General features: G+C 67.5%; 42 protein-coding genes, 1 tRNA gene and 1 pseudogene (1 of these 44 running past the window's edge). 19 read left to right on the top strand and 25 right to left on the bottom strand.

What is annotated here, in order from left to right:
- Positions 1-384: the beginning of a DNA polymerase/3'-5' exonuclease PolX gene (gene polX, locus L1088_RS03915; protein WP_234553812.1), read on the bottom strand. It extends 1344 nt beyond the left edge of the window; only the first 384 of its 1728 coding nucleotides appear in the window; the start codon lies at positions 382-384; the stop codon falls past the left edge of the window.
- Positions 385-416: 32 nt separating this feature from the next.
- Here polX and L1088_RS03910 point away from each other — a divergent pair, with 32 nt between their 5' ends.
- A complete protein-coding gene (locus L1088_RS03910; protein WP_015717202.1) occupies positions 417-665 on the top strand; it encodes a hypothetical protein in 249 nt (82 codons plus the stop codon).
- Here the strand turns inward: L1088_RS03910 and L1088_RS03905 are convergent.
- Entirely contained in the window at positions 631-1629 is a 999-nt protein-coding gene (locus L1088_RS03905) for a dihydroorotate dehydrogenase-like protein (RefSeq protein WP_234553811.1), read from the bottom strand. The two genes, L1088_RS03910 and L1088_RS03905, sit on opposite strands and share 35 nt — an antisense overlap.
- Positions 1630-1640: 11 nt before the next feature.
- Positions 1641-5147 carry a pyruvate:ferredoxin (flavodoxin) oxidoreductase gene (gene nifJ, locus L1088_RS03900; RefSeq protein WP_234553810.1) on the bottom strand — a complete coding sequence of 1169 codons (3507 nt, stop codon included), beginning with the start codon at positions 5145-5147 and terminating at the stop codon, positions 1641-1643.
- A 69-nt stretch (positions 5148-5216) separates the two neighbouring features.
- Between nifJ and L1088_RS03895 the strand changes: the two genes are divergently transcribed.
- Both L1088_RS03895 and L1088_RS03890 read left to right on the top strand, forming a co-directional pair.
- Positions 5217-5354 (top strand): hypothetical protein, encoded by a 138-nt coding sequence (locus tag L1088_RS03895; protein ID WP_200874482.1) that lies wholly within the window; start codon positions 5217-5219, stop codon positions 5352-5354.
- Positions 5355-5386: 32 nt separating this feature from the next.
- The gene (locus L1088_RS03890; protein ID WP_234553809.1) at positions 5387-6613 is read left to right on the top strand and encodes an aminopeptidase; all 1227 of its coding nucleotides are present in this window, start codon (positions 5387-5389) and stop codon (positions 6611-6613) included.
- Between the two features lie 155 nt (positions 6614-6768).
- Here L1088_RS03890 and L1088_RS03885 read toward each other — a convergent pair whose 3' ends face one another.
- The 4 genes from L1088_RS03885 to hslO are packed head-to-tail and all read right to left on the bottom strand — an operon-like array spanning position 6769 to position 11079.
- Positions 6769-8007 carry an O-acetylhomoserine aminocarboxypropyltransferase/cysteine synthase family protein gene (locus L1088_RS03885; RefSeq protein WP_234553808.1) on the bottom strand — a complete coding sequence of 413 codons (1239 nt, stop codon included), beginning with the start codon at positions 8005-8007 and terminating at the stop codon, positions 6769-6771.
- Between the two features lie 57 nt (positions 8008-8064).
- Complete coding sequence (locus L1088_RS03880) at positions 8065-9594, bottom strand: cation:proton antiporter domain-containing protein (RefSeq protein ID WP_234553807.1); 1530 nt, start codon at positions 9592-9594, stop codon at positions 8065-8067.
- 33 nt (positions 9595-9627) lie between these two features.
- Complete coding sequence (locus L1088_RS03875) at positions 9628-10041, bottom strand: universal stress protein (protein WP_234553806.1); 414 nt, start codon at positions 10039-10041, stop codon at positions 9628-9630.
- A 12-nt stretch (positions 10042-10053) separates the two neighbouring features.
- On the bottom strand, positions 10054-11079 hold the full coding sequence (hslO, locus tag L1088_RS03870; protein WP_234553805.1) for an Hsp33 family molecular chaperone HslO: 1026 nt from the start codon (positions 11077-11079) through the stop codon (positions 10054-10056).
- A gap of 36 nt (positions 11080-11115) precedes the next feature.
- Between hslO and cysS the strand changes: the two genes are divergently transcribed.
- Entirely contained in the window at positions 11116-12561 is a 1446-nt protein-coding gene (gene cysS / locus L1088_RS03865) for a cysteine--tRNA ligase (RefSeq protein ID WP_234553804.1), read from the top strand.
- A gap of 55 nt (positions 12562-12616) precedes the next feature.
- Here the strand turns inward: cysS and L1088_RS03860 are convergent, their stop codons facing one another.
- From L1088_RS03860 to L1088_RS03850, 3 genes are read right to left on the bottom strand one after another with little or no spacing between them, the layout of a single operon-like run.
- On the bottom strand, positions 12617-14350 hold the full coding sequence (locus L1088_RS03860) for an acyl-CoA dehydrogenase FadE (protein WP_234553803.1): 1734 nt from the start codon (positions 14348-14350) through the stop codon (positions 12617-12619).
- Positions 14351-14360: 10 nt separating this feature from the next.
- Positions 14361-15554 (bottom strand): thiolase family protein, encoded by a 1194-nt coding sequence (locus tag L1088_RS03855; RefSeq protein ID WP_234553802.1) that lies wholly within the window; start codon positions 15552-15554, stop codon positions 14361-14363.
- Between the two features lie 13 nt (positions 15555-15567).
- The gene (locus tag L1088_RS03850; RefSeq protein WP_234553801.1) at positions 15568-17859 is read right to left on the bottom strand and encodes a 3-hydroxyacyl-CoA dehydrogenase/enoyl-CoA hydratase family protein; all 2292 of its coding nucleotides are present in this window, start codon (positions 17857-17859) and stop codon (positions 15568-15570) included.
- 112 nt (positions 17860-17971) lie between these two features.
- On the opposite strand from L1088_RS03850, the gene L1088_RS03845 reads away from it, so the two are divergent.
- Entirely contained in the window at positions 17972-19318 is a 1347-nt protein-coding gene (locus L1088_RS03845) for a hypothetical protein (RefSeq protein ID WP_234553800.1), read from the top strand.
- Between the two features lie 12 nt (positions 19319-19330).
- Complete coding sequence (locus L1088_RS03840; RefSeq protein WP_234553799.1) at positions 19331-19885, top strand: hypothetical protein; 555 nt, start codon at positions 19331-19333, stop codon at positions 19883-19885.
- On the opposite strand, the gene mfd is transcribed toward L1088_RS03840, so the two are convergent.
- Both mfd and L1088_RS03830 read right to left on the bottom strand, forming a co-directional pair.
- On the bottom strand, positions 19882-22818 hold the full coding sequence (gene mfd / locus L1088_RS03835; RefSeq protein ID WP_234553798.1) for a transcription-repair coupling factor: 2937 nt from the start codon (positions 22816-22818) through the stop codon (positions 19882-19884). The two genes, L1088_RS03840 and mfd, sit on opposite strands and share 4 nt — an antisense overlap.
- A gap of 25 nt (positions 22819-22843) precedes the next feature.
- The gene (locus L1088_RS03830; RefSeq protein WP_038049437.1) at positions 22844-23680 is read right to left on the bottom strand and encodes a DegV family protein; all 837 of its coding nucleotides are present in this window, start codon (positions 23678-23680) and stop codon (positions 22844-22846) included.
- A gap of 130 nt (positions 23681-23810) precedes the next feature.
- Here L1088_RS03830 and L1088_RS03825 point away from each other — a divergent pair, with 130 nt between their 5' ends.
- The 3 genes from L1088_RS03825 to L1088_RS03815 are packed head-to-tail and all read left to right on the top strand — an operon-like array spanning position 23811 to position 26780.
- Positions 23811-24389, top strand: coding sequence for a pyroglutamyl-peptidase I (locus tag L1088_RS03825; protein WP_234553797.1), 579 nt, complete (start codon positions 23811-23813; stop codon positions 24387-24389).
- Positions 24386-25543 (top strand): lipid-A-disaccharide synthase-related protein, encoded by a 1158-nt coding sequence (locus tag L1088_RS03820; protein WP_234553796.1) that lies wholly within the window; start codon positions 24386-24388, stop codon positions 25541-25543. The genes L1088_RS03825 and L1088_RS03820 overlap by 4 nt, the downstream gene beginning before the upstream one ends.
- A gap of 25 nt (positions 25544-25568) precedes the next feature.
- Positions 25569-26780: a glycosyltransferase family 4 protein gene (locus L1088_RS03815; protein ID WP_234553795.1), complete on the top strand. Its 1212-nt coding sequence runs from the start codon at positions 25569-25571 to the stop codon at positions 26778-26780.
- Here L1088_RS03815 and L1088_RS03810 read toward each other — a convergent pair.
- Positions 26719-27402 carry a glycosyltransferase family 2 protein gene (locus L1088_RS03810; protein ID WP_234553794.1) on the bottom strand — a complete coding sequence of 228 codons (684 nt, stop codon included), beginning with the start codon at positions 27400-27402 and terminating at the stop codon, positions 26719-26721. The genes L1088_RS03815 and L1088_RS03810 overlap by 62 nt on opposite strands.
- Positions 27403-27416: 14 nt before the next feature.
- Between L1088_RS03810 and L1088_RS03805 the strand changes: the two genes are divergently transcribed.
- Together L1088_RS03805 and L1088_RS03800 are read left to right on the top strand one after the other, a co-directional pair.
- Positions 27417-28583, top strand: a complete 1167-nt coding sequence (locus L1088_RS03805; RefSeq protein WP_234553793.1) for an MFS transporter — start codon at positions 27417-27419, stop codon at positions 28581-28583.
- On the top strand, positions 28574-29755 hold the full coding sequence (locus L1088_RS03800) for a polysaccharide deacetylase family protein (RefSeq protein WP_234553792.1): 1182 nt from the start codon (positions 28574-28576) through the stop codon (positions 29753-29755). The genes L1088_RS03805 and L1088_RS03800 overlap by 10 nt, the downstream gene beginning before the upstream one ends.
- Here L1088_RS03800 and mnmC2 read toward each other — a convergent pair.
- From mnmC2 to L1088_RS03770, 6 genes are all read right to left on the bottom strand, one after another.
- Positions 29664-30317, bottom strand: coding sequence for a tRNA (5-methylaminomethyl-2-thiouridine)(34)-methyltransferase MnmC2 (mnmC2, locus tag L1088_RS03795; protein ID WP_234553791.1), 654 nt, complete (start codon positions 30315-30317; stop codon positions 29664-29666). The genes L1088_RS03800 and mnmC2 overlap by 92 nt on opposite strands.
- The gene (locus tag L1088_RS03790) at positions 30317-33655 is read right to left on the bottom strand and encodes a lamin tail domain-containing protein (RefSeq protein WP_234553790.1); all 3339 of its coding nucleotides are present in this window, start codon (positions 33653-33655) and stop codon (positions 30317-30319) included. The genes mnmC2 and L1088_RS03790 overlap by 1 nt, the downstream gene beginning before the upstream one ends.
- Before the next feature lie 461 nt (positions 33656-34116).
- The gene (locus tag L1088_RS03785; protein ID WP_234553789.1) at positions 34117-39522 is read right to left on the bottom strand and encodes a hypothetical protein; all 5406 of its coding nucleotides are present in this window, start codon (positions 39520-39522) and stop codon (positions 34117-34119) included.
- Positions 39519-42119: a hypothetical protein gene (locus L1088_RS03780; RefSeq protein WP_234553788.1), complete on the bottom strand. Its 2601-nt coding sequence runs from the start codon at positions 42117-42119 to the stop codon at positions 39519-39521. The genes L1088_RS03785 and L1088_RS03780 overlap by 4 nt, the downstream gene beginning before the upstream one ends.
- A 183-nt stretch (positions 42120-42302) precedes the next feature.
- Complete coding sequence (locus tag L1088_RS03775; RefSeq protein ID WP_234553787.1) at positions 42303-44933, bottom strand: hypothetical protein; 2631 nt, start codon at positions 44931-44933, stop codon at positions 42303-42305.
- Positions 44934-44947: 14 nt separating this feature from the next.
- Positions 44948-45436 carry a hypothetical protein gene (locus tag L1088_RS03770; RefSeq protein WP_234553786.1) on the bottom strand — a complete coding sequence of 163 codons (489 nt, stop codon included), beginning with the start codon at positions 45434-45436 and terminating at the stop codon, positions 44948-44950.
- Between the two features lie 191 nt (positions 45437-45627).
- On the opposite strand from L1088_RS03770, the pseudogene L1088_RS03765 reads away from it, so the two are divergent.
- The 7 genes and pseudogenes from L1088_RS03765 to L1088_RS03735 form a co-directional block, all read left to right on the top strand.
- A pseudogene (locus tag L1088_RS03765) lies at positions 45628-46359 on the top strand (DUF554 domain-containing protein); the annotation flags it as partial.
- Positions 46360-46441: 82 nt separating this feature from the next.
- Positions 46442-46711, top strand: coding sequence for an Asp-tRNA(Asn)/Glu-tRNA(Gln) amidotransferase subunit GatC (gene gatC, locus L1088_RS03760; protein WP_185747577.1), 270 nt, complete (start codon positions 46442-46444; stop codon positions 46709-46711).
- Between the two features lie 2 nt (positions 46712-46713).
- Positions 46714-47982, top strand: a complete 1269-nt coding sequence (serS, locus tag L1088_RS03755; RefSeq protein WP_234553784.1) for a serine--tRNA ligase — start codon at positions 46714-46716, stop codon at positions 47980-47982.
- Positions 47973-49082, top strand: a complete 1110-nt coding sequence (menC, locus tag L1088_RS03750; RefSeq protein ID WP_234553783.1) for an o-succinylbenzoate synthase — start codon at positions 47973-47975, stop codon at positions 49080-49082. Before serS ends, menC begins: the two co-directional genes overlap by 10 nt.
- The gene (locus L1088_RS03745) at positions 49055-49837 is read left to right on the top strand and encodes a GNAT family N-acetyltransferase (protein ID WP_234553782.1); all 783 of its coding nucleotides are present in this window, start codon (positions 49055-49057) and stop codon (positions 49835-49837) included. The genes menC and L1088_RS03745 overlap by 28 nt, the downstream gene beginning before the upstream one ends.
- Positions 49818-50927, top strand: a complete 1110-nt coding sequence (locus L1088_RS03740; protein WP_234553781.1) for an amidohydrolase family protein — start codon at positions 49818-49820, stop codon at positions 50925-50927. Before L1088_RS03745 ends, L1088_RS03740 begins: the two co-directional genes overlap by 20 nt.
- The gene (locus tag L1088_RS03735) at positions 50927-52303 is read left to right on the top strand and encodes a chloride channel protein (RefSeq protein WP_234553780.1); all 1377 of its coding nucleotides are present in this window, start codon (positions 50927-50929) and stop codon (positions 52301-52303) included. Before L1088_RS03740 ends, L1088_RS03735 begins: the two co-directional genes overlap by 1 nt.
- Here L1088_RS03735 and L1088_RS03730 read toward each other — a convergent pair.
- On the bottom strand, positions 52191-52853 hold the full coding sequence (locus L1088_RS03730; RefSeq protein ID WP_234553779.1) for a PIG-L deacetylase family protein: 663 nt from the start codon (positions 52851-52853) through the stop codon (positions 52191-52193). The genes L1088_RS03735 and L1088_RS03730 overlap by 113 nt on opposite strands.
- Before the next feature lie 59 nt (positions 52854-52912).
- Between L1088_RS03730 and aroH the strand changes: the two genes are divergently transcribed.
- Positions 52913-53281: a chorismate mutase gene (gene aroH, locus L1088_RS03725; RefSeq protein ID WP_038046608.1), complete on the top strand. Its 369-nt coding sequence runs from the start codon at positions 52913-52915 to the stop codon at positions 53279-53281.
- Positions 53282-53332: 51 nt separating this feature from the next.
- Here the strand turns inward: aroH and L1088_RS03720 are convergent, their stop codons facing one another.
- The 5 genes from L1088_RS03720 to L1088_RS03695 form a co-directional block, all read right to left on the bottom strand.
- The gene (locus tag L1088_RS03720; protein WP_234553778.1) at positions 53333-54925 is read right to left on the bottom strand and encodes an aldehyde dehydrogenase family protein; all 1593 of its coding nucleotides are present in this window, start codon (positions 54923-54925) and stop codon (positions 53333-53335) included.
- Positions 54926-54944: 19 nt separating this feature from the next.
- Positions 54945-55430: a pantetheine-phosphate adenylyltransferase gene (gene coaD, locus L1088_RS03715; RefSeq protein ID WP_234553777.1), complete on the bottom strand. Its 486-nt coding sequence runs from the start codon at positions 55428-55430 to the stop codon at positions 54945-54947.
- Positions 55431-55946: an RsmD family RNA methyltransferase gene (locus L1088_RS03710; RefSeq protein WP_234553776.1), complete on the bottom strand. Its 516-nt coding sequence runs from the start codon at positions 55944-55946 to the stop codon at positions 55431-55433. It lies immediately after the preceding gene.
- A 10-nt stretch (positions 55947-55956) separates the two neighbouring features.
- Positions 55957-57447 carry a PhoU domain-containing protein gene (locus L1088_RS12410; RefSeq protein WP_326490748.1) on the bottom strand — a complete coding sequence of 497 codons (1491 nt, stop codon included), beginning with the start codon at positions 57445-57447 and terminating at the stop codon, positions 55957-55959.
- 39 nt (positions 57448-57486) lie between these two features.
- A tRNA-Pro gene (locus L1088_RS03695) sits at positions 57487-57563 on the bottom strand.
- Positions 57564-57671 lie beyond the last annotated feature (108 nt).

Below are 57671 nucleotides of genomic sequence, written 5' to 3'. Positions count from 1 at the left end.
GCCCCTATCCAGGGCTTCCCTTAGTTTTTCCAGGGAGTCGATGCCCAGCTCGTCGTAGAGCTGCCGGGCAGTCTTGGGCCCCACCCCGGGCACCTCCATCACCGCCAAAACCCCCTTTGGCACCCGCTCTGCAAGCTCCCGGTGCTTTCTAATCTCCCCGGTTTTGATAAACTCCAAGATCTTTTCCGCCAGATCGGGCCCAATCCCGGGAAGGGCCAGCAGGGCTTCCCTTCCTCCCTTGGCCACCTCCTCAATGGGAGTATCCAGGTCATACAGGGTGCGAGCCGCCTGGTAATAGGCCCGCACCCTAAAGGGGTTATCCCCCAAGAACTCGCTCATGAGCCCGATCTCCTCAAAGAGGCGGGCCAGCTCCTGGTTCCTCATGCCCTCACTATACGGGTATACTGGGCCTGCCCATGCCTCCACCGGACCGGTTCCGCAAGGCGGTTTTGGAGATGCTGAAACAGGAGGGCCGCCCTCTTCACTACACCGAGGTGGGCCGCCGCTTGAAGGAAGCGGGGCTCTGGGCCGAGGTAAAGGAGCCGGAAAAGATCGCCAAGATCCGGCTTTCCGCCTTAGCCCGTTGGTCCAGAAGCCCGGTGGTGGCCCTGGGAAAGGGGTTTTACGCCCTCAGGGAAGAAGGCGATACGAGCCCAGAACCTTAAGGTAGTTGGCCCTCTCTAGGGCGGCGGGTTCCGCCACCTTAAGGTAGCTCATCACCCCCCGCATCTCCCCCACGCTTGCGTACTCTTTTTCCTCCATAAAGGTCTTGAGTTCCTCCAGTACGGTACGGAAGTGCCCGGGCCCCTTTTCCAGGACGGCCGAGGTCATCATCACCACCTGCGCCCCAGCCAAAAGCCCCTTGGCCGCCTCCTTTCCCGAATGCACACCCCCCGTCAAGGCCAGCTCCAGGCCGACCCGGCCGTAGAGGAGGGCGATCCAGTGGATGCGCAAAAGGGCCTCGTAGGGGCGGGAAAGGCTCAGGGTGGGCACCACCGAAAGGGTCTCCAGGTCGAAGTCGGGTTGGTAGAAGCGGTTGAAGAGGACCAGGGCCCGGGCCCCTGTGGCTTCCACCTGTTTGGCGAAGTGGGCGAAGGCGGTGAAGGCGTGCCCCACCTTAACCGCCACGGGGATGCGCACGCTTTCCACCACCGCCCGGATGGTATCCAGGTACATGGCCTCCACTTCCGCCCCGGAAAGGGTGGGGTCGGTGGGAATGTAGTAGAGGTTGAGCTCTATAGCGTCTGCCCCTGCGTCTTCCAGAAGCTTGGCGTACTCCACCCAGCCCCCCCGGCTCACCCCGTTGATGCTGGCGATGATGGGGACGGACACCCGCTCCTTGGCGCGGGCGAGGAGGTCCAGGTGCCGCTCGGGGGTCAGGCGGTACTCGTGGGCCTTGGGGAAATAGCTTAGGGCTTCAGCGTAGCTCTCGTGACCGTAGTGGAGGTAGTGGTCCAGCATCTCCTCCTCGAGGGTCACCTGCTCCTCAAAAAGGGAGTGCATGACGATGGCCGCCGCCCCCCCGTCCTCCAGGCGCAAGAACCCGTCCAACTTCTCGGTGAGAGGCGAGGCGGAAGCCACCAAAGGATGCTCCAGGGCCAAGCCCATGTACGTGGTCCTAAGCTCCATACCCACCCTCCTTAACCCAGGACGGCCTCTTTCTGGGCCGCCAAACGCGTAAGCCGCTCCCACCGCTCCCGCACCGCCTCTTCCGCCAGCTTCAAGAAGGCCTCAGCTCCCTCAGGGTGGGTCTGGAGCAGGAGGCGGTAGCGGTTTTCCGCGTAGAGGTACTCCCTGAGGGGCAGGGTGGGGGGCTTGGAGTCCAGGAAGAGGCCCTGGCCGGGGAGGTAGCGGAAAAGCGGCCAGTATCCGCTACGCTCCGCCATTCTCTGATGGTCCATGCCCTTGGCCATGTCGATGCCGTGGGCGATGCAGTGGCTGTAAGCGATGAGGAGGGCGGGGCCTTGGTGGGCTTCGGCCTCGAGGAAGGCCTTCACCGTGTGGGCATCGTTCGCCCCCATGGCGATCTGGGCCACGTACACATGCCCATAGCTCATGGCCATGAAGGCCAGGTCCTTCTTGGGCGTGGCCTTGCCCGCCATGGCAAACTTGGCCACCGCCCCGAGTCCCGTGGCCTTGGAGGCCTGCCCGCCGGTGTTGGAGTAGACCTCGGTGTCCAGGACCAGGACCTTCACGTTGGCCCCGCTGGAGAGCACGTGGTCCAGGCCGCCGTAGCCGATGTCGTAGGCCCAGCCGTCCCCGCCCACAATCCAGACCGAGTGGGGAATGAGGGCATCGGCAATGGCCAGGAGGTCCTTGGCCCGGGGGTCCTTCAGGGCCCCAAGCCGCTCCCGCAGGAGGGCCACATCCTGGCGCCTAGCCTCCACCTCCTCTGGCCCCACGGGCTTAAGGAGCCTCGCCAAAAGCTCCTCCCCCAGCACCTCACGGAACTCGGGCAAAAGCTTTCTGGCGTACTCCGCCTTCTTGTCCAGGGCGAGGCGCATCCCCAAGCCAAACTCGGCGTTGTCCTCAAAGAGGGAGTTGGCCCAGGCGGGGCCCCGGCCCTCCCGGTTCTTGCTCCAAGGGGTGGTGGGCAGGTTCCCCCCGTAGATGGAGCTGCACCCGGTGGCGTTGGCCACGACCAGGCGGTCCCCGAAGAGCTGGGAGAGGAGCCTCAGGTAGGGGGTTTCCCCGCAGCCCGCGCAGGCCCCGGGGAACTCAAAGAGGGGCTCCAGAAGCTGCACATCCTTCACGGTGTGGAGCTTGAGGCCCGCCCTGGGGGTTTCCGGAAGGGAGAGGAAGAAGTCCCAGTGGCGGTTCATCTCCTCCCGGACCTCGAGGCGCGTCGCCATATTCAGCGCCTTGCGGCTGGGGTTGGTCTTGTCCTTGGCCGGGCAGGCCTCCACGCAAAGGGAGCACCCCGTGCAGTCGTCCGGGCTGATCGCCAGGGTAAACTCCCCGGAAAGCTCCTTCCACATGGCCTTGCGGTGGGGGAAGCCCTCAGGGGCGCCCGCCAAGGCCTCCTCGGGCACCACCTTGGCCCGGATCACCGCATGGGGGCAGACCAAGACGCACTTCCCGCACTGCACGCACACCTTCGGGTCCCAGGTGGGCACGAACTCGGCGATGCCCCGCTTCTCGTACCGGGCGGTGCCCGTGGGGTAGGTTCCATCCGGGGGAAAGGCGGAAACCGGCAAGGCGTCGCCGAGCCCCAGGGCAATGGGCCCAAGCACCTCCCGCACAAAGGCAGGCGGGTGGTCCACCATAGGGGGCACCAGTTCCTTTTCCGAGGTGATCCTTCCGGGTATGGGCAGGGGCTCCACTGCCTCAAAACCCAGCTCCACCGCCTGGAAGTTCCTTTCCAGCACCGATCGGCCCCGCTTGCCGTAGCTCTTCTCAATGCCCTTCTTGATGCGGGCCTTGGCCTCTTCCTCAGGGAGCACCCCGGAAAGCTTGAAGAAGGCCGCCTGCATGATGGTGTTGATGCGCCCCGGCAACCCCACCTGGCGAGCCAGGTCGTAAGCGTTCACCACGTAAACCTTGAGCTTCTTTCTGAGGATTTCCTCCTGCACGGGATTGGGCAGGCGGTCCCAGACCTCCTCCTTGGGGTAAGGGCTGTTGATGAGGACCGTGGCCCCTTCCTCCGCCACGTCCAGCATGGGCAGGCGCTCCAGAAAGCCCCACTGGTGGATGCCCACGAAGTTCGCCCGCCGCACCAGGTAGGGCTTGTTCAGGGGGTTGGGACCGAAGCGCAGGTGGCTCACCGTGCGGGAGCCCGATTTCTTGGAGTCGTAGACGAAGTACCCTTGGGCGTAAAGGGGCGTCTCCTCACCGATGATCTTGATGGTGTTCTTGTTGGCGCTCACGGTGCCGTCCGCCCCCAGGGCGAAGAAGACCGCCCGCACCGAGGCCGGGTCCTCAAAGTCCACTTCGGGGTAAGGAAGGCTCGTGCCCGTCACGTCGTCCACAATGCCCACGGTGAAGCCGTGCCGGGGGCGCTCCTTATGGAGCTCCTCGTAGACCCCAAGGGCCATGGCCGGGGTGAACTCCTTGGAGGAAAGCCCGTAGCGCCCGCCCACGAGAACTGGCACCTCCCCGCCCCTGAGGGCGAAGGCCGCCGCCACCTCCTGGAAGAGGGGCTCCCCCACCGCCCCGGGCTCCTTGCCCCGGTCCAAGACGGCCACCTTTCGCACCGACTTGGGAAAAGCATCCAGGAAAGCCTCCGGGTGGAAGGGCCGGTAGAGCCTTACGCGAACCATCCCCACCCTCTCCCCGCGCCGGATGAGGTACTCCACCGCCTCCTCCACCGCCCAGGAGGCCGAGCCCATGACCACCACCACCCTTTCCGCCTCCGGGTGGCCGAAGTACTCGTAGGGGAGGTAGCGGCGCCCGGTGATCTCCCCGAAGCGGGCCATGGTCTCGGCCACCACCTGGGGAAAGCGGCGGTAGTAGGGGTTAATGGCCTCGCGGTTTTGGAAGTAGTGGTCGGGGTTTTGCGCCGTGCCGCGGATCACCGGAGCCTCGGGGGTAAGGGCGCGCTTACGGAAGGCCTCGAGGGCCTCAAAGGGGAAGAGGGCCCTGAGCTCCCGGTCAGAAAGGGGCAGGATCTTCTGCACCTCGTGGGAGGTGCGGAAGCCATCCATGGCGTGGAGGACGGGAAGGCTGGCCTGCAAGGCGGAGGCGTGGGCGATGGCCGCTAGGTCCTGGGCCGCCTGCACCGAGTCCGAAACCAGGAGGCCCCACCCCGTGGGCCTGACCGCGTAGAGGTCCTGGTGGTCCCCGAAGATGGAAAGGGCGTGGGTGGCCAGGGCTCTAGCCGCCACGTGGATCACGCCGGGCAGGGCCTGCCCGGCGATCTTGTACATGTCGGGAATCATGAGGAGAAGGCCCTGGCTGGCGGTGAAGGTGGTGGCCAAAACCCCTTCCTGCAAAGCCCCGTGAAGGGCCCCCGCCGCCCCGCCTTCGGACTGCATCTCCACCACTTTGGGGACCAGCCCGAAGAGGTTGGGCTCCCCCTTGGCCGCCCACTCGTCGGAAAGCTCCGCCATGGGGCTGGACGGGGTTATGGGATAAATGGCGATCACCTCACTTAGGCGGTAGGCCACCCGGGCCACCGCCTCGTTGCCGTCCACGGTGATGGGACGCATAGGCTTCACCTCTTCCCCAACTTAACCCTCCTGCGGGTGAAAAATGTCCCCTTGTAGTAGCATGGCCACATGTCCGCCTGGCGTTACCTCCTCGCTCTCTTCCTGGTAGCGGCGGCTTTCCTCTGGGAAAACTACCGGCCTTTCCTCCTGCTTTTGGCCGGCCTTGCCCTCCTCCTGGGAAGGCCCCGAAGCTGTCCCAAGGCTTGACGGAAGCTCCTCGGGAGGCAAGACTTGGGGGCGTGAGCGCCTTTCAGGAAAACCTAGAGAAGCTGGCCGAGCTGGCCATTCGCGTGGGGTTGAACCTGGAGAAGGGGCAAGAGGTCATCGCCACCGCCCCCCTCGAGGCGGTGGACTTCGTCCGCCTTCTAGCGGAAAAAGCATATGGACACGGGGCCAGCCTCTTCACGGTCATCTACGGGGACAACGTGATGGCCCGTAAGCGGCTCTCCCTGGCGCCCGAGGAAGGCCTGGACAAGGCCCCAGCCTGGCTCTACGAGGGCATGGCCAAGGCCTTCCGCGAGGGGGCGGCCCGCCTGGCGGTTTCCGGCAACGACCCCAAGGCCTTGGAGGGCCTGCCCCCCGAGCGCATCGGCCGGGCACAACAGGCGCAGAGCCGAGCCTACAAACCCGCGCTGGACGCCATCACCGAGTTCGTCACCAACTGGACCATCGTGCCCTACGCCCACCCTGGCTGGGCCAAAGCGGTCTTCCCCGGCCTTCCCGAGGAGGAAGCAGTGGCCAGGCTCTGGCAGGCCATCTTCCAGGCCACCCGGGCGGTGGCCGAAGACCCTGTGGCCGCCTGGGAGGCCCACAACCGCAACCTCCACCAAAAGGTGGCCTACTTGAACGAGCGGCGCTTCCACGCCCTCCACTTCCGGGGCCCGGGCACGGACCTGGTGGTGGGCCTGGCGGAGGGCCACCTCTGGCAAGGCGGGGCCACCCCCACCAAAAAGGGCCTCCTCTGCAACCCCAACCTGCCCACGGAGGAGGTCTTCACCGCCCCCCACCGGGAGCGGGTGGAGGGGGTGGTGCGCTCCACCCGGCCCCTGGCCCTAGGGGGGCAACTGGTGGAAGGCCTCTGGGCCCGGTTTGAAAAGGGGTACGCGGTGGAGGTGGGGGCGGAAAAGGGCGAGGAGGTCCTTCTCAAGGTCCTCTCCACCGACGGGGGGGCCAGGCGCCTGGGGGAGGTGGCCCTGGTGGCGGCGGACAACCCCATCGCCCAAACGGGTTTGGTCTTCTTCGACACCCTTTTTGACGAAAACGCCGCCAGCCACATCGCCTTCGGCCAGGCCTATGCCGAGAACCTCGAGGGCCGCCCCAGCGGCGAGGCCTTCCGCAGCCGTGGAGGCAACGAGAGCCTGGTGCACATCGACTGGATGATCGGCTCGGAAGAGGTGGACGTGGACGGGCTCTACCCGGACGGCACCCGGGTACCCCTCATGCGCCAGGGGCTTTGGGTGATCTGATCCCACCCCGGCAAACGGAGGGGGCACGGCCTCAGGAAGAAGAGGATTGCGCGCAAAGGGGTGTCAATCCGATACTGGGGCCCTCCGCATTGGCGGAGGGCCCGTCTTCATGCGCATTGTTTCACGATTTCACGGACTTGTGCTTTATCTCCCCGCTAAGCGGCGGCCAAAGCCTCCTGGAACCAGGCCACGAGGTCTTCAGGGGCCTCGAGGCCTACAGAAACCCGCACCAGCCCTGGGGTCACCCCCGCTTGCAGCCTTCCCTCCTCCGGAAGCCGGCTGTGGGTGGTGGTCCAGGGGTGGACCAGGAGGGTGCGGGCATCCCCCAGGTTGGCGGCCTTGGGGAGGGGTATGGCCTTCAGGAAACGGCTCGCTGCTTCCTGGCTTCCCAGGTCCAGGGTGAGCATGGGCCCCCCTGAGGCCAGGTACTTCCGGGCCATGGGGTGGGCGGGGTCCTCGGGCAAACCGGGGTAACGCAGGGCCTTCACCTTGGGGTGCCCCCGCAAGGCCTCGGCCAGGCGAAGGGCGGTTTCGCTCATGCGCCGCACCCGGAGGGCCACGGTTTCCAAACCCTGAAAGAGAAGGTAGGCGTTGAAGGGGGAAAGGGCCATGCCCATAAGGGATAGCCCCAAGGTCCGCACCCGCTCCGGATAACACCGGGGTCCCAGGGCCTCCCAGGGCACCTGGCCCCGGGCATCCTTTTCCAGGAACTGGGGATAGTTTTGCCAGATGCGGCTTTCCCTCACCACCACAGCCCCGCCCAGCACGGAGCCGTGGCCGCTCGCCCATTTGGTGAGGCTTTCCACCACCACGTGGGCCCCCCACTGGAGGGGTTTGGCCAAGGCTCCCGTGGCGCCAAAGGTGTTGTCCACCACCAGGGCGAGGCCCCTTTCCTCCGTCAAGGAGGCTAAGCGCTCAAGGTCCGGCACCACCAGGGCGGGGTTGGCCATGGTCTCCACGAAGATGGCCCGGGTCCTCCCCGTGAGGGCCTCCCGCACCCGGTCGGGCTCGGGCTCCACATAGCGGACCCCTATGCCCATGGGGGCTAAAACCTGCTGGAAAAGGCCGATGGTCTGGCCAAAAAGCCCCTTGGCCGCCACCACCTCATCCCCCGGGCGCAGGAGGGAAAAGAGGGCGGCAAAGGTGGCCGCCTGGCCTGAGGCAAAGACCAAGGCCTCCATGCCCCCTTCCAAAGCCTTTAACCGCTCCTCCAGGGCTTTGCCGGTGGGGTCCTTCTGCCGGGCGTAGACGTATCCCTCCCCACCAGCAAAGCGCTCCGCCCCTTCCTCCAAGGTCTTAAAGCCGTAGGCGGCCACCGCGTAGATGGGGAGGCCCAAAGCCCCGTGGGGGTCCTGGGGAAGCCCTGAAAGCACCGCCAGGGTCTCGTACTCCATACCCCCTAGTGTACCCTGCGCACCACGGGAAAGGAGGCGGCTCGTAACCCCTTATCCCTAGGCCTCGCCTTCTTGCAAAACCCGCTCGGCAAGGCGCTCACCCGCTTCCAGCAAGGGGTGGAAAATCACGTCCACCCCGGCCTCCTTAAGGGGGGCGTCCTCCTCCCGGGCATAGCTAACCGCCCCCACCACCCCACGGAAGCCCCTCTGCCGAAGGACGCGGGTGGCCCGCAGGCGGGCCTCCAGGTCGGGGAGGGCCAGGATCACCCCCCGCACCCCCGTGAGGTCCAGCCCCTCCCAAAGGGCCGGGTCCTCCGCGTCCCCGTAGAGGACCCGCCGCCCCTTGGCCGTGTGGTACTCCACCTTGGAGGGGTCGCTGTCCAGGCCCAACACCGCTTCTCCTCTTTCCACTAAGAAGCGGTAGGCCGCAGCCCCCGTGCGCCCCATGCCCACCACCAGCCACCTCGCCCCCAAGGCCCCCTGGGGCTCCTCGTCGGGGTGAAGGCCGGGGCGCTCCAGGCGGGCAAGCCAGGGCTTCCAGGCCTCGTAGAGGCGGTGGGCCCGCTGCAACAAGGGGGCAGCCAGGAGGAAGGAGCCCCCCACCGCCAGGGCCACCGCCCCCACCCCTTGCTCCGTCATGGAGCCCAAGGCCTGAAGAACCCCCGCGGCCACCAGGGCGAACTCGGAGTAGGTGGCGAGGCCCAGCCCCACCAAAAAGGCGGTGCGGGCCCGGAAGCCCTGGCGCACCAGGGGCAGAAAGAGGAAAAGGGGCTTGAGGAGGAGAAAGAGAAGGAGGAGGAGGCCGGCGAACACCCCGTCCGGCCCCACCACCATCCCCGCCTTGACGAAAAAGCCCAGCAGAAAGATCTCCCGCAAGGCCCAAAGCCTCTCCGCCACCTCCCCCGCCCCGGGGTGACGGGCGAGGCCCAAGCCCATGAAGAGGGCCCCCAGGGCCTCCGGAGCCCCCAGGAGGCGAGCCGCCTCCGCCCCCAGCAGGGCCAGGGCTACCCCCAAGAGGAGCTTCAGCTCGGCCCCCTGAGCCAAGGCGAACAGGCGGACCAAAAGGGGCCTCAGCAGGGGAAAGAGGAGGACCAAAAACCCGGATGGCCCCGCCCCCTGGAACCCCACCAGGATCAAAAGGGCCAGGGAGGCCACGTCCAGGAAGACGGAGATCCCCAGGGCCATCTGCCCGTGAAGGGCGGCAAGCTCCCCCCTGCCCTGGAGCACCCGGGCCAGGAGCACGGTGCTGGGGTTGATAAGGGCCACGGCCAGGACCAGGAGGGCCAGGGGGTTTTGGGCCAGGCCCAGGAGGTAAAGGAGGAGGAGGAAGGGGGGGAGGAGAAGGAGCTGGAGGGCCCCGGTCCCCAGAACCTCCCTGCGGAAGAGGCGCTCCAACCGCAGGCCTAGGCCCACGGTGAAGAGGAGGAGGTAAACCCCCAAATCGGCGAAGAGGTCCAAGAGCCGGTCTCCCGGGAAGCCCCCAAGCCCCAGGAGAACCCCCACCGCCAGGTAGCCCAAAAAGGCCGGCAGGCCCAGGCGCACCGCCAGGACCCCGGAGACAAAGGCCAGGAGGAAGACCCCTGCCAAGCGCAACCTCTCTAAGGTGCCGGGGCAGGCCCCTTAGCGCACCAGTAGGACAGAGCAGGGGGCTTCCGCCACCACCTTTTGGCTTTGGCTACCCAGGAAGAGGCTCCCGATGGCCCCCAGGCCCCGGGTACCCATCACGATGAGGTCGGCCTTCTCCCCAATGGCGGCTTCCAAAATAGCCTCCGCCGGGCGGCCCTCGAGGAGAAGGGCATCCTCCTTGGAAACCTCGGTAAGGGCCACCGCCTCGGCCAGGACCTTCTCTGCCCGCTCCAACCGCCGCTTCAAGGCCTCCTGGAAGAAGGGCTCCCCCAGGTAGTCGGGCACGGGCTCATAGACGTGAACCACCACCAGCCTGGCCCCGTGAGCTTCCGCTTCCGCCTTGGCCACCTGCGCCGCCCGCTTGGCATGATCCGAACCGTCGTAAGCCAGGAGGATGGTCTTGAACATGGCCTAAGCTTATCAGGCCTGGGCTCGTTTTTCCGAAGGAATTTCCACCTTACGCCCGCAACGGCAGGTATCCCCCTCGATCTGGAAAAGCGTGCCGTCCGCCTTGGGATACAGCCAAAGGGTACCGCAGTCGGGGCAACGCACCTCGGCCACCAGCGTACGGATTTCCTCGGGGGAAAAGCGGTAGACCTCGCCGCACCAGTGGCAGACCACCTCCGCCCCGCCGTCTTTGACGATCATGTCCTCCCGTTCCTCAGGGGTGAAGAAGACCAGGGCCTCCAGGGCCTTCTCCCGGCTGCAACGGCAGCGGAAGCGGGCAGGGATCTCGTTCAACGCATAGCCCAGGGCCCGGAGGTCCGTGCGCTCAAACCCAAGCCCCGCCAGGAGCACCTCCAGGGCGCCCTCCAAACCCCTTTCCTTGAGGAGGGGCGTGAGGCCCGCCAGGCCCGAAAGGTTGGCCTCCAGGCGTTGCAGCACCTCTTCCGGGGCCTCCGGCATCACCTGGACCGCCACGCCCCCCGCCACCTCCACCTCCCCTTCCCCCTTGACCCGCACCCCCAGGAGGACCGCGGAGGGGATCTGCTCCGACTGCCAGAGGTAGTGGGCCAGGTCCTCGGCGATCTCCCCGGAGACCAGGGGCACCGTGCTGGAGTAGATCTCCCCGTTCGGGAGGCTCCGGTCCACCCGCAAGACCCCGGCGCCCACCAACTCGCCCACGTTGAGCTTGCCGTCGGCACGCAGAGGCACCTCTGCCCCTGGGTTTTGCACGTAGCCCCGCACGTGGCCCTGGGCGTCCGCCTCCACCACCAGTCCCCCTAGGGGCCCAGTCCCTTCCAGGCGCAGGGTGAGGCGCTCCTTAGGGGTCTTGAGGAGGAGCTGGGCCAAAAGAAGCGCTCCCGTCATGGCCCGCCCTAGAGCGGCGGTGGCCGTGGGGGAAAGGCCATGCCGCCTACGGGCTTCTTCCACCACATCCGAAGTTTCCGCCGCCACTACCCGCAGGTGGCCCTCCCCCGCCAGGCCCCTCAGGATCCTTCCCATACCCTGCCATTATGCCATGGGGCCTATAATCGCCCTATGGGCCTGCGCATCTACGATACCCTGCAGCGCGCGAAGGTGGACTTCATCCCCGCCACCCCGGGGCACGTGGGCATCTACGTGTGCGGCCCCACCGTCTACTCCGACCCCCACTTGGGCCACGCCCGGGGGCCCATCGTTTACGATGTCCTGCGCCGCTACTTCCTGCACATGGGTTACAAGGTGCGCTTCGTTTCCAACATCACCGACGTGGGCCACCTCACCGACGACGCCGACGGAGGAGAGGACAAGATCCTCAAACGGGCTAAGCTGGAGCAGCTGGAGCCCATGGAGGTGGCGGAAAAGTACACCTGGAGCTACTTTGACGCCATCACCGCCCTGAACGTCCTGAGGCCTTCCATCGCCCCCCGCGCCTCGGGCCACATCCCCGAACAGATTGAGCTCACGGAAAGGCTTTTAAAGCTTGGCTTCGCCTACGAGCGCAAGGGTAGCGTCTACTTCCGGGTGCGGGCCTTCCCCGAGTACGGGAAGCTTTCCGGCAAGCGCCTGGAGGAGCTTAGGGCTGGGGCCCGGGTGGAGGTGCGGGAGGAGAAGGAAGACCCCCTGGACTTCGCCCTCTGGAAGGCAGCCGAACCCAGCCACCTCATGCGCTGGAAGAGCCCCTGGGGGGAAGGCTACCCCGGCTGGCACATCGAGTGCACCGCCATGAGCCTCAAGTACCTGGGGGAAGGGTTTGACATCCACGCCGGGGGCATCGACCTGCAGTTTCCCCACCACGAGTGCGAGATCGCCCAAGCGGAGGCCGCGGGCTACCGCTTCGCCCGCCACTGGATGCACCACAACCACGTGCTCCTGGAAGGGGAAAAGATGGCCAAGAGCACGGGGAACCTGGTCCTCCTCCACGACCTCCTTAAGGCCCACGAGCCCATGGCCCTCCGCTTTTACCTCCTCCAGACCCACTACCGGAGCCCCATGGACTTCACCTGGGAGGGCCTCGAGGCGGCCAAGCGGGGGTATACCCGGCTTCTTACCGCCTACCGTGAGGTCCGAACCCACCTGAAGACAGCAAGCCCGGGCACCACCCCGGAGCTGGAAAGGGCGCTGGACGCTCTGGAAAAGGACTTCCTGGAGGCCATAGAGAACGACCTCAGCACCCCGGAGGCCCTAGCCGCCTTTTTCACCTTCCTCCCCGAGCTGAACAGGCTCCTCCCCGAGGCCAAGGGGGACACCCTAAGGCGCACCGCCCAAGTCTTCCACACCCTGGGGGAAGGCATCCTGGGGCTCTTCCCGGAAAGGGTTCTGGAGGAGAAGGTTTCCGGACCCCTTCTGGAGGGGTTAGTGACTCTTCTACTGGAACTCCGGGAAGAGGCCCGGCGGGCCAAGGATTACGCCAAAAGCGACCTGATCCGGGAAAGGCTCAAATCCTTGGGCATCATCGTGGAGGACACCAAGGAAGGCCCTAAGTGGCGTCTAGAGATGGCCTAGACGCCCAACCAAGAAAAGACCCCCGGGACTACCCGAGGGTCCTGCCATTTACCCTCTAGCGGGGGATGGGGTAGCCCTCGGCCTCGAGGACCGCCTCCGCCACCTCCCGCCTCAAGGCCACCAGGTCGGCGGGCTCGTGCTTGGTGAGCCTGCGGGCCGCGGAGTAGACCACCCGGGCCTCGTCCCCCTCCACCAGCCGGGGAAGCACGGAAAGCGCCCCCGCCTGGGCCCGGTCCAGGGCCTGGAGCAGGTAGAGCCGGGCCATGACCTGGGCCACGCCCCCAAGCCTCCTGGCGCGGAGGAGGGCGCTTTCCGCGGCGTAGGCGTCCATGAGGATATCCGCCGCCGCCCCCAGGACCTCCTGCTCCTCCTCCACCTTTTGCCCGTACTTCTGGGCCGCCAGGCCCGCCACCATGAGGGCGAGCTTCTTAAGGCCCGCGATCTGGTGGAGCTCGAGGTCCTCGGGCTCCTCAAAGGAGGGCTCCAAAAGCTCCTTCTGGAGCCGCATGGCCGCCTGGAAAAGGGGAAGCTGCCCCTTGAGGGCCCGCCTGAGGAGCATGCCGGGGATGAGGAGGCGGTTGATCTCGTTGGTGCCCTCAAAGATGCGGTTGATGCGGGCGTCCCGGTAGGCCCGCTCGATGGGGTATTCCTGGGAGTAGCCGTAGCCCCCGTGGATCTGCACCCCCTCGTCCACCACGTAGTCCAGGACCTCGGAGCCCAGCACCTTGATGATGCTGGCCTCCACCGCGTACTCCTCAATGCCCGCCATCACCGCCTCAGGCCCCTTCTTCCCCACCAAGGCCTCGTCGATCAGGCCCACGGTGCGGTAGACAGCGCTTTCGGCGGCGTAGATGCGGGAGGCCATCTCCCCAAGCTTCTGCTGGATGAGGCCGAAGCTTCCGATGGGGCGGCCGAACTGGTGGCGCTCCTTGGCGTACTTGGCGGAAAGCTCCAAGGCCCTTTTGGCCCCGCCCACCGCCCCCGCCCCCAGCTTGTAGCGGCCCACGTTGAGGACGTTGAAGGCGATCTTGTGCCCCTTGCCGATCTCCCCCAGGACGTTCTCCACGGGCACCTTCACATCCTCCAGGATCACCTGGCGGGTGCTGGAGGCCTTGATGCCCATCTTCTTCTCCTCGGGGCCGAAGGAGAGGCCGGGGGTATCCCGCTCCACCAGGAAGGCGGTGAAGTGCTCCCCATCCACCTTGGCGAAGACGGTGAAGAGGTGGGCGAAGCCGGCGTTAGAGATCCACTGCTTGACCCCGTTCAGGATGTAGTGCCGGCCGTCCTCGGAAAGGGTGGCCCGGGTCTTGGCGGAAAGGGCGTCCGAACCCGAGCCCGGCTCCGTGAGGCAGTAGGCGGCGATCCACTCCCCGCTGGCCAACTTGGGGAGGTACTTCCGCTTCTGCTCCTCGGTGCCGAAGTAGACCAAAGGCAGCGTGCCGATGGAGGTGTGGGCCCCGTAGGTGACGGAAAAACCCCCCGAGCCGGAAAGCTCCTCCGCCACCACCGTGGAGATCACCTTGGGCAGGTCCAGGCCCCCGTATTCCTCGGGGACGTCGATGCCAAGAAGCCCAAGCTCCCCTGCCTTGCGCATGAGGGGCACGTTCAACTCCAGCTCCCCGTGCTCCATGCGCTCCAGAAGGGGAAGCACCTCCTTCTCCACGAAGGTGCGGGTGGTGCGGGCGATCTCCTTAACGCTCTCGTCAAAGTCCTCGGGGGTGTAGACCCGCTCCGGTGCCTCCAAAAGCCAGCCGCCGCCCTTTTGCCAAAGCTTTTTCTCCTCGGTCATCTTGGCCTCCTTACGCCGGATATACCTCAAACACGCCCGCGGCCCCCATGCCGCCGCCGATGCACATGGTCACCAAGCCATACCCTCCGCCCCGCCGCCCCAGCTCCGAAATGAGCTGGGCGGTGAGCTTGGCCCCTGTGGCCCCCAAGGGGTGGCCCAGGGCGATGGCCCCGCCGTTGACGTTGGTCTTCTCCTCGGGCAGGCCCAGGGTGCGCATCACCGCCAGCACCTGGGCGGCGAAGGCCTCGTTGAACTCGATGAGGTCGATCTGGTCCAGGGTAAGGCCCGCCCGCTCCAGGGCCTTGGGCACCGCCTTGATGGGGCCGATGCCCATCACGTCGGGCTCCACCCCTGCCACGGCGAAGCTCACGAAGCGGGCGAGGGGCTTAAGGCCCAAAGCCTCCGCCTTCTCCCGGCTCATGACCACCACCGCCGCCGCCCCGTCGGAGTAGGGGCTGGCGTTCCCCGCGGTCACCGTGCCCCCCTTCTTGAAGGCGGGCCGGAGCTTGGCCAAAGCCTCCAAGGAGGTCTCGGGCCGCACGGTCTCGTCCCGCTCAAAAAGGGCTTCCTCCACCACCTTCTTGGTGCCCTGGTAGCGCACCTTGGGCACCCGGATGGGCACCACCTCGGTAAAGCGCCCTTCCGCCCAGGCCTTTGCTGCCCGCTGGTGGCTCCTTAAGGCCCAGCGGTCCTGGTCCTCCCGGCTGATGCCGAAGCGCTCCGCCACCCTTTCCGCGGTGAAGCCCATGCCGATGTAGGTGGAGTAGGCTTCCGGGCTCCACTCCGTGGGGGTGAGGTCGGGGTGGAGGCGGGTGTGGAAGCCGGACATGGGCACCTGGCTCATCATCTCCACGCCCCCCGCCAAGACCGCGTCCGCCATCCCGGTCATCACCGCCTGGGCGGCCATGGCGACTGTCTGGAGGCCGCTGGAGCAAAAGCGGTTAATAGTGGCTCCCGCCACTTCCACAGGAAAGCCCGCCCGCAAGAGGGCCAGCCGGGCGATGTTGAGCCCCTGCGCCGCCTCGGGCATGGCGCAACCCCAAAGGACGTCCTCGAGCTCCCGGGGGTCCAGGCCGATGCGCTCCACCGCTCCCCGCATCACCTGGGCCGAGAGGTCCACGGGGTGGAGGGTGGCCAAGGCCCCATCCTTCTTGCCCCGGGCCACGGGGCTCCGCACTGCGCTAACGATTACCGCTTCCCGCATGGTTTCACCTCATTCAGTTCCTCAGGGGCTTGCCCGTCTTCAAGGTGTAGGCAATCCGCTCCTGGGTCTTCCGGGTGCCGAGGAGCTTCAAGAAGGCCTCCCGCTCCAGGTCCAGAAGGTCCCACTCGGAGACCTCCCTGGACGCCCCTTCCCCACCCGAGAGGACGTAAGCGATCTCCAGGCCGATGCGCATGTCGTGGTCCGTAATCTCCCCCGCCTCGCGGAAGGCCCAGACCGCGTAGCGCAGGTTGCCCAAAGCCTCGCTCCCCAGCACGCGGATTTTGGGAGGCAGGGGCGGGCGGTAATCAGGGGCGAGCTCCAGGACGCGGCGCTTGGCGTCGGCGATGAGGAAGTCCCGGTTCATGCTGATCCGGTCCCGGTCGCGGAGGAAGCCCAGCTTCTTGGCCTCGAGGGCGCTGGTGGAGGTCTTGGCCAAGGCGATGAGGTTAAAGGCCCGCTTCACCCCCTCGAAGGGATCGGCCTCCTCGTAGGGGGCAAGCTCCCCGGTGAAGCGGAGGAGCATCTCCTTGGTGCCGCCTCCCGCCGGGAGGAGCCCCACCCCCGCCTCCACCAGGCCCATGTAGAGCTCGGCGTGGGCCTGGACGGCATCGGCGTGCAGGGTGAACTCGGCGCCGCCCCCCAAAGTGAGACCGAAGGGGGCCACCACCACGGGGAAGGGGCTATAGCGAAGGGACATGGAGGCCTTCTGGAACTGCCGCACCGCCAAGGAAAGCTCGTCCCAGTCCCCCTCCTGGGCCAGGGAGAGGATGAGGGCCAGGTTGGCCCCGGCGGAGAAGGCCCTGGGGTCCTCGTTGCCGAGGACCAGGCCCAGATAGCCCTTCTCCTCCACGTACTCCAGGCTCTTCTGGAGCATGCGGATCACGCCCTCCCCGATGGCGTTCATCTTGGTGCGGAACTCCAGGAGGGCCACCCCGTCCCCGAGGTCCAGAAGGGCCGCCTCCTTCCCCTCCAGGAGGGTCTTGCCCTCGGACTTGAGGGCTTTCAGGGAAATAACCCCTTCCCGCTTGGGCAGGGGGTGGTAGCCCCCGTCAAAGCCCAGGTAGGTACCGTTGCGGTAGAAGGCTCCCTGGGCCTTGCCCAAAAGCTCGGGCTTGGAAAGGCCGTGCTCCGCGAAAAGGGCCTCGAGGCGCCCGTGGCCCAGGGCGTCCATGTTCTTGAAAGGACCTTCTTCCCAGCCAAAACCCCACTCCAGGGCCTGGTCCACCGCCACCAGGTCGTAGGCGATCTCAGGGGCCTTCTCCAGGGTGTAGTGGGCGGTGCGGGCAAAGAGCTCGCTGAGGAAGGCCCCGTACTTCCCAGGAAGCTTCAGGGCCCCTTGGAGCCGCTCAGGAAGAGGCAGGTCCCGCAGGGCCTTCAGCTCGGGCAGGTCCACCTTGGTCCGGGGCACGTACTCGAGGGTGCGGTAGTCCAGGGTGTAAATCTCCCCGTTAACCCTCTTGTAGAACCCAGCCCCCGCCTTCTCCCCCAGGCGCCCTTCCGCCACCAGGCGCAAGACCCATTCGGGCAGGGCGAAGTCCTCCCCCGTGGCGTGGGCCAGCTCCTCGGTGACCAGCTTGAGCACATCCAGCCCCGTGAGGTCGGCGGTGCGGAAGGTGGCGGAGTTGGGCCGGCCCAGAAGGGGCCCGGTGAGGGCGTCCACCTCGTCGATGGTGAGGCCATGCTTTTCCATAAGCCGCACCGCCTGCACCATCCCGTAGACCCCCAGGCGGTTGGCGATGAAACCGGGGCGGTCCTTGGCCAGCACCGTGCCCTTCCCCAGGATGCGCTCACCAAAGCGCTGGATTTCCCTTAAGACCTCGGGCGCCGTTTCCGGGGTGGGGATGAGCTCCAGGAGGTGCAGGTACCGGGGAGGGTTGAAGAAGTGGGTGCCCAGGAAGCGCCGACGGAAAGCCTCGGAGCGCCCCTCGAGGAGCACCTGCATGGGGATGCCGCTGGTGTTGGAGCTCACGATGGCCGTGGGCTTCAGGAGCCTTTCCAGTCTTTCGTAGAGAGCCCGCTTAGGCTCCGACTTCTCGATGATGGCCTCCACCACCCAGTCGCAGTCCTTGAGCTTCTCCAGGTGGTCCTCGGTGTTGCCGATCTCCACATACCGGGCCAGGTCGGGGTCCATGAAGGCCGCGGGCTTGGCCTTTAGGGCTCGCTCCAGGCCCCGCTTGGCCAGCTCGTTCCGGTCCTCCTGGCCGGGGATGTCCAGGAGGACCACGGGAATCCCGGCGCTGGCCACCAGGGCGGCGATGCCGCTGCCCATGGTTCCCGCGCCCACCACGCCTACCTTCTTGATCATGGCCACCTCCTTATACTGAGTCAAAGTTTACGCCAGCCCCCCTTGGGTGTCAAAGGGGGTCTTGGACATCCCGATTGACGCGGGGACGGCCCCGAGGTAGATTGCGGGTGCTATGAAAAAGCTCGCGGTCCTTTTGACGCTTAGCCTTCTAGGAGCCGGGCTGGCGCAGGGCGTGCGCAGCCTGGGGATGGGCGGGGTCGCCCTGCCGGGCCCCTCGTTTGCCGGCAGCAACCCCGCCTACGCCGCTTTCCCCGACACCTGGGGGCGCGAAGGGCTTGCCCTCCCGGTAGGGCTCTTGCGGTTCCTGCCCGCCTTCAGCGACACCAGCCCCTTCACTTACCTCACTGATCCCAACGCTTTTCGCACCTCCTTCGACCTCCTGAGCTTCTACGACCAGGCCTCTCACCTGGGAAGCTTCCTCCTAAACCCCGCCCGGAGCCCCGACGAGGTGGTCTTCCGCCTGAGCGCTGAGGGGCTCAGCCTGACGGATGGACGCGGCAACAACCTCATGCCCACGTTCCAGGTGGGCGCGGTCCCGGAGAAACCCACCGCCCTGATCCCCTCCCCCTTCCTACCCATCGGCGTGGAGCTTGGACCAGGAACCTACCTCGCCTTTGGTCCCTTCGTGGGCACGCAGGGCGTACGGGTGCTGCCCAGCCCGGAGCTGGCCCAGGCGCTGGCGGGAGGATCCCTAAACCCCTGCAAGGCCAGCGATCCCTCCCCCTGCTACCTGGAAGCTGGCGGGAGCTTCGCCTCAGGGGTAAGCCTGGCCCTGGGGTTCTCCACCCCCCTCCCGGAGGTGCCCGGCTTGGGCCGGGTGTACCTGGGGGCGCGGGGTGAGGGCTTTTACGGCCTGGGGTATGTGGAGGCTTCGGGCAAGGCCCGGCCCACCTTTGACCCGGACGGCAACGTGAACGGAGCCAGCTACGAGGTGCGGTACTTCATCAGCTACCCCGAGTACCTGGAAAGCTCCCTCGGCTTGGGCGGAAGCGGCTTGGGCTATGGGGTACGGGCCGACCTGGGGGTGGCCGTGGACGGAGGGCAGTACGCCTTTGGCCTCGGGGTGCGGAACCTCCTGGGCTTCAGCCAGTGGAGCGGGGTAGAAGTAGAGGTGAAAGACGGCCACGAAACCCGCACCCCCACTACCCGGCGCTCGGGCTTTTCCGCACCCGCCTTCTTCCTAAACGGCGCCTACCGCCTGCCCCTCGAGGTGGGCGAGCTTCTGTTGGCCGCCGACGCCAGCTTCGGGGCCACCGCCCCTGCCTTCCACCTGGGCCTGGAGTACGCCCTGGGCCCCGTGGCCCTGCGCACCGGCCTGGGAGTGGAGGGCGGCCTCCGCTTCGGCCTAGGGGCGGGCTTGAACCTGGAAGCCGTGACCCTGGACCTGGCCCTCACCACCCACCAGGCGCCTTTGGTGGGGGGAACCGTCTACGGCCTGGCCTTGGCCGTAGGTTTCTAAAGGGAGGAGATCATGAAGCGCTTCCTGATGCTCACCACGCTCCTTCTGGCCCTGGCCGCCTGCAGCGGCCACACCGTCCACCGCATCGAGGTGGACTTCCTGAGCTTCGTGCCCGAGGCCAACCGCTCCGGCACCCTGGACCTCACCACCGCTGAGGTACAGGTCCCCGATGACCCCGCGGGCCAGCTCGTTCCCGTTCCTGGGGCGGAGGCCCTGCTGGAGGGGACGGTCAGGGTCAAGGCGGAGGTCGCCAACACGGGCACCCTTCCCGCGCAGGTGGACCTCGAGGTGCGCATGGGCCCGGAAGGGGACACCAACCTCTACGATGGCGTGGACGGGGACCTGGAGGCCAAAAGGGTAAGCCTCACCCTCGACCCCGGGACCACGGGAACCCTGGACCTTTCCCTGGACCTGGCCCCCGGCAACCCCGCCTTTGACCTGGTGAAGGCGGGGAGCTTCCGCATCGGGGCCCGCTTGAACCTGAGCGGGGAGAAGGTGGACTACACCCTCACGCAAGGGGAGGTGGTCCTGCGCCTGAAGCTTTTCAACCTCATCCCCAACCCCTAGCGGTCGGCGAAGAGGTAGAGCGCCTGCAGGAGGGCCTCGGGGTACTCCCGGGGCTTTAACCCCTTCTTCTCCAGGCGGAAGCCGGGGGGGTACTGGGTGAGCTCCACCCGGAAGGGCAGTTGGCGCAAGGCCTTGGCGTCGTAGTCCAGGGGCCAGCGGGGGAAGACCGCCTGGAGGTGGGTGAGGTCCTCGGTGAGGGAGAGCACCCCTTTCCTCTGGGCCACCAGGCGGAGCCGGGTGAGCTGGACGAAGTTCTCCGCCTCCTCGGGAAGGGGCCCGTAACGCTCCTTGAGCTCCCGCACCAACCGGGCGACCTCGGCCAGGCTCTTGGCCTCGGCGAAGCGGCTATAGTAGCGGCTTCGGGCCTCGAGGCTCGGCACATACTCCGCGGGAAGCCGGGCGGAGAGAGCCAGGTCCACCGTCACCTGGGGCCTTTCCTCCTTCACCTCCCCCTTGAGCTTGCGGATAGCCTCCTCCAGAAGCTCGGTGTAGACCTCCAGGGAAAGCGCCCGGATGTGCCCGTGCTGCTCGGGACCGAGGAGGTTCCCCACGCCCCTTATCTCCATGTCCTTTTCCGCCAGGAGGTGGCCGCTTCCCAAGTCGGAGAGGTCGGCGATGGCCGAAAGGCGCTTCTCCGCCGCCTCGGTGAGCCGGGGAGGATGGAAGAGGTAGGCGTAGGCCTCCTGCTCCCGCCGCCCCACCCGGCCCCGGAGCTGGTACAAGGTGGCCAGGCCCAGGCGGTCGGCCCGCTCAATGAGGATGGTATTGGCCTCACCCACGTCCAGGCCCGACTCGATGAGGGTGGTGGCCAAAAGGACGTCGTAGGCCCCCTCGGCGAAGAGGAGCATGGTCTCCTCCACAAGCCCTTCTGGCATCTGGCCGTGCACCACCCCAATGCGGGCCTCGGGCACCAGGTTTTCCAGGTAACGCCTCCTCGCCTCTATGGAGGCCACCCGATCGTGCACGTAAAAGACCTTGCCCCCCCTTTCCAGTTCCAGGAGGATGGCCTCCCGTACCAATAGGGGATCAAAGGGAGCGAGGAAAGTGCGGATGGGCTTCCGGCCCGGGGGAGGGGTCTTGATGCTGGAAAGATCCTTAAGGCCCACCAGGGCGGAATAGAGGGTACGGGGAATGGGGGTGGCGGAGAGGTAAAGGGTGTCCACCACGGCCTTCAGCTCCCGGATCCTTTCCTTCTGGGCCACCCCGAAGCGGTGCTCCTCGTCCACGATGAGGAGACCGAGGTCCTTGAAGCGCACGTCCGGCTGGAGGAGGCGGTGGGTGCCGATGACGATGTCCACGCTTCCCTCCCGCAGGCCCTTCAGGATGGCCTCCTCCTCCTTGGGGGGGGTGAAGCGGGAAAGCACCCCGATGCGCACGGGAAGCCCGGCGAAGCGCTCGCGGAAGGTCTTCCCGTGCTGCTCGGCCAGGAGGGTGGTGGGCACCAAGAGGGCCACCTGGGCCCCGTGCCCCACCACCCGGTGGGCGGCCCTTAGGGCCACCTCGGTCTTGCCGAAGCCCACGTCCCCGGAAACCAGGCGGTCCATGGGGTAGGGGGCCTCGAGGTCCCGCAAAACCTCCTCCAGGGCCTGCCGCTGGTCGGGGGTGAGCTCATAGGGGAAGCCCCTCTCCACCAAGGGGTCCCAATCGGGCAAGGGGGGAAAGGCCCGGCCCGGGGTGGCCTTGCGCTTGGCCTGGAGGACGAGAAGCCGTGCCGCCAACTCCTCCACATCCTTCCTGGCCTTCTCCCTAAGCCGCTGCCACTCCCCTTTGCCCAGGGAAGAAAGTTCCGGAGGGTCATCCGTGGTGCCGGGATGGCGCTTGAGAAGGGGGAGCTGCTCCACCGGTAGGTATAGCTTCCCCTCCCCCTTGTAGCGCAGCACCAGGTAATCCCGCTTGGCCCCCAGGACCTCCCGGGTTTCCAGGCCCAGGTACTGGCCGATGCCGTGATCGGGGTGGATGAGGAAGTCCCCAGGGGCGAGGGCCCCGGGGTCGGAAAGCCCCTCCCCCACCCTAAGCCGCCCCCGCACGCTTCCCGTGGCGAAGACCAGGGCCTCGGTGAGGAGGACCTCCTCCCCCCACTCCGCCCCTCCCTCAAAAGGGCCAGGTACCAGGGAAAGCCTCCCCTTGGGTCCGGGGAAGCGCTCCAGCACCAGGGGGTCAAAGGCGGCAAGGCGCCTTCTAAGGTACTCCAGGGTGCGGGCATGGCCCACGAAGAGGTGGACCCGCTTGCCCTCGGAAAGCCAGCGCCCCAGGTCCTTCTCCAGGGCCTTGAGGCTCCCCCGGTAGGGGGCGAGGGGCCGCACGCCCAGGTCCAAAGGGGGAAGCTCCACCCCGCCCCCCAGGGCCACCCAGGGGCGCCCCTCGAGGAGGGGCCAAAGGTCCTTGGGGGCCAGGGCGGGGGTGTCCAGGTAGACGGGCCCGGGAAAGTGCCGGAGTTTCTTGGAGGTGAAGCCCTCCGCCTTCCCCGGCTTGGGCAGGAGGACGTGGCGCCGCCTCGCCTCTCCCGCCAGCAAAAGCCTTTCCAGCTCCTCCCCGAAAAACTCCAGGCGCACCTCCCCCAGCTCCAAAACCTCCCCCAGCACCCGGTAGTCCTCGTCCCGGGCATAGCCCATCCGCAGGAGGCGGTCCAAAAGCTCCGTCCTAGGGTAGCTCCGACCCACCTCCAGGACCAGGCGCCAGGCCGTGGGGTCCTCGGGGAAGGGGGCCAGGGCCTCCTCGTAGGAGAAGACGAAAAGGGCCCTTTCCTCCAGGGCCTCGAGGCCCGGGTTCACGTACACCGGCACCCCAAAGGCGGAAAGGTCCCGGTAGCGGCGGAGCCGGTCCTCCGGAGCCAGGAGGACCGCCGGGGGCCGCTCTTGGGCAAAGAGCCTGGCCGCCACCACCTGCGGCAGGGCCAGGCGGTGGCCGTAAAGCCTCTCCAGGGTGACTTCCATGGGCTAAAGGCCCAAAGGCCAAAGGCTATTCTACCGCGTAGGCGTGGACCGCCAAAGCCCCCAGGCCCACGTTGGCGGCGATGGTGGCCCCGGAGCGGGTGATGCGGCCCCGCTCGAGGCGCAAGGCGCCTTCCAAGTTTCTCTTTAGCCCTTCCAGCCACTCACTCCTGGCATCGGTATGGGCGATGGTGATGCGGGCCGAACGCCCCTGGAACTCCTCCAGCACCAGCCGGGCCAAAGCCTCGGGCACCGCATTCTCCCGGGCCACCCGCAAAAAGCGAATATGCCCCTTCTCGATGCGCAGGATGGGCCTCAGGCCCAGGAGGTTCCCCACCACCTCCCCAAAGCGGGGCAGGCGGCCGTTCCTGGCCAGGTGCGAGAGGTCGGCCACGCTGAAGTAGAGGCTGGAGCGGCGCATCCTCTCCATCTCCCGCACGATGGCCTCCTCCTCCGCCCCTCGCCTAAGCATCTCCACCGCCCGGAGGACCATGGCCCCCAGGCCCGCCGAGACCATACCTGAGTCCACCACCCGGATACGGGTGGGGGCCACCTTCAAAGCCGCTTCCCGCGCCCTTTCCACCGTCTTGGAGAGCTCGCCCGAGACATGGATGGACAGCAAGCGGTCGTAGACCTGGAGGTAGCGCTCGTAGATCTCGGCGAAGTCCTCCACCCCCGGGGGCTCGGTCACCGGCTCCGCCCCCGCCCGCATGGCCTGGTAGAGGGCGTCGGGGGTGAGTTCCTGCCAATCCTTGTAGCGGCGCCCCATGAGGTGCACGTAGATGGGCACGAGCCCCACCGCCTCCTCCTGGAGCACCTTGGGGGAGAGGTCCGCCGCGGTGTCGGTCACGAGGCCAAGTTCCACGCCTCCCATCTTATACCCCGTCAAAGACCCGTCCAGACACCCTGCCCGCAGCGAGGACCGCCGCATCCTGAACGCCTTGGCCCAGGGGGCATCTGGAGAAGCCTGCGTATAATGGCGCCGGGTCTGGCCTATGGTTCTGGTCACCGGTTTTGAACCCTTTGGCGGCCTCACGCATAACCCCTCCGCCGCTCTCCTCTCCCTCCTCCCCGGGGAGGTGGGAGGGAAGGCGCTTCACAAGGCCGTCCTTCCCGTGGACCCGGAAGCCCTTCCCGAGGCCCTGGCGACCCTCCACGCCCTCCGCCCGCAGGGCGTGCTCCACCTGGGCCTGGCAGAGGGGAGGCCCCTCCTCAGCCTGGAACGCCTGGCGGTCAACCTTCTGGACTTCGAGCGGCCCGACAACCGGGGCGCGGTGCGGGAGGATGCCCCGGTGGTCCCTGGGGGACCCTTGGCCCTCGAGGCCCGCTTTCCCTTGAAGGAGGCACTCCGCCGCCTGCGGGAAGCGGGGATCCCCGCCCGGCAAAGCCTCTCCGCCGGGAGCTACCTCTGCAACCAAGCCTTTTACCTCTCCCTCTACCACCTTCCGGCGCAGGTTCCGGTGGCCTTCTTGCACCTCCCTCCCGACGAAACCCTGGCCCTGGCAAAGGGCGGGGCCTATGTGCCCTTAAGCGAACAGGCTCGGGCCGTGCGCCTCTTGCTGGAGCTCCTATGAAGGTTCTCTTCGTTTCCAACGGGCCCACCGAGGACGCCATCGGTGCCCGTATCGCCGCCGGGCTAGGCCAGGCCATCTGGGCCTTACCCCTGGTGGGCCGGGGAAAGCCCTACGAGGGCGTGGCCCAAGCAGTCCTAGGACCCCGGAAGGAAATGCCCTCAGGAGGGTTCCTTTTCGGCAGTCCGCAAAACCTGGTGGCCGACCTCCGGGCAGGGTTCCTTTCCATGAGCTTCGCCCAGTGGCAAACCGCCTGGACCTTCCACCCCGACGCCGTGGTGGTGGTGGGGGACGCCTACGCCCTGAGCGTGGGGGTCTTGGCCGCTCTGGGCAGGCCTCTTTACCACGTGAACCCCCTGGTTTCCGCCATCTACCTGGAAGGCGCGCGCCCCTTGGAACTTCTCCTGGACTGGGGCGGAAGCGACTTCACCCCTTTTGAGCGCTTCCTTCACCGCAAGGCCCGCGCAGTCTTCGTGCGGGACGAGCCCAGCCTGAAGCGGCTCCGCAGCTTGGGCGTGGCCCATGCCTACTGGTACGGGAGCTTCGCCATGGACCTGCTCCCGCCCCCCGAGCGCGACCTTGCGGCTTGGGTGGGGAAGGATCCCCTCCTCGCCTTGCTTCCAGGAACCCGGGGCGACGAGACCTTCAGCCTGCCCGTCATGCTGGAGGCCGCTCTGCGGCTTCCCCTCACCCCGGCGGTGGCCTGGGCCAAAGGGTGGGAAGCCCTCCCCCCCCTGCCGGGCTGGCGGGCCCAGGAAGCCGCTCCCCATACCCTCCGGCTGGAACGGGAGGGAAAGGTGGCGTGGATCTTCCGAGGGGCCTTCTCCGCCATCCTCCACCAAAGCCGCCTTGCCCTGGCCACGGCGGGCACGGCCACGGAACAGGCGGCGGGGCTCGGCGTACCCGTGGTGGCCTTCCCCACGCCCGGTCCCCAGTACACCCGGGCCTTTGCCCGGAGGCAGAAGCGCCTCTTGGGGGCGGCCCTCCACCTCACAGCGGCTCACCCCGACCACGTGTCGGCCACCGCCCAGAAATTGCTGCAGGATGAAGCCCTTTACATTCAATCCAGCCAAGCGGGAAAAGAGCGCATGGGCCCGCCCGGAGGCATCCAGGGAACCGCTCGCCACATCCGGGAGGACCTGCACCGCCTGGGTTAGGTTCGTGCGGTATGCTAAGCCACGCATGCGCCTGTACCGCGTAGGTCTCTTCACCGACGTTTACTTCCCCAACCCCAACGGGGTCACCACCAGCGTTTACCTGCTTTTGCGGGAGCTCCGCCGCATGGGCCACGAGGCCTGGGTCATCGCCCCCCGCCACCCCGAGGCCCCCGAGGGCGAGGAAGGGGTGGTCCGGGTGCCCTCCGTGGCCTACCCCTTCTACGAAGGGCAGCAGATCGCCCTGCCCTCCGCCCGCCACCTGCCCACGGAGTTTGAGCTCATCCACACCCACACCCCCCTCACCCTGGGGGTCTGGGGCCTCAGGATCGCCCGGAACAAAGGCCTGCCCCACGTCTCCACCTTCCACACCCACTACGAGAAGTACGCCCACTACGTCCCGGGATTGGCCATCCTGGACAAGTACACGGGCATCGTACCCCGCCTGGCCAAGGCCTTCTACAACCGGGTGGAGGTGGTCATCGCCCCCACCGAGCCCGTGAGGCGCCTGGCAGAAAGCTACGGCATCGAGCGCCCCATCCGGGTCATCCCCACCGGGATCGACAACCGCCTCCTGGAGGAAGCCCCCCTCCCCTCCCCTTCCCCGTGGCCGGAGGGCAAGCGCCGCCTCATCACCGTGGGGCGCCTGGGGAAGGAAAAGTCCTTTGACGTGGTGCTGAAAGCTGTGGCCGAGCTGGCCAAAAAGGCGGACGTCTCCTTGGTACACATCGGGGAAGGCCCGGAGCTCCACGCCCTAAAGCACCTGGCCGAAGCCCTCGGCATCGCCGAGCGGGTGCGCTTTTTGGGCCCCGTGCCCTACGGGAAGATCGGCGGCTACTACCGTATGGCCGAGCTCTTCCTCTTCGCCAGCGAGACGGAAACCCAAGGCCTTGTGGTCTGGGAGGCCCAAGCCATGGGGGTGCCGGTGGTGGCCGTGGGGGCGGAGGGGGTGCTGGAGGGAGTGGAGGAGGGGAAGACGGGATACCTGGTGCCCCCGGGGGATTTCCAGGCCCTGGCGGAAAGGGCTTTGGAACTCCTTATGGACGAGGAAAAGCGGCGGCGCTTCAGCCTTCAGGCCCATGCCTGGGCCTTGGAGCGCTCGGCGGAGCGCATCGCGGAAAGAATCGTGGCGGTCTACGACGAGGCCAGCGAGATCCTGCGGGTGGAGCCCAAAAGGCTTATCTTTCCCTTTCCCCGCCTTCCCCGAAGTACCCTCGAGGATCGCCCAGGAGGTTTCTAGCCTGCCGGAGGAGGAAGCGGCCCCAGCCGCCTTTCAGCCTGCGGGCCGAGGTGAGGACCAGGGCCTCGGGTACGTAGCGCACCGGGCCTAGGCGCCTGAGCTTCCAGCCCAGGAGGACGTCCTCCCGGGCCTCCACTTCGGGAAACCCGCCCGCCCTCAAGGCCGCCTCCTTCAGGACCATCATGTTGGCCCCCGCCAGGTTAGGGCGCCCCAAAAGGGCCATGAGGCGCAAGAAGGCCCGGTAGCCCCATTCGGAAAGGGCGGCTTCCCAAGCCGAAACCCCGTAAAAGCGCAGGGGGCCGTAGAGGGCCACCGCCCCGGGGGCGCGCTCCGCCAGGGCCTGGAGCCAGGTGGGGGTAGGCAGGGAGTCGGCGTCGGTCATGGCCACCCACTCCCCCCGGGCGGCCAAAAGCCCCGCCTGGCGGGCGTGGGCCACGCCCTTCTTGGCGCAGTACACCACCCGCACGCCAAAGGCCTCCGCCACCTCCCGGGTGCGGTCGGTGGAGGCGTTGTCCACCACGATCACCTCAAAGGGGGGCAGGCTTTGGGCCAGCACCGCCTCGAGGCACTGGGGCAAGTAGGTCTCCTCGTTGTGGGCGGGGATCACCACGCTGATGCGCACGGGTATACTTTAGCGTGTTTCGCTATCTGCCGTGGGCCAGGGAGGGGCTTTTCGTTTTCCTGCGCCTCGTCTTTGCGGTGGGCCTCATGGAGGGGGTGCGCAGCGGCTTCTTCGCCGGCTTCCTCCCCTTCTTTGCCCCGGAGCACCTCCACCTGAGCCCCGCCGTCTTCACCCTGGCCTTTACCTTCCACCAGCTGGCGGAAAACCTCTCCAAAAGCTTTGGGGGCTTCCTGGCGGAACGGGTGGGGTTTGGCCGCACGGCCACCCTGGCCGCCTTCACCGGCCTGCTGGCCCTCCTCCTCACCCCCCAGGCGCAGGCCGCGTGGATGCTCTGGGGGCTGTCCCTGGTCTGGGGCCTCACCATGTCCACCCTCTATCCCGGCCTCATGACCCTGGCCAGCCGCATTGCCGTACCCGGGCGGGAAGCCCGCGCCCTCTCCTTCACCTTCACCCTGGTGCTTCCCTGGGCGGGTATTGGCCTGGTGGGGGTAGGGCAAGTGGCCCAGCGGCATCCAGAAACGGCCCTCAGCCTCCTGCTTCTCGCCCAAGGCCTAGCCCTGCTTCTCGCCCTTAGCCTCGTTGGCTTTCGCATCCCCCTTCCCCAGGTTGAGCGGGAGCGCTACCCCGTGGGGCACCTGCTAATCTTCCTTCCCGCCGCCTTCGGGCAAACCTTTGCCCCCGCCTTGGTATCCCTTTTCCTCCTGCGCTTCGCCAAGGAGAACCTGGGCCTCGAGCCCCTGGCCTTGGGGGCCCTCCTCCTGGTGGGCGGAGGAATGGCCTTCGGCCTTCTACCCTTTACCGGACGGCTTGTGGACCGGCGAGGCTACCGCCTCGCCCTCATGGGCGGGCTAGCCCTCCTGGGGGCTGTGATGATGCGCCTCCCTTTGAAGCCCACCCTGGGAGAGCTCCTTGTCCTCACCACCTTGGGCGGATTGGGCTACAGCCTTTTCATGCCCGGCTGGAACGGCTTCCTGGCCAAGAACCTTCCCCAAGAAAACCGGGCAGCGGTGTGGGGCGTCCTCATGACGGCGGAAGGCCTGGGGGTCGCTCTGGGGCCAGCTGTGGGTGGGCTTCTTTGGGAGCGGTATGGCCCCCACGCCCCCTTCCTGATGGGAGGCCTGGTCTTCCTAGCCCTAAGCCTCTTTTTCGCGGTCGTCTTCGCGAGGCGTCCATGGAACTAGCCCTAGGCTTACTCCTCCTCTTCTACGGCCTCTCCGACCTCCTCTTCCGCCTTCTGGGCCTCGGCACCTACGCCCACGGCTCCCGGCGCCAGCCCCTGGTGGCCCTGACCTTTGACGACGGGCCCAGCTCCAACACCCAAGCCCTGCTGGACCTCCTGCATCGGCACGGGGTGCGGGCCACCTTCTTCCTGACGGGAGAGCGGGCCAGGGCCCAGCCCCAGCTGGTGGAGGCCATCCGGGGCCAAGGTCACCAGATCGAAGACCACGGGGAGTGGCACCAAGCCTGGAAGCTTCTCCTGCCTTGGCTGGAATGGGAGCACATGGGCCGGAACCCGGGCCGCTACTACCGCCCCCCCCACGGCCTCCACACCCCCTTCACCCGCCTCTTCGCCCGCCTCCTGGGCAAGCGCATCGCCCTATGGGATTTGGAAAGCAAGGACTGGCTGGATCTTCCCCCCGAGGCCTTGGCGGAAAGGCTCCTCTACTACCTGCGCCCCGGCTCCGTCGTCCTCCTGCACGATGGCCCTGAGCGTACCCTCAGGCTATTGGAACTGGCCCTGCCCCGGATGCTGGCCCTGGGCTACCGGCCCGTGACCCTGGACGACCTCTCCCCCGTGCCCCTCACGCCCCGGCTGGCCCTCATCCGGGGCATGCAGGGCTTTGAGGAGCGGTACAACCAAAGGCACAGCGTCCGGCGGGCGGGGCTTGGACCCTTTGACCTCTTCCGCGTGGAAAGGAAACTCTTCCCGGGCCCTGACCTCCCGGGAATGCCCAGGGGCACGCCCGCCATGGAGCTCCACCTGGAAAGCCCGCGGGTCATGGAACTGACCCCCTGGGAAACCATCCGCCAGGTGCGGGAAAGCCTGAAGAAGGTGGCCGCCCTGGTGACCGAAGATCCTGAGGTGCGCCTGGTCTACGGATACAGCTACCTGGCCCAGGGGGCCCGGCTCTTCGGCTTCCGCACCGCCCCCCTGCCCCCCTGGCCCAAGCTGGTGGCCACCCTGAGTAGCGCCTGGTTCTTATGGCTCTACCGGGGTGAGCTGCCCAAAGGGGACCGGGCCTGGGCCGAGCTCGCCTACCTCAGCCGCGAGGAACTTTTGCGGCGATTCCCACCGTCCACTCCCGCTTCCCCACCCCAGGCACCCGGTGCAGGGCAAACCCCGCCTCCTTGAGGGCAAGGCGAAAGGCCCCTTGGGCCGAGTAGGTGGCGAGCCGACCCCCAGGCCTTAAAGCCCCGCGGAGCCTCTTGAGAACAGGGAGGCTCCAGGGTTCGGGGTTCACCCTCGGGCTGAAGGGGTCCAGGTACACCGCCGTGGCCCAGCCCCGGGGCAAGGGAGCCTCACGCACGTCCCCAAAGACCACCCTAAGCTCCCCCCAAGGTCCCGCGAAGCGCTCCCTGGGCCAGCCCCGGAGGATTTCCGCCCACACCGCCGCCCCTTGGGCCAGGGGCAAGGACACCTGGGCCAAAAGCTCCGGGGAAAGGGGTTCCCGCTCCACCGCCAGGTACCGCAGGCGCACACCCCGCCTGAGGGCGCTCTCCAAGGTTACCCGGAAGTTCACCAAAAGCCCCAGGCCCACCTCGAGGACCCTCGGCGCTGGGTGCAGGTGGGTGAGGGTCTTCTCCAGGTAAAGCCTGCGGGCCTGCAAAAGGGCCCCCTGCCGCGGGTGGTAGGCCTCCCCGTAACCGGGGTGGAAAAGGGTCGGGGTGCCGTCCTGGGTCAGGAGGAGCCGCATCAACGCACCTGCACCCGGTAGCACACCTCCCCCGACTCCCCAGGGCCCACCACCCCCACCTGCACCCGCACCACGCCCCCTGTCACCTCCCCAGCGTCGTCCCCAGAGGCCGCGGTCAGGTACAGGGTGTTCCCCCCGTGGGTCCAGCGGATGGCCCTCCCCCCGTAGTCCGCCACGGAAAGCAGGGGGTCCGTAAAGTAGGGCACCGGGTCCGTCAGGACAAAGGCGTTCACCCCCTGGGTTCCCAGGTTCCGGTAGGCGATGCAGTACTCCAGCACCTCCCCCGGTTTCCCCTGCCCTGTGGTGGCAAAGGGAGTGTTCTGCGTCACGTTCCGCACCCGCTTCTCCAAACGCACCTCGCCCCCCGCCACCTGCAAGGTGTCCGTGAGGGTGTCCGGCTCCACCACCCCCGGGCGGTTGGCCCAGGCCAGCTCCGCCTTCACCAAGGCAATGTCCGTGGCCCCCATGGGCTCCCCAGCCGGCACCAGGGCCCGCACCTCCACCGTGCAGGCCCTAAGGCTCCCATCGGCTTCCCGGGGCCAGGTGCTATCCACGGAGAAGGTGTAGGGGAAAGGCGCCCACTCCTCCCCAGGGCCAAAGGTGCCGTCGCAGTTCTCGTCCACCCGCACCTGGTAGGTGTAGCGGGGGTTGGGCGGATCCAGGGAAAGGGTCACCTGGCCCAGGCTCCCAGGCCGGTACCAGTGGGCGAAGGTGTAGGTGCCCGGGGAGGAGATCTGTCCGGTGGCATCGGGGTAGAAGCGGCTCTCCCGCACCACCCCAAAGTTGCGGGTGAGGTTTTGCCCCGCAATGGATGAGCCAGAACCCAGGCTCACCGTGGCCCCAGGAGAAGCGGGGCTCTGAGCCGAAGCCCAGCTATCCACCGGGTTCGCCGTGGCCCCGTCGTTCCAGCCCGTGGCCGGCCGCAAAGGGTGGCTCAGGGTCACGCCGCCCCAGGAGGCCGGAATGTAGAGCCGGTAGTAGCCCGTCCCGTCCGTGAGGGTAAAGCGGGTATTGGTCCCGTCCTTGGCCCGCACCTCCACGTTCCCCACCCCGGCTTCCCCTCCGTTTTGCCAGGCGTCGTTGGCCGCGCCCCCGCCCAGGCCGTCGTCCCAGAACACCCGTCCCTCCACCACCGCCCCGTGGAAGAGCCCGAAGAGCAAGCCGGTGGTGTTGCCGCTCACCGTGACGGATAGGCTCCCCGTGGGAGGGTTCACGAAAAGCCAGCCGGAAGGGGGGGTGGGACTGGTATCCCCCAGGCTACTGTTGTCGTCCACCAGCAAGCTGTACGTGCCCGGCGACACCCCCTGGAACTGGAAAGACCCCGTCCCAGGGTCCACTTGGGCCACAGCCACCACCGCGCTCCCCTGTACCAGCTTCACCCACACCGTGGCCCCCGTCTGCCAGTCCTCCGCGGGGCCTCTGAGCCCGTTCGGCTCCAGGTCGTGGTAGACGAAGCCGGAAACCAGGAAGCCGTTGTTGTTCCGGCCCACGCTGGTCACCCGGCCCGCAACGTCGTCCGTATCCACGGTGGGGAGCCAGCCAGGGCAGCGGTTTTGCGCCTGGTTGCTGGTGGTGGGCTCCCAGCAGGCGGAGCTGTTGGTGTCTAAGCCGTTGGGCGTAAGGCTTATGGACTGCCCCGGCTGCACGTTGGCGAGGCTTGCCTGGTAGGTAGCGTCCCAGAGGTTTCTTGGGTAGAAGTTCTCCGAAAAGCTCCCCCAGGCCACGTAGTCCACGAGGCGGAGCTGGGGATCGTAAAGCCAGAGGTCGTCCCCTGAGTCGTTGAGCCGGGGCTGGTTCTGCCCCAAGTAGAACTGGTACTGGGCCCCCGGCGCCTGGCGCTCTGCATGGGACGCCCCCACCCACACCACCAGGTACTCCCCGGGACCCAGCACGGTGCCTTGGGGGAAGGTAAAGGGCGTGTTGGAGCCCGTAATGGAACCGGTGCCGTCCAAAACACCCATGATAAGGTTCCCGTCCATGAGGCGGAAGCCCGAAAGGTCCACAGGGCTGTTACCGGCGTTGTAGATTTCTATAAACTCGTCCACATCCCCCGAGCGCTGGCGGAAGAGAACCTCGTTGATCACCACCTGCCCTTGCACCGGGGAAGCCTGGTAGGCAAGCCCCACAGGGCTGGCCTCGGCGATGGTGTAAGGGGTTAGGGTGAGGGATTGGGTGGCGTTGCCCGTGGTCACATAGGCCCAGCCGGGCACCTGCACCTGCACCTGGTAGGTGCCCAGGTCCAGGCCTCTTCCGTAAAGCCCCTGGCTGTTTGTGGTCAGGGTGGCGCTTTCGGGACCGCTGACCGCCACGGTGATGTTGGGCACCGGAGGCTCCCCCGCATCCCACACCCCATTGGCGTTCAGGTCCAGGAAGACCGCACCCCGGAGGGCCCCGAAGAGGAGGCCGCAGTTTAAAGGCCGGCTGGCGGGGACGAAGATGGTGTTGAAGAACATCCTCCTCCCATTAAAGGATTCCAACGTATTCTCCTTATACTCGTGTCCTCCCAGGTAAAAGACCATACCTCCTGGGCCAGAAACGTGCTTGGAAGCCGTGGCGGCGTACCTGGTTACGCCGCCGAACACCGACTGCGCGTGGGGATGCGCGTTGTTGATAAAGGTACCCACCACTCTCCAGTCCTGCTCGCTTCCCCCCGGTTTAGGATCCAACCCCCCCGTGAACTGGCTGAAGGGCAAGTCAGGGTTGGGGTATGTCAGTGAGTAATCCACATTTTCTATCACCATGGAACCACTGATCTGGAAATGGAAGGCATTCTCGTACCAGAGAACCGCCTGGCATTGGGCCATAAGGTTGCCGCCGCTTTGAACGAAGGCATCGGAGCCCGTAAGCGGTGTGGTTGTGTGAGGGGCAGTGTGGATGGTGAAGCAGGAGTTGGCGTTTAGGGTTGTACTGGAAGTAGCCACCGTGTAGTGCGCCGTCGTGAAGCCAGCGGAATCCAGCAAGCCGGTGTGAATTCTAGAATTATCGTAGTGTACGAGAATCCGCGGGCGGAAGGTGAGGGTATAGCGGACGTCCAGCACCCGGTCCTCCTTAAGGCGGTACACCGCCACCTGCCGCCCGAAGCCTTGGGCCAGCTGGAGGGCCTGGTCGGCGAACTCCGGGGGCACCACGAAGGGGCCGCCGGAAAAGTCCAATAGCGCCTCCGGCTGGGGGGTGGGAAGGACGCGCTCCGCCCGAGCCGAGAAGTCCACCCCGTCCTTGGGCTTGCCCGCCCGGATCACCCAGTAGACCGGCACCTTGTTCTGCAGGAGGTGGTTCACCAGGCCGTAGGCGGCCAGGTTAAAGGGCGTGCCCGAGAGGTTCTGCTTGCCATGGTCCATGGGAATGATGAGGGCGCCGGCAGGGACGGAAACCGGGTTGGCAGGAGGCCCTGGCAAGTCCGCGAGGGGGAAGTTGCTGCCCCGGATGGGCAAGACCAGGAGAAGGGCAAAGGGCAGAAGAAGCCTGGGAGCAAAGGGCGGAAGCGAGGCTCGCCACCGGGCAACCCAGGCCCGTGCCCCCAGCACGAGGGATGTCCAAAGGGCGGAAGCCCAAGCGAAAAGAGAGGAAAGGTGGAGCAGGTGGCTGGACGGGGAGCCGCACACCCCGCCGCCGCACACCCCACAGGCGCAGGAAGCACTCCCTGCCCCCATACCCCTCAACCCAACCCCCAGGAGGAGGGCAAGAAGCCCCATCAACCACGTGGTGAAGACTGCAACCCCTCTTCTTTTGGCTGCCTTCCCTTTCCGCAAAGGGAAAGACAAGAAGAGAGGCTTGCCGGAGGGTGGAGTCTTGTGAAACCTCATCGGCTACCCCCAAAGAAGTCCAAGCGCAGGTAAAGCCCCTCGGGCTGGAGGAGGCTCTCGCCGAAGCCGTAGCCCAGGTTGAGCCAGAGGTCCACGGGCCCCCGGAGGAGGCGGAGGCTTCCCTCCACGCTGTAGACCAGGCGGTCCGCCCCGGTGCCGGGCTGGAAGAGGTAGTAAAGGGCCCCGCCCACCCCGAAGCGGTCGGTGAGGTACAGGTTCCCGCCCAAGCCCAGCTGGTATGTGTTCCCCACAGGGTCTTGGGGCTTCACCCGGTAGGCCAAACCGGGGCGGAGCTGGAAGCCCGGCTGGTGGTAGGCGAGAAGGGCCTCGCCCTCCAGGACAGGCTCGGCCTCCCAGAGGAGGCGGTGGTAGGTGAGAAGGTTCCACTCCCGGGCGAAAAGGGCGTAGGCCACGCTGAAGCGGCCCCGGAGCTCGGGCAGGACCTGGAAGGCGAAGTCGGTGGAGAGGGTGTTCTCCTCGTCCAGGCTCCCCGCGGCCCCGCCCTTCAGGACCACCTTGGCCTCCTTGCCGAAGGAAGCCTCCGCCCCCAGGGTGGCGCTGAGGGCCTCCTCCTTGTAGCGGAGGGCGAAGCCCAAGGAGGTGAGGCCCTCCCCGGTGGCAAAGGAGCGCTCGGCCCCGGCGGAGAGGTCCAGGCTCCAGCGGTCCGTGAGGGGCAAGGGGGCCTGCACCCCGAAGCGGGCGCGGTTGCCCTGGCCGCTTGCGGTGGGGAGCTCGTAGGAGAGGGCCAGGTTGGCCCCCAAGAGCCTCTGCCTCAGGCCCAAGGTGCCGGAGAAGCCCTCACCCCAGGAGTAGGCCAGGCCCGCCTCGAGGGCCAGGTTGGGGTCCAGGGGCCAGGCGGCGTCCAGGCGGCTGATGGCCTTGGCCAAGCCGAAGGCCTGGGTGTGGGTGAGGAGGGCCTTGGCGCCCCCTTCCTCGTACCCCACCCGGCCCAGGAGGGCGAACGCCCCCTCGTTCCAGAGGTAGCCCAGGCCCGCCCCCAGGGTGAAGGGCGTGGGGCGGTACTCCAGGAGGAGGGCGGTTTGGGCGGGGGTGGACTGCTCCAGGGCCACCCCCAGGGGGCCTTCCTCGTAGGCCAGGCGGGCCTGGCCCTGGAGCCCCATCACCCCTTGGGCCAGGTCCTCCGAGCGGAGATCGCCCCGGAGCCGGAAGGCCCCGAGCCGGGCGTCGGCCCCAAAGGCCAGGCCAAAGCGGCCGCCCCCGTAGGTGCCCCTCAGGGCCAAGCGGTTTCCCGCCTCCTGGAAGCCCACCTCGGCCCCGTAGCGCCACTCGCCCAAGTAGGCGGCGGAGAGGCCAAAGCGCCAGCCCTCCCGTTCGTACACCGCCCCTGCCCCGTAGGCCAGGAGGTCGCGGGGGGCGTTTTGCGGGGCGTACTCCGCCACCAGGTACACGGGGGCAAGGTCAGGGGTGGTGGGGAAGAGGGGGCGGGAAAGCTGCAGGTTCCCCAAAGCGTCCAGGACGTAGTCCCGCCCCTCCTGTAGGCGGGTTTCCCTGGCCCCTTCCACCAGGGTGAGGGTGAGGGAGCCCGGCTTGGCAGGCTGGGCGAGGCGGTAGAAGGAGGTGCCGTCAGGCCGGATCACCTCCCGCACCCGGTCGCGGGGGAGGAGGGCCAAGAAGGCCTCCAGCCGGGCATCGCCCCGGGTGGAAAGCCGCAAGGCGGTGGCCTCGGGCAGGCCCGCCCCCAGGGGCCCCCGCTGGTAGCTGAGGGAAAGCTCGGGCTGGTCGTAGCGGAAGGCGATGGGGTCGTCGGAGGTGAGGGGGCGCTGGGGCTCGCCCGCGGCCCCGGTGACGGGGAAGCGCTCCTGGCCGAGCTTGGCGGAAAGCCCCCCGGCGGTGTCCAGGGCCACCTGGCCCTGGCCGCCCAGGAAGGGCCCCTCCGCGTAGGCCCGGGCCAGGCCGAAGAGCCGGAGGTTCTCCAGGCTGAGCCCGGAAGCGAGGTCCCGCAGGGAAACGCCCACGCTCCCCTGGGCCAGGGCAAGCCCTTCCCTGCGCTCCCCGGCGAAGAAGCGGGCCTGGCCTTCCAGGCGGTTGAAGGCCGCCCGCACCTGGAACTCCCGCGGGGCCACCAGGGGCCTTAGGAGAAGCTCGGCCCGCCCGTCCTTCAGGAGGATTTGGTAGCCGGAAATCTCCAAGAAGGCGTCCGGGTTGAGGGGCTCCAGATCGGTCTCCACGGTGACGGGCCCGAACCCGGAGGGAAGCCCGTTCTCGTCCAAAGCCTCCACCAACACCCGGATGGGGGTGCGTCCATCCGCCTTGGCCTCCAGGAGGCTTAGGCGCAGGCGGGTGGGGTTGCCCGTGCGGAAGACCTCGAGGCGGTCCTGGGCTACCCCCTCCACCTCCAGCACGTTCCGCCCCACCTGAAGGGGCACGCCGTAGTATTCCAGCCGCTGCCAGCCCCGGCCCTGGTCCAGCTCCGCCTTGCCCAAGCGGTCCTGGCCCACCTCTTTCCCGTTCACCCTCAGGGTCAGGGGGCCAAGAGGGGCCTCGAGGACCACGGTGATGGCGTCCCGGTCGCGGAAAACCTGGCCGTCTTTGGGCTCGCGGATCACCCCCTTACGCTCCGCCGCCAAGGGCTTGGCCTGCCGGTACTCGGAAAGCCTGGCCTCGCCCTGGAGGGGCACCTCCCGGCCCCCCGCCAGGAGGGTGAGGCCCGGGGACGCCAGGGGGGGCAGGGCCTCCTGGTGGCGCAGGGTGAAGCGCACCTCGCCCGCGGGGTAGAAGGGAAGGCGCCAGTAGAGCCTCTCCCCGTAGAGCAAGGGATCCTCCAAGGGCAGGGCCTGGCCCTCCAGGAGGATCCGGGCGCTCCCCGGCACGTACTCCGCCCCCTTGGGAAGGGTGAAGGCCAAGAGGAGCCCTTCCCCGCTTCCCTCCACGCCAAAGGGCAGGCGCACCTCCGAAACCCGCTCGGGCACCAGAAGGGGCAGGGCGGCCAGGGCCGCCTCTGCGGGGAAGGCGGCGGGGGTCTCCCCCACGAAGGCGCTGGCCCGGTTCTGGTGCACGCCCGCAGGCACGTTCTTGGCCGTCAGGGAGAAGGTGCGGGCCTCCCCCGCCTCCAGCTCCCCTTCCCAATCCAGGGCCTCCTGCTCCAAACCCCTTGGAGGCGTGTCCAGCAGGCGCACCCGCACCGGGTGGTCGGCGGGGTTCTTCACCGTGAGGAGGAAGGTGGCCTCGCCTCCTTCCAGGATCCGGGGAGGCAGGGCTTCCTTGGCCAGGGCCAGGAGCACCCGGGCCAGGGTGACATCCGCCTGCAGGCTTCCCTCCTCGTGGCGCAAGGTGGCTTGGCAGATCCCCTCCGCCTCGGGGCCGAAGCGCACCCGGGCCTGGTAGGTGTGCACCCGCTCCTCCCCCGGGGCCAGGGTGCCCGTAAAGCGGGCCTCCTGGGGCTCCAGGAAGTCGGGGCAGCGGTCTTCCAGGGTGTAGCGCAAAGGAGCCTCCCCCTGGTTGCGCACCACCAGGCGGTGGACCACCGTCTCGCCCGGCAGGTAGCGCCGGAAGGGCACCTCCCGGGCCAGGTGGGGCTTGGGCAGAAGCACCTCCACCGCCGCCTCCGCCCGGGCCAAGACCCCCTCGGGCCCGAGGAGCTCGGCCCGGTTCACCAAAACCCCCGTACCCGCCACCTTGAAGGCCACCTCGTAGCTCTTGCCCTGACGGGCCTCCAGGAACACCTCCTGGTCCAGGCCGGGGCCCTCGAGGCCCACCCCCCCAGGGTCCCTCAGCCGCACCCTCCCGGCCTCATCCCCCTCGTTGACCACCGTGAGGCGGAAGCGGGCCTCCGCGCCCCGCTCCACCTTGGGCGTAAGGGCCTCCTTCTTCAGGGTGAAGGTGGCCATGCGGTAGAAGACCACCTCGGCCACGCGGCTTTGGCCGTAAGGGGCCAGGGAGCCCCTCACCTGGTAGCTCCCAGCGGGGCCCTTCAGCTCCAGGGGAAGCTCCAGGGGGCGGTCCTTGGCCAGGGCCCCGGTGAGGCGGGAGGCGCCCAAGGGCTCAAGCTCCGGGGGAAGCTCCAGGGAAAGCTCTGCAGGCAGAAGCCCGGGGTAGGGGGTGGTGGCCCGGAGCACCAGGCGGGCCACCTCCCCCTCGGGGTGGCGCTGGGTGGCCGGGCTCAGGGTCAGGTCCACCTGGGGGCGCAGGCGGTAGACCACTTCGCCTTCCTCCCCAGGGGCCAAACGCACCTCGCTAGGGCCCTGGACCTCCGCCCCCTCGGCCTCCAGGCGCAGGGGGTAGACCCCGGGCCTGAGGGAGAGCCGCCTTTCCCCCACCACCCGCACCGCCTCCTGGCCGTAGCGGAAAACCCCCTCCCCAGGCCGCTCCCCCGAGGGCAGGTCCAGGAGCACCCGCACCCGCAAGGCCGCCTCGGGGACCGCCACCACGTAGGTGGCCTCGCCCCCTGGGCATCCGAAGCGGACCATCTCCCCTTGGGCCACCGCCGCCCCTTGGGTGCGCACCTCCAGAAGCCGGTAGCCCTGCGGCAGGTCCAGGCGGGCCAGGCCCTCCGGGGTCACCACCGCCCGAAGGTCCAAGGGCCTTCCCTCGGGGTCCACCACCCGCACCACCCTAGGCCCAGGGGGCACCGCCCTAAACACCCCGCCCTCCACCGCCAAGCACCCCCCCGCCTGGAAGGCGATGGTGTTGGAATACTGGGTGGCCGTGGGGGGCTGGGTGAAGAGGAAGCGGGTCAGGCCGGGAAGGAGGATGCGGTACTCGGCCCAGGCCCTGTCCCCCGACACCTCCCGCTCCTCCACGCGGCCGTCTGGGAGCACCACCCGGGAGGCCAGCTCCGCAGGCCCGTCCTCGTCGTAAAAGCGCACGGAGAAGGGCACCAAGGCAGGAGGCACCTCCAGGGCCAAGGCCTCCACGAACTGCCCCCTCTCCCCCGGGAGCTGCCGAAGGGTAAGGCCAGGGGCCGATGGCCGGAGGTCCAGGACGTAAGCCTTGGGATCCAGCTGCGCGGCAAACCCTTCCGCCCGGAGCACAAAGGCGTTCTTCCCGAGCCCCTCAAAGCGGGCCACCAGGCGGTACACCGATCCCGCCTCCAAGGGTCCCTGGAACAGCTCCACCCAGCGGTGGGGCTCCACGCCCACCTCCAGGCGCCTAAGAAGCGTGGTCCCCTGGTAGAGCTCGTACACCGCCCTAAGCTCCCCCTGGCCGCGGTCGTAGCGCTCATCGCCCAGCTCCTCCTCCCCCAAAAGGGCCCTGCGGTAGTCGCCAGGGTCAAAGCCGGGGGAGTAAAGGGCGATCCTTCCCAATGGGGCCTGGGGCAGGAGCCAGACCTCGAGGCGGTCCACCTCCCACTCCAGCCCCGTCCCCACCACCGTGGCCCTGAGCTCCACCTGGGCCATGGCCAGGGAGAAGAACGCCAGCAACCAAGGGAACCACCGCCTCATGGATACCTCCAGCGCACCTGGGGGTCGGTCAAGACCGCACGGGAGACCTCGTACACCAACACCTCCTCGCCTGAAAGGGCCTCGTACCGGAAGACCTTCTCCCCACCTTCAGGCAGGGGATCGGTCAAGGTGAGGTCGGGAAGCTCCTCGGCGCTCCGCAGGCGAAGCTCCACCATGAGCTTCCCTTCCACCTCCAATAGCCGCTTTTCCACCGCAAAAGGCCCCATGCGCAAGGTGGTGCTCCGCAAGACCCTCACAAAGCCCTTGGGCGGCTTCAGGGGGAAGTCCACCACCGTGGCCCCCTGGACCAAAACCCGCTTCCGGTACCCCTCCCCCAGGTCCTCGGGCAGGGCCCTGGGGGGGAAGGGGGCGGAGGCGGGGTCCAGCATCACCTGGTGGAGGCCCTCGAGGTCCCGGAAGGCGTAGCGCCCGCTGGCATCCGTGAGGACCTGGACCCCGTTGGCCAGGAGCACCCGGGCCCCGGGCAGGGGAATGTCCCCGGGGCCAAACCGGCCATCCCCGTCCATGTCCAGGAAAACCCGGCCCAGGAGAACCCCGCCCAGGGCGAAGGGGGTGGGGTCCCGCCGGGCCAGGGCCTGGGCCTTTCCGCTGGCGGTGACCGCACCGCTAGCTGACTCCCCTAGGGCCTCCGCCACGTTCACCAGCTCCTCCGGGGCCCCGGGGAGGAGCCGGAGCTTGTACTCCAGGCAGATTTCTCCCTTACCGGGAAGCGCTAAGCCTTCCCAGATGAGCCGCCCCTCCTCCACCCTCGGCTCGGCGGTAGTCCTGGGCTCGGAGCACCCCAGCCGCGCCGTCCCCGCCTCGTAGCGGGTACCGGGGGGCGGGGTGTCGGTGAGGCGCACGGTGAGGGGCACCGAGGAGGGGTTCTTGAGGATGAGGCGGTAGGTGAGGAGGTCGCCCACCCGGGCCGTCTTGGGCTGGACCTCCTTTTTGAGGAGGAGGCTCGTCCCGAAGACGGGATGCCGCACGGGGTTGGAAAGGATGGGGTTAGGCGTCATTGGGGAACGCAGGAGGAAGGCGTTCTCCACCACGGCGCCGTCGGGCGCATCCCTACGGACCCGCACCCTAAGGGTGAGCAGGGTTTCCCCTTCGGGCAAGGGGTCCAGGGTCCAGACCACCCGGTGCCCCGCGGCGTCGTACGTGCCCCCGTGGGAAGCCGCCACAAACTCCACGTGGGGGGAGAGGGCGTCCTCCACCACCGCCTGGCTGAGGGGGGCAAAGGCGTTCTGGAGCCGCAGGGTGTAGGTGACCTCATCCCCAGGCCGCAAGGTGGTGCCGGGCGGGGGATCCGCCTCCTTCACCAGAGCAAGCGCTCCCTGGGGCTCCACAAGCAAGGCATTCCAGGTGGCGTTCTCCCTCCCCGTGGCCGCGGAGACCGCCACCACCTTGGCGGTGAAGGAAAGGGCGCGGGGGGCCAGGTAGCACACCTGGAAGTCCCGCCTCTCCCCTGGGTCCAGGAGCAGGGGCAGGGCCAGGGGCGCACCCCCCAGGTCCAAGAGGTGGTAGCCCACCCCCTCCGGCAGACCTTCCACCCGCAGGGTGAAGGCATCCCGCGCCGTGCTGGCGTTTTCCAGGGTGTGGGCGAAGCAGAAGGGCTGGCCCGCCAAGACCCTCCCCTCCTGGCGGTCATCCGCGGAGCCCTCCCCGCCCGGCAGGGCCCGCGGGTTGCCGCGGGGTCCCAGGTGGTGCTCCCAAAGGGGCAGAACCCTCACCACCGCCCGCCCCTCCGCCGGACCTCCAGGCCCCTCGGCCCGGGCCAGGTTGGCCACCGCCTGGGGCGGGGTCCCCGGGGGAACCCGAAGGCGGAAGGTGAGGAGGGCCTCCTCCCCCACCCGGAGGCGGTCCAGCACCAAGCGCACCCCCCGGACCACCGGGGGCTCCGCGGTCTGCCAGGCCAGGCCGTCAAAATACTCCACCCGCCCCTTGGGGGCCGCCGCCGACCCCGCCACAAAGGGCAGGGGCAGGGGCTCGTCCCGCACCTCCACGCCCAAGGCCTCTCCATCCCCCAGGTTGCGCACCCGCAGGACCACGGGGACTTCCTGGCCGGGGAGGGCCTCGAGGGGCATCTGCTTCTCCAGGCTCAGGGCAGGCCCCCGCACCGCCACCAGGCGGGCCCAGTTTTCCCGGTCCTCCTCCCCTCCTGGGCAGGTGGCTACCGGGGTGATCAGGAGGCTTCCCACAGCGCCCGTAGGAACCCTCACCGCCAAGACGAGGCGAAGGCTTTCCCCCATTCCCAAGGTGGCCTCGGTGATGGGATTGGGGCCATCCGGAAGGCCGTTGCCATCGGCGTCCGGGTAGAAAAGCACCCCTTCTGGTGCGAAGTCCCGGGGGCCCAAAGCGTAGCTGAGGCGGAAGGTGAAGCGGTCGTTGCCCCCGTTGGTGAGCACGTAGGACAGGTAAGCGTATCCCCCAGGGCTCACCCGGGCCTCCTGGCCGGGAGCCGCCGGGGTTCCATCCGGGGAGAGGGAGGGGACACAGAGGGGGCGCACCACCGTTTCCGTGGGGTTGGAAAGGTAGCGCTCCTCCCCCACCCAGGCCACCGCCTGGTTGCGGATCACCGTCCCCGCGGGGGTCATGGCGAAGGCGAGGGCAAGGAGGAAAACAAGGCAAGCTCCGAAAATCCTCCCAAGGCCCTTCCCTTTAGTTTCACCCCTTGGTCCCATCGCCTTCATCCTCCCTCCTCCCCGTGAACGTCCTGTGAAAAGTGCCTCTAAAATCCCGCTCTTCGTTTTTGNCGCGGGGGGGGGGGGGTCAAGGGCCTACTGCACCCGCACCCTCAAGGTGATGGTGATCTTGGCCGCGGGGGGCATGACGTCGGCGTCGGTGATGGTGTTGTCCCCATCCGTGTCCACGGCCACGTAGACCACGCCGCCCGTGGGCACCGAGCTGGGCGCCGTGGGGCTCCAAGTGGTGCCGTCCGTGGAGTAGAGCACTGTGGCGCCAGCGGGGAAGCCGGAGATGGTGGCGGAAACGCTCACGAAGGTGGTGTGGGCGGGGATGGGGTCGGAGACGATCACCTTGGTGAGGTCCCCGGTGCCGATGTTCTCGGCGGTGATGGTGTAGGTGAGGGTATCGCCCGGGTAAGCGGTGCTCTTGTCCACCGACTTCTCCAGCCGGAGCTCACCGCCCACGATGGTGGTGGTCTCGGTGGCGGTGTCGGTGGCGGGAACGCCGTTAACCACGCAGTTCGCCGTGACGGTGTTCACATCGGTACGGCCCACCGGCTCACCACCAGGCACCTGGACCCGCACGTAGATGGTGGCGGTGCCGCCATTGGGAGCCACGTAAACATCCGCCAAGCCACCGTACCAGTTGGTCCCGTCGGTGGAGTACTGGTAGGTCCAGCTGTAGGCGCCACCGCTGCCGGAGATATCGCAGTAGGCGGGAGCGTTGGAGTTGTTGATGAGGGTGTGGGTGTAGGTGATGGTGCCGGGGCTCGTCACCGTGCCGAAGCGGTCGGGGTCCAGGAGCACCTGGGCCACGGTGTTCACGTTGACGGTGGTGCTCACGGTGTCGCTCACGCTGCCCAGCGTGGTGCTGGTGGCGGTGAAGCTCACAGGGTTAGCCCCAGGCGCCGCCCCCGCGGGCACGCTCACCGCGGCCACGAAGCACTGCTTCTGACCGGGGTTCAAGAGAGCGGTGCTGGTGATGGGGGCTCCGTCCGGGGTGCCGTCGCAGTCGTCGTCCGGGTAGAAGACCACGCTCCAGCCCATGGGCAAGGTAGCGGTGAGGTTGTAGACGTCGGGGTTCTGGCCAGCGTTATAGACCTCCAGGGGGAAGTACACCGTCTGGCCCGGGTTGGCGGCCTGCATGGGCGGGTTGTCGTTGTTGGGATCGTTGTCACCCGCAAAGCCCCTGGCCGCCAAATCCACGGCGTACCCAGGCAGGATGTCCACCACCTGGTTCGTGGTGAGGTCGGACTTGCTGGGGTCGTTCACGCTGGTGGCCCAGAGCTCCACCTGGTAGGTGGTGGTGTTCCCGTCAGCAGGGCTTTCAAAGTAGCTCGCCGGCAGCTGGCACTTCACCACCACGTTCTGGGTGGCCCCAGGCGCGAGAGGCCCAACGGGCCCAGAAAGGGGCGTCGTCCCGTCGGAAGCGTAGATGGCGCAGACCGTGCCCGTGGGGAAGGTAGAGTTCTGCAAGGAGAGGTTAAAGCTATCGGGGGCGTTCCCGTCGTTGCGCACCACGTTGGTGAAGCTCACCGTCTGGCCCGCGTAGGCGGTGGCAACAACCTGGGTTTCGTTGCCCAGGGTCACGGTGCCCGGGTAGCCCACCACCGGCTGGTACGTGGCAGCCACGGTGTTGGTGGTGGTGTTGGTGGTTACCGTCTCCCCAGGGTCATCGGCGTCGCCATCGCCGTTGGCGTCAAAGCGGACCACGGCGGTGTTGGCGTAGCTGTCTCCAGCAGAAGCGTTGCTGGGCACCTGAGCCCGGAAGCTGAAGGTGTACTGGGCCCCTTGCGGGAAGAAGGCGCCGGTGCCCTCAATCAGCATGCCGATCTTCTTGGTTCCATCGCCGGTGATGGGAAGCATGCCGGAGGTGAGGGTTTGCCAAGCGGAACCGTTGTGGTAAACGAAGCGCACCGTGCCCGCACCCGCGGAACCCGTGGGCATGGTGGTCACCGTGAGGCCATTGGGGATGACGTCTTCAATCAAGATGCCCGTCTTGGGGTTGCCGTCCACGGTGACGGGGATACCGTAAGCGGGGCTACCGCCCGTGTTGGAACCGGAGATGGTGTAGGTGATGGTGTCGCCAGGCTGGACGGTGCCCGAAGGGGAAGCCGCCTTGAAGCCGGTGAGGGCGGCGGCGGTGGTGGCCACAGCCCGGGCCCAGTTGTTGTTATCGGTGACGCTGTTATTACCAGCCGAGGTGCCCACCAGGTTCAGGTTGCCGTACTGGCCGTTCATGGCCGTGGTGGGGATCTGGGCCGCCACCACCACGCAGACGGACTGGTCGGCGGCGAGGGTCACGCTGGTCACCTGCGCCTCGCCCGCGTCCACGTTGCCGTTGCAGTTGGCGTCCAGGTAAATCTTGGGGTTCAACAAGTCAAAGTTGTCGCTGGTACCCTGGACCGTGGTGAGGTTGATGGTATCCGTACCATTCCCGGTGTTGGTCACAACGTAGTTGAAGAGCACCTGGCCCCCGGGAAGGGCGTTGCGGATTTGGCCCGGAGCGCTCTCGGTGCCGTCTGGCGTGATGGTGAAGTTGTAAACCTGCTGGACAATGGTGGTGACCAGGTTGGATTGGGTCGTCCTGGGCTGGCCTGCCGAGTCGATGTAGCTAGCGCTGGCCTGGTTGGTGATGGCCGTGCCCGCGGGTGTACCCGCCGCCAGGGCCAGCCCCACCGCCAGCGCCAGGATTAAAAGAAGCGCTTTTTGAACGATCTTCATGCCTTTCTCCCTCCTTACCTCACTACCGTGCGCAAGGATACCTGTACCCTAGCTCCCTTGGCCATCTCGGGGATGACCCACCTTGCGTGCGTGTACTCCTCGGGCTTAACCTCTACTTCCTTTTCCACCTCCTTCCCATTTTCCACCACCCGGACCCGCTTCTTCAGGGGCGGGAAGCCAAAGGTCTTCCCCCCATCAAAGCTGAACTCCGGGCGGATGGTGGACCCGTTCAAGGCGAGGGCCTTGGCGCTTCCCTCCAGGTAGTAGGTCTCCTTGGGGATGGGGATCACCAAAGCCACCTGGCGGAGTGTGCCCTGGGAGCGGTTCTCCGCCGCCAGGCGCCACTCCAACACGTCCCCCGGCTTCACGGCCAAAGGGTTTTCCTCGTAAACCTCCTTGCCCTCCACCGCCTTAACCAAGTAGGGCCTCAGGTCCAAGCTCAGGGCTTGGGCCAGGGCCAAGGCCAGGGCAAAGAAGGCCAACACCCACCACGTTTTGCGCATACCCACCTCCTACCTGCTAGCGTTAGGGCACCCTGTGAAAAGGGTGTGAAAGCAACTTTCGGCTAATAAGTATAAGAGTTCTCTTTCTCAAATTCTCAAGGCTTAAAAAGGGCACCAACCTCTTCCTTCGGGAGGATATCCACAAGCTTATGAACCTTCAAACCCCTTTAGGGAAAGACTAAAATGCCCGCATGGAGCTCACCCTCCTGGAAAGGCTCTCTGGCACCCTGGCGAACGCCCTCACGGTAGCCCTGGGCACGGGCCTTGGCCTGGCCCTGAGGGGCCGGCTTCCCGAGAGGATGGCCCGCATCATGGTTCAGGGGGTGGGGCTCACCACCCTCTTCATCGGGCTCTCCATGGCCAACGCGTTGGGGAAAGCCAAGGGCGGAGCCATAGACGGGGTGGTCCTGGGCCTCATCGCCTTGGTCTTGGGAGGGATTTTGGGGGAATGGTGGCGGGTGGAGGAGGGCTTGGAGGGCTTGGGGGAAAGGATCAAGCGGGCGGTTAGGGGCGGGGGTAGCTTCACCGAGGGCTTCGTGGCGGCCAGCCTCCTCTTCTGCGTGGGCCCCATGACCCTTTTGGGGTCCATCCAAAACGGCCTCACGGGCGACCCCAGCCTTCTCCTCCTCAAGGCCACCTTAGACGGCCTATCCGCCATGGCCCTCACCAGCTCCTTTGGGGTGGGGGTGGGCTTTAGCGTTCTGGTCATCCTGCTTTACCAAGGGGGCGTGGCCCTCCTGGCCGGCACCTTGAGCCAGGCCCTGCCCGACCCCGCCACCGACCCCCGGGTGCTCTTGGTCACGGGGGTGGGGGGACTCATGGTGCTGGGCGTGGGTATCAACCTCCTAGGGCTCACCCGGGTGCGGGTGGCCTCCTTTTTGCCCGCCCTTCTCCTCGCCCCCCTGGTGTGGTGGCTGGCAGACCTGNGCCCCGACGGGGTACTTAGCGGGCATCCGGGCGGGAGAGGGTCGCCCCATAGGGGCTTTAGGCCGTAGAATGGCCGGCATGGAGCTTACCCCCGAGCTACTGCGCAAGCTGGAGGGTCTGGCGAAGTTGCGCCTCTCCCCCGAGGAGGAAACCCTCCTGCTTGACGATCTTAAGCGCATCCTGGAGTTCGTGGACGCCCTGCCCCGGGTAGAGGAGGAAAGAGAGGGGGAAACGCCAGGCCGTCTTCGGGAAGACGAGCCCAAGCCCTCCTTGTCCCAAGAGGAGGCCCTCTCCGTGGCCCCAGAGAAGGAAGAGGGCTTCTTCCGCGTGCCCAAGGTGCTGGAGTAGCCATGGTGGACCTAAAGCGCATCCGCCAGGAGCCCGAGGTTTTTCGGGAGGCCATCCGCCTCAAGGGGGTGCGGCTGGACCTGGACGAAGTCCTAGCCTTGGATGAGGAGGTGCAGGGACTGAAGAAGCAGCTACAGGAGGTCCAAACCGAGCGCAACCAGATCGCCAAACAGGTGCCCAAGGCCCCGCCGGAGGAAAGGCCCCTTTTGGTGGCCCGGGGGAAGGCCCTGGCCGAGGAGGCCAAGGGGTTGGAAGAGGCCTTGCGGGAAAAGGAAGCCAAGCTTTGGGAGCTTCTCCTGCAGGTGCCCCTCCCCCCCTGGCCGGGGGCCCCGGTGGGGCCCGACGACTCGGCCAACGTGGAGATCAAGCGGGTGGGCACCCCGCCGGAGTTCTCCTTCCCCCCCCTGGACCACGTGAGTCTGCTGGAGAAAAACGGCTGGTGGGAGCCAAGGGTGAGCCAGGTTTCGGGAAGCCGCACCTACGCCCTGAGGTGCGACCTAGCCCTTTACGAGCTGGCCCTCCTCCGCTTCGCCATGGACTTCATGGTCAAGAAGGGCTTTACCCCCCTCACCCTCCCCTCCTACGCCCGGGAAAAGGCCTTCATCGGCACCGGCCACTTCCCCGCGGCCCGGGACCAGGTCTGGCCCATTGCGGGCACGGACCTCTACCTCACGGGCACCGCAGAGGTGGTCCTGAACGCCCTCCATTCTGGGGAGATCCTGCGGTATGAGGAGCTTCCCAAGCGCTACGCGGGCTACGCTCCCGCCTTCCGCTCGGAGGCGGGGAGCTTCGGCAAGGATGTGCGGGGCCTCATGCGGGTGCACCAGTTCCACAAGGTGGAGCAGTATGTGCTCACCGAGGCCCGCCTCGAGGCCTCGGACCAAGCCTTCCAGGAGCTTTTGACCAACGCCGAGGAGATCCTGAGGCTTCTGGAACTCCCCTACCGCCTCCTGGAGGTCTCCACCGGGGACATGGGCCCGGGCAAGTGGCGGCAGGTGGACCTCGAGGTCTTTGTGCCCTCAGAAGGGCGCTACCGGGAGACCCACTCCTGCTCGGCCCTTCTGGACTGGCAGGCCCGGCGGGCGGATCTCCGCTACCGCGACCCTGAGGGGAAGGTGCAGTACGCCTACACCCTGAACAACACCGCCTTGGCCACCCCCCGCATCCTGGTGATGCTCCTGGAAAACCACCAGCTCCCCGATGGGCGGGTGCGGGTGCCCGAGGCCCTGGTACCCTACGTGGGGAAGGAGGTGCTGGAGCCTTGCGGATAGAAGCGGCTGAGCTTCGCATCCTGGAGCTTTCCCTGAAGTTCCGCTTTGAAACCAGCTTCGGGGTGCAGACCAAGAGGACCATCCTCCTCCTTCGGCTCTTCGGGGAGGGGCTGGAAGGCCTGGGGGAAGGGGTGATGGAAAGGCTCCCCCTCTACCGGGAGGAAACGGTGATGGGCGCCCGCTACCTCCTGGAGGAGGTTTTCCTGCCCCAGGTGCTGGGGAAGGACCTCGCGAACCCCGAGGGCCTCCGGCAGACCCTGGCGCCCTTCCGGGGCAACCCCATGGCCAAGGCGGTGCTGGAAATGGCCTTCTGGGACCTCTGGGCTAAGGGTTTAGGGAAGCCCTTGTGGCAGGTCCTGGGCGGGGTGCGCACCCGGGTGGAGGTGGGGGTCTCCCTGGGCATCCAGCCCACGGTGGCCGACACGCTGAAGGCGGTGGAGCGGCACCTGGCCCAGGGGTACCGGCGCATCAAGCTCAAGATCCGGCCCGGCTGGGACTACGTGGTGCTGAAGGCGGTGCGCCAGGCCTTCCCCGAGGCCACCCTCACCGCCGACGCCAACAGCGCCTACCGCCTCGCCGACTTCCCCCGGCTTAAGCGCCTGGACGAGCTTTTCCTGGACTACATCGAACAACCCCTGGGCTACGACGACCTCCTGGACCACGCCAAGCTCGCGCGGGAGCTGGCCACCCCCATCTGCCTGGACGAGAGCCTCACCTCGGCGGAGAAGGCGAGGAAGGCCATTGAGCTTGGAGCAGGGCGGGTCTTCAACATCAAGCCGGCCCGGCTTGGGGGCCACGGGGAAAGCCTCCAGGTCCACGCCCTGGCCCAAAGCGCCGGCATCCCCCTCTGGATGGGAGGGATGCTGGAGACGGGGGTGGGAAGGGCCCACAACCTGCACCTGACCACCCTGCCCGGCTTCACCAAGCCCGGGGACGTGAGTTCGGCCAGCCGCTACTGGGAAGAGGACCTGGTGGAGGAGGCCCTGGAGGCGGAGGAGGGCCTCATGCCCGTGCCGGAAGGCCCCGGCATCGGGGTGCACCTGAAGCTGCCCTTGGTGGAGCGTCTCACCCTATGGCAGAGGTACGTGTCCGCGAGCTAAAAGGCCCCGAGGAGATGGAGGCCGTGGTGGAGCTCCAGCGCCAGGTCTGGGGCCGTGCGGAGAGCGACTTGGTGCCCAGAGGGCTCCTCATCGCCGCCCAGGACGAGGGGGGGCTGGTGGCGGGGGCTTTCGTGGAAGGGCGGATGGTGGGCTTCGTCTTCGGCTTCCCCACAAGGGACCCCACCCTGCAACACTCCCACATGCTGGGGGTCCTCGAGGCCTACCGGGGCACGGAAGCAGCTCTCCTCCTCAAGCGCTTCCAGCGGGACTGGTGCCTGGCCCGGGGCATCCGCAAGGTGGTCTGGACCTTTGACCCCTTGCGGGGCGTGAACGCCAACTTCAACCTGAGGAAGCTGGGGGCCACCGCCAAGACCTACCTTCCCGACCACTACGGTCCCATGACGGGCATCAACGCCGGGGCTCCGTCGGACCGGCTCCTGGCGGAGTGGGAGCTCCTCTCGGAGCGGGTCTACACCCGCATCTACGACCCGCCCCCTGAGCCCCAGGTGGACGGCCTCCCCCAGGTCAACCGGGTGGAAGGGGAGGTGCCCGTGGAAGCCTCCTTGGACCTCGAGGCCCCCCGCCTCCTCTTCCAGATCCCCGAGGACTGGGGGCGGATCCTCCGGGAAGACCCCACCCTCGCCCTGAGGTGGCGGGAGCATAGCCGCCGGGTCCTGGGCCACTACTTCGCCCAGGGCTACCGGGCGCTGGACTTCGCGCGGGGGCCCAACCGCTATGTTCTGGTTAAAGACTGAGCTCTGGACCGCGGAGGTGGTCTACACCGGCTTCGGCACCCCCATGCTCCAAGGGGCCATCGCCGTCCAGGGAAAGCACGTGGTGGGCCAAGGCCCCTTGGAGGAGCTGAAGCGCCGCTTCCCCGAGGCGGAGGTGGTGCCTAAGGGCAAAGCCCTCTTCCCTCCCCCGGTGAACGCCCACACCCACCTGGACCTCTCCCTCCACCCCCGCTACCAAGGCCCCTTCTCCGGCTTTATCCCCCACGTGGTGGCCCACCGGGAAAAGAGAGGGCTGGAGGCGGCGCGGAAGGGCCTGGTGGAGCTTCTGGCCTCCGGGGTGGGGGCCTTCGCCGACATCGTGTTCCATGACGAGGTAATGGCGTTTCTCCTGGAGGAAAGCCCCCTCCCTGGGGTGGCCTACTACGAGGTCTTCGCCCCGGACCCTTCGGCGGCGGAGGAGGTCTTCCAGAAGGTGCGGGCCAAAGTGGAGTCCTGGAGGCGGAAGGAGGGCCGGGTGCGGGTGGGCCTTGCCCCCCACGCCCCCTACTCCGTGAGCGCCCCCCTTCTCCGCAAGCTGGCCCAGTACGCCCAGGCGGAGGGCCTTCCCCTCATGATCCACGCGGGGGAAAGCCCCGAGGAGGTGGCCTTTCTCCTAAGGGGGGAGGGCCCTTTGGCCGAGGTCCACCGCCGCTTCAGCCGGACCCCCTGGGAGCCCCCGGGCCTCACCCCCGTGCGCTACCTCCACACCCTAGGAGTCCTGGGGCCCGGCACCGCCTTGGTGCACGGGGTGCAGGTGGATGAGGAGGAAGCGAGGCTCTTGGCGGAAACGGGCACCAAGGTGGTCCTCTGCCCCCGCTCCAACGCGGGGCTGGAGGTGGGCGAAGCCCCCCTCGCCCTCTACGCCCGCCACGGGGTGGAGGTGGCCCTGGGCACCGACTCCCGGGCCAGTAGCCCCGACCTAGACGTGAAAAACGAGGCCCTTTCCCTCTGGGGGAAGGCGGACCCAAGGCTCCTGGTGCGGGCCCTGACCCGGGGAGGGTACCGGGCCTTGGGCCTCCCCACCCCCCGCCTGACCCGGGGAAGCCCCACCAGTCTGGTACACTCCCTCTGATGCGCCCCTTGGGCCGCGGCCCCCAGCTCAATCTCTCCTCCCTCTGGGACGAGGAGGTGCGGCAGACCGGCCCCCTCATCCTCTACAGCGCCTTCACGGGAGCCCTGGCGGGGCTGCTGGTAGCCCTGCTCAACGCCCTCCTCCGCTGGCTTAGTGAGCTTGCGGGTCTCTTTTTCGGCTACCTGGCCCCCCAGCCCCCCGGGGAAGGGGGGCTGGCCCAGGCCTTCACCGGGCCTGTCCTTTGGCCCCTGGCCTTCCTCCTCCCCTTGCTCTTTGGCCTCACCAGCTTCTTGGGGACCGGGCAGGGGCTCTCCGCCCTCCTCCGCTATGCCCGCGAGGGCCGGCCCGCCCCCCGCCTGGCCCACCCCCGGGCGGTGGTGGGCGGGGTACTCCAGCTTGCCCTCTACTCCCCCATGGGCCGGGAAGGTCCCTTCGGCGTGCTGGGACTCTGGCTGGGAAGCACCTTGGACCGGCGCTTTCCCCGGCTGGGCGGTGGACTGGCCTTCGCCGGCCTGGCCGCAGGCCTAGGGGCGAGCCTGCACGCTCCGGTGGCCGGGGCCCTTCTGGCCACGGAAATCCTCTACCGGAGCCTCCTCCTCGAGGCCCGGGCCCTCACCCCAGCCCTCATCGGCGCCTTGGCGGGTTTCGCCGTCTACGGGGCCTGGTACGGGTACACCCCCCTCCTGCCCTTCGCCGTGCAGGTGGGCCTCGAGGCCCTGCCCGCAGGGGCGGTGGCGGGCCTCCTGGCCGCGGGCTTAGCCACCCTCTGGATGGAAGGCGCCCGCCTCCTGGAAGCGCGCCTCCGCCCCCTGGCCTTCCCCTGGCGCCACGGCCTCATGGGGCTTGCCCTAGCCCTCGCCCTCCTCTTCCTCCCCGAAGCCTTGGGCAACGGCCTGGGCTGGGTGGCGGTGGCCACCACCCCCCTCCTGCCCACCATGGCCACCTTTTACCTCCTGGGCGCCAAACTCTTGCTGGTGGTCCTGGCCAGCGGCGTACGGGCCTACGGAGGGCCCTTCACCCCGGCCCTTGCCCTCGGAGGTCTTTTGGGAGCCCTCCTGGCGCACCTCCCCGGTCCCTTCGCCCTCCCCCCCGAGGCCCTGGCCCTGGCGGGGGGAGCCGCCCTGCTGGCGGGAGTGGCCCGGGCCCCCTTCGCCGCCGCCGTGCTGGCCGCGGAATGGGGCGGGTACGCCACCTTGCCCCTGGTCCTCCCCGCCGTCCTCCTGGCCTACGTCCTCACCCCCGCCCACGATCCCGAGGAAGGCCTTAGGGAAGATGGGGCCAAGCCGGAGGCGAATCCGTCTGAAACGCCTCCGCAAAAGGGACCCCTGCCTCCCGGCCCAGAAGCCTCCGGCGAGCGCGAAACTCCTCCAGGCTGACGGGCCAGCGGTAGAAGTCCCGATAGAAGGCGAAGACGGCCTCGGCCACCTCCTGGGTGGCGGTGGTGTCCACGTACACCCAGGGCCGGGCCAGGTCCTTCCTGGGGTAGTGGTAGAGGCGCACCGGTGCCCGGTGGGCCTCCCCCACCAGTTTGGGTATGCGGCAGAACTTCAAGGCGGAAAGAACCGCCTCGTGCGTGGCCCGGTGGTCAGGGTGGACGTCCAGGGGATCCCAGGTGATCACCGCATCCGGCCGAAACTCGGCCATCAACCGAGCCAAGGCCAGGGCTTCCTCCCGCCCCCCAGTGAGCAAAGCATCCCGAAAGGGGAGAAAGCGGTACTCAGCCCCCAGTAGGCGTGCCACGTGCGCCCCGTGCTCCTCCCGCACCTGCGCCACCTCCGGCTCTGGCATCTCCCCGAACTGGCTGGCCAGTTCCCCCCGCGTCATCCAAACCAACATCACCCGGTCCCCCCGCCGAGCGTGGAGGGCCAAGGTACCGGCAGCACCGATCTCATCGTCCGGGTGGGCGAAGACGGCCAAGACCTTCATGGGAAGGAGTCTACCCGGCTTGCCCTCCCCCGCAAAACCCCGTACCATGGGGCCTAACTATGGTCAGGGGGATCAGGGGCGCCATCACCGTGGAGGAAGACACGCCCGAGGCCATACATGGGGCCACCCGGGAACTCCTGCTGAAGATGCTGGAGATGAACGGCATCCGAAGCCACGAGGAGCTAGCCGCTATCATCTTCACCGTCACCGAGGACCTGACCTCCGCCTTCCCCGCCGAAGCCGCCCGCCAGATCGGCATGCACCGGGTACCCCTCCTCTCCGCCCGGGAGGTGCCGGTCCCGGGGAGCCTGCCCCGGGTGATCCGGGTGCTGGCCCTATGGAACGCGGACGTCCCCCAGGAAGCGGTGAAGCACGTCTACCTGCGGGAGGCGGTGCGCCTAAGGCCCGACTTGGAAAGCGCGCAGTAAGGCCACCCCGCCCCCAAGGTGCCGGGGCGGGGGTTTGGGCGTGTCCAGGACCTAGAAACCTAGGACCTCGGCCCAGGGCGTAGGGGCCTTGGGACTCACGTAGCCGGTGTCCATCTGGGCCAGTTGGAGCTTCCCCGAATATTCCTCGTTCACCGCGTGCCAGTAGGTGTATTCCTCTATAACCCAAATGCCCGACTCCCGGGCCCCGTTGCCGCTGGCCTTCACCCCGCCGAAGGGCAGGTGAGCCTCGGCCCCCACCGTGGTGTTGTTGATGCTGGTCATCCCCGCCCGGATGCCTACCTTGAAGAGGTAGGCCCAGTGGCGGTGATTGGTGTAGATGGCGCTGGAAAGCCCGTAAGGGGTGCTGTTGGCCACCTCTATGGCCTCCTCAATGCCGTCCACCTTCACCAGGTTGATGGTGGGGCCGAAGATCTCCTCCTTAAACTGGCGCATGCCGGGCCTGGCCTCCCAGACCGTGGGCCAGCCGTAAAGCCCGGCCTCTGGGTCCCCGAGGAAGTGCGGGTAGGGGTTTTCCCGGGTGATGCGCCCCTGGCCGAAGAGCAGGGTGGCCCCGTCCTCCTCCCCCCAGGCGTAGTGCTCCTGCCACCTCTGGAACAGCCTCTCGTTGAGGAAGGGGCCGTAGGTGACCTCCGGGTGGAGGAGGGGGTTCCCCACCACCGTGGCCTCCGTCTTCTCCAGGAAGCGCCGTTTGAACTCCTCGTAAATGGGGGCGTCCACGATGATGTTGCCCGCAGAGGTGCACCGTTGCCCCCCTGTGGCGAAGGCGCTCCACCAAGCCCCCTCCACCGCCAGGTCCAAGTCCGCGTCCCGCATGACCACCAGGGGGTTTTTGCCCCCCAGCTCCAGGGTGGGCCTTATGAGGTTTCTGCCCGCCACCTCCCCGATCCAGCGCCCCACCTTGGTGCTCCCGGTGAAGGCGAACTTGTTGAGGAGGCCCTCGTCCATGAGCTCCACCAGCCACTGGCCCGTGGAGTCCTTTCCCCCGCCGAAGACCACGTTGATAACCCCGGGGGGCAGGCCCGCCTCCTCAAAGAGCTTGACGAAGAGATAGGAGAGGGTGGGGGAGTCGTCGGAGGGCTTCCAGACCACGGTGTTCCCGGCCAGCACCGCCGGGATCAACTTCCAGCTGGGCACGGCGATGGGGAAGTTCCCGGCGGTGATCATGCCCACCACGCCCAGGGGGCGGCGGAAGGTGAAGAGCTCCTTGTCCCGCATCTCGCTGGGAACGGTCTGGCCGTAGAGCCTGCGCCCCTCGGAGGCGAAGAAGATGGCGGTGTCGATGGCCTCCTGCACGTCCCCGCCCGCCTCCTTGAAGGTCTTCCCCACCTCCCTGACCATGAGGCGGGTCAGGGTGGGCTTCTCCCGTTCCAGGATCTTGGCCAGGTTAAAAAGCACCTGCCCCCGCACGGGAGCCGGGGTCTCGCTCCACTCCTTGAAGGCCTCCCGCGCCTTTAGGGCGGCTTTCCTCAAGGTTTCCTTGGTGCCCTCGGGGAAACGGGCCACCAGGTCCTCGAGGTCCGAGGGATTCCACCTCTCCAGGACCCTCCCTTCAAAGACCTCCTCCCCCCCGATGAGGTGACCAAACTCCAAGGTGTTCCCGTACTTGCCGGAAAAAGCCTTCATGACAACCTCCAAGGGGATTTTACCCCTGGCCGAACTTGGCCTTGAGGGCCCTAAGGGTAGCCGGGGGCACCAGCTTGGACACATCCCCCCCGTAGCGGGCGATCTCCTTGACCATGGTGCTGGACACAAAGGAGTACCGGGTGGCGGCCAGGATGAAGAGGGTTTCCAAACCCGGCAAAAGCTGGCGGTTCAGGTGGGCCATCTGGAGCTCGTACTCGTAGTCGGAAACCGCCCTCAGGCCCTTGACGATGGCCTGGGCCCCCACCTGCCTCACGAAATCCACCAGAAGGCCTGAAAAGGTGCGGGCCTCCACGTTGGGCAGGTGGGCAGTGGCCTCCCGCACGATGTTGAGCCGCTCCTCGGCGGTAAAGAGGTACTGCCCCCGCTTGTTGGGGTTTTCCAGCACCGCCACCGTGACCCGGCCAAAGAGGCGGCTTGCCCGCTGGATAACGTCCAAATGGCCGTTGGTAAGGGGATCAAAGCTTCCGGGATAGACCACGTGCATCTAAGCCTCCACCAGGGTGAGGGCGTTTTCCCCGTAAACCCGCCGCTCCCCGAAGGGCAGGTGCAGGTCCTTAGGGTGCTGCAGGATGTAAAGCCCCCCCTTCTCCACCAGGCCGCTTTCCAAGAGGGCCTGGAAGGCTTGGACCAGGTCCATGGGGTAGGGGGGAGCCATGAAGGCCACCGTGTAGCGTTCGCCCCGGGCCTTGGCCTCAGGGAGGAAGACCTCCACGGGAAGGGGCACGATCCGGGCCCTTAGCCCCGTGCGGCGGAGGTTTTCCTTAAGAAGAGCCACCGCTTCCTGGTCCTTCTCCACCAGGGTGGCCTCAAAGCCCTCACTGGCCGCCTCGAGGCCCACCGCCCCGCTTCCCGCATAGAGGTCCAGGAATCGGCCCCGCTTGGGGTAGCGGAGGCGCAGGTAGTCAAAAAGAGCCTTCCTAAGGCGCACCGGGGAGGGCCGGGCCGAGGCGGGCACCTTTAGGAGCACGCCCTTGGCCTTGCCACCAAGGATCCTCACCACGCCCCTTAGCTTAAAGCTCCAGCACCAGGCGGCAAAGCCTCTCCACCCCGGCGAAAAGCTCCTCCAGGGTGATGAGGAGGTCAAGGTGGGCCAAGGTGGTGGCCCGGCTCTCCGGGCGGCCGCCCTCGAGGCGCAGGAGGTGAGCCCGGCGCAGGCGGTCCAGAAACTGGGCAATGCGCTCCCCATCGGCCAGCACCTCCCGGGCTAGACCCTTGTCCCCGATGGCCAAGGCCGCCGCCATGCGTTCCAGTCGGCCAAGGACCATCCTCGCCGCCTCCAAAAGGTCCTCCTTCCCCTCTGGGCTAAAGGTGAGCCCCTGGGACCAAAGCTTCTCCGCCTGCCGCACCACCCGCCGCACCAGGTCCCCCAGGTGCTCAAGCTCGCTGGCCGCCACGAAGAAGCGCACCGCCCGCTCGTCCTTGGAGTGGGTGGAAAGCTCGGCGGTGTAGAGGACCACCTCCCGGGTAAGCCGATCCACCTTGTCCTCCAAAGCCGAGAGTTCCGCCTCCCCCCCCTCCTCCTGGCTCAGGATGCGCACCGCCTTGGCCAGCATGTCCCGCACCGCGTCCGCCACCCGGCCCAGCTCCCGCTGCACCAAGGCGTGGGCCAGGCTGGGGGTTTCCAGGGCCTCCCGGGACAGGTACTTGGGGCTAACCGTGCGCTTGGGGAAAAGACGCGCCGCCAGGACCTCGTACCGCCCCCCTAGAAACACGAAGACCAGGGCGTAGACCAGGTGGCTAGCCAGGTGGAGCCCCACCACCCCAAGCCCTTCTAGGCTGGGCAAAAGGAGCAGAAAGGGCAAGGAGAAAACCAGCCGGTGCAGCAAAAGGACCACTCCCAGACCCACCGCCTCCGGCCTTCCCGCCAGGGCCGCCCAAAAAAGGGCCCCCGAGGTGCCCACCCCCGCCCCCAGGGCCAAAGCCATGCTCCCCGAAAGACCCAGCACCGGCAACAGGGCCAGGGCCAAGGCGGCCACGCCGTTGGCCGTGCCCAAGACAAAGGCCAGCAGGAGGCCCACCAGGTACCAAACGCCGCTGGGCAGGTGCAGGAGTGTCAGGAGGGAGGATAGCCCCTGGGCCCCTCGTCCCATCTCCAGGAAGCCAGAAAAAAGCAGGCCGAGCCCGAAGAGGAAAACGCCGAGGCTACGGGTACCCCTCACCAGGAAGAAGGGCAAGCCCAGGACCAGGAGGAGCTCTGCCAACCCCCCTTGGGCCAGGGCCACCACCCCCACCCAAAGGGTGGCCCCGGCGGTGGCCGAAAGGGCCAGGAGGGCTGCATGGCCTAGCGGCAAAACACCCCCCTCCAGAAGACCCAGGGCCAAAAGGGAAAAGCCCGTGCCGCTCCCGGAAAGAAGGCCCAGCAGAACACCCGCCCCCAGGAGGTTCCAGGGCCGCCCTAAAGCCCGGCCCAGGAGGTGGCGCCTCCCCTTCAAGGAGGCCAGCCCTTCAGAGATCAGCTGAAGCCCCAGAAGGAGCAGGGCGAGCCCGGCCAGGAAGCCCACCCCCGAAGTATACGAAAGCCGGCCCCAAGGCCGGCCTTCTGGTCGGGGAGACTGGATTTGAACCAGCGACCCCCTCGTCCCGAACGAGGTGCGCTACCGGGCTGCGCTACTCCCCGTAGCGGAGCTCAGTATAGGGGAGAAGGGGCAAAAGGTCAAAGGCTGAGCTCTCCCTCTAAGTTCGGACATCCCTTGCCTCCTGGGGATGAGGGGGAACAGGAAATAGC

The organism is Thermus caliditerrae, assembly GCF_021462525.1.
GTDB classification, from domain to species: domain Bacteria; phylum Deinococcota; class Deinococci; order Deinococcales; family Thermaceae; genus Thermus; species Thermus caliditerrae.
This window is presented reverse-complemented; position numbering and strand designations above follow the sequence as displayed.

Bases quoted from the DNA above. Each gene is read 5' to 3' on its own strand.
- hslO (WP_234553805.1), bottom strand. From the start codon at position 11,079: ATGGGAAGGATCCTGAGGGGCCTGGCGGGGGAGGGCCACCTGCGGGTA.
- L1088_RS03720 (WP_234553778.1), bottom strand. From the start codon at position 54,925: ATGAAGGCTTTTTCCGGCAAGTACGGGAACACCTTGGAGTTTGGTCAC.
- L1088_RS03850 (WP_234553801.1), bottom strand. From the start codon at position 17,859: ATGATCAAGAAGGTAGGCGTGGTGGGCGCGGGAACCATGGGCAGCGGC.
- L1088_RS03825 (WP_234553797.1), top strand. From the start codon at position 23,811: ATGGTTCTGGTCACCGGTTTTGAACCCTTTGGCGGCCTCACGCATAAC.
- mnmC2 (WP_234553791.1), bottom strand. From the start codon at position 30,317: ATGCGGCTCCTCCTGACCCAGGACGGCACCCCGACCCTTTTCCACCCC.
- L1088_RS03785 (WP_234553789.1), bottom strand. From the start codon at position 39,522: ATGAGGCGGTGGTTCCCTTGGTTGCTGGCGTTCTTCTCCCTGGCCATG.
- L1088_RS03740 (WP_234553781.1), top strand. From the start codon at position 49,818: ATGTTCTGGTTAAAGACTGAGCTCTGGACCGCGGAGGTGGTCTACACC.
- mfd (WP_234553798.1), bottom strand. From the start codon at position 22,818: ATGGAAGTCACCCTGGAGAGGCTTTACGGCCACCGCCTGGCCCTGCCG.
- L1088_RS03860 (WP_234553803.1), bottom strand. From the start codon at position 14,350: ATGACCGAGGAGAAAAAGCTTTGGCAAAAGGGCGGCGGCTGGCTTTTG.
- L1088_RS03910 (WP_015717202.1), top strand. From the start codon at position 417: ATGCCTCCACCGGACCGGTTCCGCAAGGCGGTTTTGGAGATGCTGAAA.
- L1088_RS03840 (WP_234553799.1), top strand. From the start codon at position 19,331: ATGAAGCGCTTCCTGATGCTCACCACGCTCCTTCTGGCCCTGGCCGCC.
- gatC (WP_185747577.1), top strand. From the start codon at position 46,442: ATGGAGCTTACCCCCGAGCTACTGCGCAAGCTGGAGGGTCTGGCGAAG.
- L1088_RS03855 (WP_234553802.1), bottom strand. From the start codon at position 15,554: ATGCGGGAAGCGGTAATCGTTAGCGCAGTGCGGAGCCCCGTGGCCCGG.
- L1088_RS03905 (WP_234553811.1), bottom strand. From the start codon at position 1,629: ATGGAGCTTAGGACCACGTACATGGGCTTGGCCCTGGAGCATCCTTTG.
- L1088_RS03780 (WP_234553788.1), bottom strand. From the start codon at position 42,119: ATGACCCCCGCGGGGACGGTGATCCGCAACCAGGCGGTGGCCTGGGTG.
- L1088_RS03745 (WP_234553782.1), top strand. From the start codon at position 49,055: ATGGCAGAGGTACGTGTCCGCGAGCTAAAAGGCCCCGAGGAGATGGAG.
- nifJ (WP_234553810.1), bottom strand. From the start codon at position 5,147: ATGCGTCCCATCACCGTGGACGGCAACGAGGCGGTGGCCCGGGTGGCC.
- L1088_RS03735 (WP_234553780.1), top strand. From the start codon at position 50,927: ATGCGCCCCTTGGGCCGCGGCCCCCAGCTCAATCTCTCCTCCCTCTGG.
- serS (WP_234553784.1), top strand. From the start codon at position 46,714: ATGGTGGACCTAAAGCGCATCCGCCAGGAGCCCGAGGTTTTTCGGGAG.
- L1088_RS03820 (WP_234553796.1), top strand. From the start codon at position 24,386: ATGAAGGTTCTCTTCGTTTCCAACGGGCCCACCGAGGACGCCATCGGT.
- aroH (WP_038046608.1), top strand. From the start codon at position 52,913: ATGGTCAGGGGGATCAGGGGCGCCATCACCGTGGAGGAAGACACGCCC.
- L1088_RS03875 (WP_234553806.1), bottom strand. From the start codon at position 10,041: ATGTTCAAGACCATCCTCCTGGCTTACGACGGTTCGGATCATGCCAAG.
- L1088_RS03790 (WP_234553790.1), bottom strand. From the start codon at position 33,655: ATGGACCATGGCAAGCAGAACCTCTCGGGCACGCCCTTTAACCTGGCC.
- coaD (WP_234553777.1), bottom strand. From the start codon at position 55,430: ATGCACGTGGTCTATCCCGGAAGCTTTGATCCCCTTACCAACGGCCAT.
- L1088_RS03815 (WP_234553795.1), top strand. From the start codon at position 25,569: ATGCGCCTGTACCGCGTAGGTCTCTTCACCGACGTTTACTTCCCCAAC.
- L1088_RS03770 (WP_234553786.1), bottom strand. From the start codon at position 45,436: ATGCGCAAAACGTGGTGGGTGTTGGCCTTCTTTGCCCTGGCCTTGGCC.
- L1088_RS03845 (WP_234553800.1), top strand. From the start codon at position 17,972: ATGAAAAAGCTCGCGGTCCTTTTGACGCTTAGCCTTCTAGGAGCCGGG.
- L1088_RS03800 (WP_234553792.1), top strand. From the start codon at position 28,574: ATGGAACTAGCCCTAGGCTTACTCCTCCTCTTCTACGGCCTCTCCGAC.
- L1088_RS03885 (WP_234553808.1), bottom strand. From the start codon at position 8,007: ATGGAGTACGAGACCCTGGCGGTGCTTTCAGGGCTTCCCCAGGACCCC.
- cysS (WP_234553804.1), top strand. From the start codon at position 11,116: ATGGGCCTGCGCATCTACGATACCCTGCAGCGCGCGAAGGTGGACTTC.
- L1088_RS03775 (WP_234553787.1), bottom strand. From the start codon at position 44,933: ATGAAGATCGTTCAAAAAGCGCTTCTTTTAATCCTGGCGCTGGCGGTG.
- L1088_RS03730 (WP_234553779.1), bottom strand. From the start codon at position 52,853: ATGAAGGTCTTGGCCGTCTTCGCCCACCCGGACGATGAGATCGGTGCT.
- L1088_RS03895 (WP_200874482.1), top strand. From the start codon at position 5,217: ATGTCCGCCTGGCGTTACCTCCTCGCTCTCTTCCTGGTAGCGGCGGCT.